This is a genomic window from Methylobacterium sp. J-067 (assembly GCF_022829465.1).
GTDB classification, from domain to species: domain Bacteria; phylum Pseudomonadota; class Alphaproteobacteria; order Rhizobiales; family Beijerinckiaceae; genus Methylobacterium; species Methylobacterium litchii.
On sequence record NZ_JAKSXZ010000146.1, the window covers coordinates 112,274 to 166,820 of the forward strand.

Annotated in this window: 54 protein-coding genes (2 of these 54 cut by a window edge); 17 read left to right on the forward strand and 37 right to left on the reverse strand. The window is 70.8% G+C overall.

Translation table 11 applies throughout. From position 1 onward, the window contains the following. Positions 1-43: the beginning of an efflux RND transporter periplasmic adaptor subunit gene (locus tag MKK52_RS23895; protein ID WP_243958684.1), read on the reverse strand. The gene continues 1,187 nt to the left of window position 1, outside the view; the window shows 43 of its 1,230 coding nt (coding positions 1-43); its start codon is at positions 41-43; its stop codon lies beyond the left edge, outside the window. A 132-nt stretch (positions 44-175) separates the two neighbouring features. On the opposite strand from MKK52_RS23895, the gene MKK52_RS23900 reads away from it, so the two are divergent. Further along, positions 176-358 (forward strand): hypothetical protein, encoded by a 183-nt coding sequence (locus MKK52_RS23900; RefSeq protein ID WP_243958686.1) that lies wholly within the window; start codon positions 176-178, stop codon positions 356-358. A 9-nt stretch (positions 359-367) separates the two neighbouring features. Here the strand turns inward: MKK52_RS23900 and MKK52_RS23905 are convergent, their stop codons facing one another. The 4 genes from MKK52_RS23905 to MKK52_RS23920 all read right to left on the reverse strand — a co-directional run bounded on the left by MKK52_RS23905 (position 368) and on the right by MKK52_RS23920 (position 6,723). After that, positions 368-1,414 (reverse strand): glycosyltransferase, encoded by a 1,047-nt coding sequence (locus MKK52_RS23905; RefSeq protein ID WP_243958688.1) that lies wholly within the window; start codon positions 1,412-1,414, stop codon positions 368-370. Beyond that, positions 1,411-2,496, reverse strand: a complete 1,086-nt coding sequence (locus MKK52_RS23910; RefSeq protein ID WP_243958690.1) for a glycosyltransferase — start codon at positions 2,494-2,496, stop codon at positions 1,411-1,413. The genes MKK52_RS23905 and MKK52_RS23910 overlap by 4 nt, the downstream gene beginning before the upstream one ends. Positions 2,497-2,517: 21 nt before the next feature. After that, positions 2,518-3,615, reverse strand: coding sequence for a glycosyltransferase family 4 protein (locus MKK52_RS23915; RefSeq protein WP_313898774.1), 1,098 nt, complete (start codon positions 3,613-3,615; stop codon positions 2,518-2,520). A 237-nt stretch (positions 3,616-3,852) separates the two neighbouring features. Next, positions 3,853-6,723, reverse strand: a complete 2,871-nt coding sequence (locus MKK52_RS23920; protein ID WP_243958694.1) for a phosphoenolpyruvate carboxylase — start codon at positions 6,721-6,723, stop codon at positions 3,853-3,855. 109 nt (positions 6,724-6,832) lie between these two features. Here MKK52_RS23920 and MKK52_RS23925 point away from each other — a divergent pair, with 109 nt between their 5' ends. Both MKK52_RS23925 and MKK52_RS23930 read left to right on the forward strand, forming a co-directional pair. Further along, a complete protein-coding gene (locus MKK52_RS23925) occupies positions 6,833-7,084 on the forward strand; it encodes a hypothetical protein (protein ID WP_243958696.1) in 252 nt (83 codons plus the stop codon). Beyond that, positions 7,081-7,656, forward strand: coding sequence for a hypothetical protein (locus tag MKK52_RS23930; RefSeq protein ID WP_243958698.1), 576 nt, complete (start codon positions 7,081-7,083; stop codon positions 7,654-7,656). Before MKK52_RS23925 ends, MKK52_RS23930 begins: the two co-directional genes overlap by 4 nt. Positions 7,657-7,674: 18 nt before the next feature. Here the strand turns inward: MKK52_RS23930 and MKK52_RS23935 are convergent, their stop codons facing one another. Then, on the reverse strand, positions 7,675-8,031 hold the full coding sequence (locus MKK52_RS23935) for a ComEA family DNA-binding protein (RefSeq protein WP_243958700.1): 357 nt from the start codon (positions 8,029-8,031) through the stop codon (positions 7,675-7,677). A gap of 230 nt (positions 8,032-8,261) precedes the next feature. Here MKK52_RS23935 and MKK52_RS23940 point away from each other — a divergent pair, with 230 nt between their 5' ends. Next, positions 8,262-8,804, forward strand: coding sequence for a PAS domain-containing protein (locus MKK52_RS23940; RefSeq protein WP_243958702.1), 543 nt, complete (start codon positions 8,262-8,264; stop codon positions 8,802-8,804). Positions 8,805-8,957: 153 nt separating this feature from the next. Further along, the gene (rpmF, locus tag MKK52_RS23945) at positions 8,958-9,146 is read left to right on the forward strand and encodes a 50S ribosomal protein L32 (RefSeq protein WP_003601373.1); all 189 of its coding nucleotides are present in this window, start codon (positions 8,958-8,960) and stop codon (positions 9,144-9,146) included. 89 nt (positions 9,147-9,235) lie between these two features. On the opposite strand, the gene MKK52_RS23950 is transcribed toward rpmF, so the two are convergent. Together MKK52_RS23950 and phaR are read right to left on the reverse strand one after the other, a co-directional pair. After that, positions 9,236-9,526: a hypothetical protein gene (locus MKK52_RS23950; RefSeq protein ID WP_243958704.1), complete on the reverse strand. Its 291-nt coding sequence runs from the start codon at positions 9,524-9,526 to the stop codon at positions 9,236-9,238. A 93-nt stretch (positions 9,527-9,619) separates the two neighbouring features. Beyond that, on the reverse strand, positions 9,620-10,207 hold the full coding sequence (gene phaR / locus MKK52_RS23955; protein ID WP_243958706.1) for a polyhydroxyalkanoate synthesis repressor PhaR: 588 nt from the start codon (positions 10,205-10,207) through the stop codon (positions 9,620-9,622). Between the two features lie 344 nt (positions 10,208-10,551). On the opposite strand from phaR, the gene MKK52_RS23960 reads away from it, so the two are divergent. Both MKK52_RS23960 and phbB read left to right on the forward strand, forming a co-directional pair. Then, the gene (locus MKK52_RS23960; RefSeq protein WP_243958708.1) at positions 10,552-11,736 is read left to right on the forward strand and encodes an acetyl-CoA C-acetyltransferase; all 1,185 of its coding nucleotides are present in this window, start codon (positions 10,552-10,554) and stop codon (positions 11,734-11,736) included. A gap of 134 nt (positions 11,737-11,870) precedes the next feature. Beyond that, positions 11,871-12,599: an acetoacetyl-CoA reductase gene (phbB, locus tag MKK52_RS23965; protein WP_243958710.1), complete on the forward strand. Its 729-nt coding sequence runs from the start codon at positions 11,871-11,873 to the stop codon at positions 12,597-12,599. A 41-nt stretch (positions 12,600-12,640) separates the two neighbouring features. On the opposite strand, the gene MKK52_RS23970 is transcribed toward phbB, so the two are convergent. Continuing rightward, positions 12,641-12,934, reverse strand: coding sequence for a type II toxin-antitoxin system RelE/ParE family toxin (locus MKK52_RS23970; protein WP_243958712.1), 294 nt, complete (start codon positions 12,932-12,934; stop codon positions 12,641-12,643). Then, positions 12,931-13,179, reverse strand: a complete 249-nt coding sequence (locus tag MKK52_RS23975) for a type II toxin-antitoxin system ParD family antitoxin (protein WP_243958714.1) — start codon at positions 13,177-13,179, stop codon at positions 12,931-12,933. Before MKK52_RS23975 ends, MKK52_RS23970 begins: the two co-directional genes overlap by 4 nt. Before the next feature lie 173 nt (positions 13,180-13,352). Here MKK52_RS23975 and ggt point away from each other — a divergent pair, with 173 nt between their 5' ends. Continuing rightward, positions 13,353-14,942 carry a gamma-glutamyltransferase gene (gene ggt / locus MKK52_RS23980; protein WP_243958716.1) on the forward strand — a complete coding sequence of 530 codons (1,590 nt, stop codon included), beginning with the start codon at positions 13,353-13,355 and terminating at the stop codon, positions 14,940-14,942. Positions 14,943-14,955: 13 nt separating this feature from the next. Then, positions 14,956-16,446 (forward strand): carboxypeptidase M32, encoded by a 1,491-nt coding sequence (locus MKK52_RS23985; RefSeq protein WP_243958717.1) that lies wholly within the window; start codon positions 14,956-14,958, stop codon positions 16,444-16,446. Positions 16,447-16,468: 22 nt separating this feature from the next. Here MKK52_RS23985 and MKK52_RS23990 read toward each other — a convergent pair whose 3' ends face one another. From MKK52_RS23990 to phnG, 9 genes are read right to left on the reverse strand one after another with little or no spacing between them, the layout of a single operon-like run. Then, positions 16,469-16,708, reverse strand: coding sequence for a hypothetical protein (locus MKK52_RS23990; protein ID WP_243958719.1), 240 nt, complete (start codon positions 16,706-16,708; stop codon positions 16,469-16,471). A gap of 59 nt (positions 16,709-16,767) precedes the next feature. After that, on the reverse strand, positions 16,768-17,304 hold the full coding sequence (phnN, locus tag MKK52_RS23995; protein WP_243958721.1) for a phosphonate metabolism protein/1,5-bisphosphokinase (PRPP-forming) PhnN: 537 nt from the start codon (positions 17,302-17,304) through the stop codon (positions 16,768-16,770). Then, positions 17,304-18,440: an alpha-D-ribose 1-methylphosphonate 5-triphosphate diphosphatase gene (locus MKK52_RS24000; RefSeq protein WP_243958722.1), complete on the reverse strand. Its 1,137-nt coding sequence runs from the start codon at positions 18,438-18,440 to the stop codon at positions 17,304-17,306. The genes phnN and MKK52_RS24000 overlap by 1 nt, the downstream gene beginning before the upstream one ends. Positions 18,441-18,460: 20 nt before the next feature. Continuing rightward, positions 18,461-19,165 carry a phosphonate C-P lyase system protein PhnL gene (gene phnL, locus MKK52_RS24005; RefSeq protein ID WP_243958724.1) on the reverse strand — a complete coding sequence of 235 codons (705 nt, stop codon included), beginning with the start codon at positions 19,163-19,165 and terminating at the stop codon, positions 18,461-18,463. Next, positions 19,162-19,932 carry a phosphonate C-P lyase system protein PhnK gene (gene phnK / locus MKK52_RS24010; RefSeq protein ID WP_243958726.1) on the reverse strand — a complete coding sequence of 257 codons (771 nt, stop codon included), beginning with the start codon at positions 19,930-19,932 and terminating at the stop codon, positions 19,162-19,164. Before phnK ends, phnL begins: the two co-directional genes overlap by 4 nt. Beyond that, the gene (locus MKK52_RS24015; protein WP_243958728.1) at positions 19,929-20,765 is read right to left on the reverse strand and encodes an alpha-D-ribose 1-methylphosphonate 5-phosphate C-P-lyase PhnJ; all 837 of its coding nucleotides are present in this window, start codon (positions 20,763-20,765) and stop codon (positions 19,929-19,931) included. The genes phnK and MKK52_RS24015 overlap by 4 nt, the downstream gene beginning before the upstream one ends. Further along, positions 20,762-21,850: a carbon-phosphorus lyase complex subunit PhnI gene (locus MKK52_RS24020; RefSeq protein WP_243958731.1), complete on the reverse strand. Its 1,089-nt coding sequence runs from the start codon at positions 21,848-21,850 to the stop codon at positions 20,762-20,764. Before MKK52_RS24020 ends, MKK52_RS24015 begins: the two co-directional genes overlap by 4 nt. A gap of 4 nt (positions 21,851-21,854) precedes the next feature. Then, entirely contained in the window at positions 21,855-22,439 is a 585-nt protein-coding gene (phnH, locus tag MKK52_RS24025; RefSeq protein WP_243958733.1) for a phosphonate C-P lyase system protein PhnH, read from the reverse strand. 1 nt (position 22,440) lies between these two features. Beyond that, positions 22,441-22,893 (reverse strand): phosphonate C-P lyase system protein PhnG, encoded by a 453-nt coding sequence (phnG, locus tag MKK52_RS24030; protein WP_243958735.1) that lies wholly within the window; start codon positions 22,891-22,893, stop codon positions 22,441-22,443. 63 nt (positions 22,894-22,956) lie between these two features. On the opposite strand from phnG, the gene phnF reads away from it, so the two are divergent. After that, a complete protein-coding gene (gene phnF, locus MKK52_RS24035) occupies positions 22,957-23,727 on the forward strand; it encodes a phosphonate metabolism transcriptional regulator PhnF (protein ID WP_243958737.1) in 771 nt (256 codons plus the stop codon). Between the two features lie 8 nt (positions 23,728-23,735). Here phnF and phnE (MKK52_RS24040) read toward each other — a convergent pair whose 3' ends face one another. From phnE (MKK52_RS24040) to asd, 7 genes are all read right to left on the reverse strand, one after another. Beyond that, on the reverse strand, positions 23,736-24,605 hold the full coding sequence (phnE, locus tag MKK52_RS24040; protein WP_243958739.1) for a phosphonate ABC transporter, permease protein PhnE: 870 nt from the start codon (positions 24,603-24,605) through the stop codon (positions 23,736-23,738). Then, on the reverse strand, positions 24,602-25,483 hold the full coding sequence (gene phnE, locus MKK52_RS24045; protein WP_243958741.1) for a phosphonate ABC transporter, permease protein PhnE: 882 nt from the start codon (positions 25,481-25,483) through the stop codon (positions 24,602-24,604). The genes phnE (MKK52_RS24040) and phnE (MKK52_RS24045) overlap by 4 nt, the downstream gene beginning before the upstream one ends. 7 nt (positions 25,484-25,490) lie before the next feature. After that, entirely contained in the window at positions 25,491-26,423 is a 933-nt protein-coding gene (gene phnD, locus MKK52_RS24050; protein WP_243958743.1) for a phosphonate ABC transporter substrate-binding protein, read from the reverse strand. Positions 26,424-26,499: 76 nt separating this feature from the next. Next, on the reverse strand, positions 26,500-27,330 hold the full coding sequence (gene phnC, locus MKK52_RS24055) for a phosphonate ABC transporter ATP-binding protein (RefSeq protein ID WP_243958745.1): 831 nt from the start codon (positions 27,328-27,330) through the stop codon (positions 26,500-26,502). A gap of 77 nt (positions 27,331-27,407) precedes the next feature. Continuing rightward, on the reverse strand, positions 27,408-28,025 hold the full coding sequence (locus MKK52_RS24060; RefSeq protein WP_243958748.1) for a chloramphenicol acetyltransferase: 618 nt from the start codon (positions 28,023-28,025) through the stop codon (positions 27,408-27,410). Further along, on the reverse strand, positions 28,018-28,698 hold the full coding sequence (locus MKK52_RS24065; RefSeq protein WP_243958750.1) for a DUF1045 domain-containing protein: 681 nt from the start codon (positions 28,696-28,698) through the stop codon (positions 28,018-28,020). Before MKK52_RS24065 ends, MKK52_RS24060 begins: the two co-directional genes overlap by 8 nt. Continuing rightward, the gene (gene asd / locus MKK52_RS24070) at positions 28,695-29,570 is read right to left on the reverse strand and encodes an archaetidylserine decarboxylase (RefSeq protein ID WP_243959719.1); all 876 of its coding nucleotides are present in this window, start codon (positions 29,568-29,570) and stop codon (positions 28,695-28,697) included. Before asd ends, MKK52_RS24065 begins: the two co-directional genes overlap by 4 nt. A 35-nt stretch (positions 29,571-29,605) precedes the next feature. On the opposite strand from asd, the gene MKK52_RS24075 reads away from it, so the two are divergent. Beyond that, a complete protein-coding gene (locus MKK52_RS24075; protein WP_243958752.1) occupies positions 29,606-31,267 on the forward strand; it encodes an aminotransferase class III-fold pyridoxal phosphate-dependent enzyme in 1,662 nt (553 codons plus the stop codon). 57 nt (positions 31,268-31,324) lie between these two features. Here MKK52_RS24075 and MKK52_RS24080 read toward each other — a convergent pair whose 3' ends face one another. The 4 genes from MKK52_RS24080 to MKK52_RS24095 all read right to left on the reverse strand — a co-directional run bounded on the left by MKK52_RS24080 (position 31,325) and on the right by MKK52_RS24095 (position 37,620). After that, complete coding sequence (locus MKK52_RS24080) at positions 31,325-31,936, reverse strand: hypothetical protein (RefSeq protein ID WP_243958755.1); 612 nt, start codon at positions 31,934-31,936, stop codon at positions 31,325-31,327. Positions 31,937-31,983: 47 nt separating this feature from the next. Further along, on the reverse strand, positions 31,984-32,670 hold the full coding sequence (locus MKK52_RS24085; protein WP_409564733.1) for a class I SAM-dependent methyltransferase: 687 nt from the start codon (positions 32,668-32,670) through the stop codon (positions 31,984-31,986). 229 nt (positions 32,671-32,899) lie between these two features. Beyond that, positions 32,900-36,382, reverse strand: coding sequence for a YhaN family protein (locus tag MKK52_RS24090; RefSeq protein WP_243958757.1), 3,483 nt, complete (start codon positions 36,380-36,382; stop codon positions 32,900-32,902). Next, positions 36,382-37,620 (reverse strand): exonuclease SbcCD subunit D, encoded by a 1,239-nt coding sequence (locus tag MKK52_RS24095; protein ID WP_243958759.1) that lies wholly within the window; start codon positions 37,618-37,620, stop codon positions 36,382-36,384. Before MKK52_RS24095 ends, MKK52_RS24090 begins: the two co-directional genes overlap by 1 nt. A gap of 184 nt (positions 37,621-37,804) precedes the next feature. On the opposite strand from MKK52_RS24095, the gene MKK52_RS24100 reads away from it, so the two are divergent. Further along, positions 37,805-38,356 (forward strand): fasciclin domain-containing protein, encoded by a 552-nt coding sequence (locus tag MKK52_RS24100; protein WP_243958761.1) that lies wholly within the window; start codon positions 37,805-37,807, stop codon positions 38,354-38,356. Between the two features lie 41 nt (positions 38,357-38,397). Here MKK52_RS24100 and MKK52_RS24105 read toward each other — a convergent pair whose 3' ends face one another. The 5 genes from MKK52_RS24105 to MKK52_RS24125 form a co-directional block, all read right to left on the reverse strand. After that, the gene (locus MKK52_RS24105) at positions 38,398-39,108 is read right to left on the reverse strand and encodes an anti-sigma factor domain-containing protein (protein WP_243958766.1); all 711 of its coding nucleotides are present in this window, start codon (positions 39,106-39,108) and stop codon (positions 38,398-38,400) included. Then, positions 39,105-39,656 (reverse strand): sigma-70 family RNA polymerase sigma factor, encoded by a 552-nt coding sequence (locus MKK52_RS24110; RefSeq protein WP_243958768.1) that lies wholly within the window; start codon positions 39,654-39,656, stop codon positions 39,105-39,107. The genes MKK52_RS24105 and MKK52_RS24110 overlap by 4 nt, the downstream gene beginning before the upstream one ends. Before the next feature lie 65 nt (positions 39,657-39,721). Further along, entirely contained in the window at positions 39,722-41,320 is a 1,599-nt protein-coding gene (locus MKK52_RS24115; protein ID WP_243958770.1) for an efflux transporter outer membrane subunit, read from the reverse strand. Position 41,321: 1 nt separating this feature from the next. After that, entirely contained in the window at positions 41,322-42,899 is a 1,578-nt protein-coding gene (locus tag MKK52_RS24120) for a DHA2 family efflux MFS transporter permease subunit (protein ID WP_243958772.1), read from the reverse strand. After that, the gene (locus MKK52_RS24125) at positions 42,896-44,218 is read right to left on the reverse strand and encodes an HlyD family secretion protein (RefSeq protein ID WP_243958774.1); all 1,323 of its coding nucleotides are present in this window, start codon (positions 44,216-44,218) and stop codon (positions 42,896-42,898) included. The genes MKK52_RS24120 and MKK52_RS24125 overlap by 4 nt, the downstream gene beginning before the upstream one ends. A 141-nt stretch (positions 44,219-44,359) precedes the next feature. Here MKK52_RS24125 and MKK52_RS24130 point away from each other — a divergent pair, with 141 nt between their 5' ends. After that, positions 44,360-44,986 carry a TetR/AcrR family transcriptional regulator gene (locus MKK52_RS24130; protein WP_243958776.1) on the forward strand — a complete coding sequence of 209 codons (627 nt, stop codon included), beginning with the start codon at positions 44,360-44,362 and terminating at the stop codon, positions 44,984-44,986. On the opposite strand, the gene MKK52_RS24135 is transcribed toward MKK52_RS24130, so the two are convergent. Continuing rightward, the gene (locus MKK52_RS24135) at positions 44,956-45,189 is read right to left on the reverse strand and encodes a hypothetical protein (protein ID WP_243958778.1); all 234 of its coding nucleotides are present in this window, start codon (positions 45,187-45,189) and stop codon (positions 44,956-44,958) included. The two genes, MKK52_RS24130 and MKK52_RS24135, sit on opposite strands and share 31 nt — an antisense overlap. 222 nt (positions 45,190-45,411) lie before the next feature. Here MKK52_RS24135 and glcE point away from each other — a divergent pair, with 222 nt between their 5' ends. The 4 genes from glcE (at position 45,412) to MKK52_RS24155 (ending at position 52,885) form a co-directional block, all read left to right on the forward strand. After that, positions 45,412-46,599, forward strand: coding sequence for a glycolate oxidase subunit GlcE (gene glcE / locus MKK52_RS24140; RefSeq protein WP_243958780.1), 1,188 nt, complete (start codon positions 45,412-45,414; stop codon positions 46,597-46,599). A gap of 40 nt (positions 46,600-46,639) precedes the next feature. Beyond that, positions 46,640-47,968, forward strand: a complete 1,329-nt coding sequence (glcF, locus tag MKK52_RS24145; protein ID WP_243958782.1) for a glycolate oxidase subunit GlcF — start codon at positions 46,640-46,642, stop codon at positions 47,966-47,968. Positions 47,969-48,518: 550 nt separating this feature from the next. Continuing rightward, entirely contained in the window at positions 48,519-51,440 is a 2,922-nt protein-coding gene (locus MKK52_RS24150; RefSeq protein WP_243958784.1) for a ribonuclease E/G, read from the forward strand. Between the two features lie 224 nt (positions 51,441-51,664). Beyond that, the gene (locus tag MKK52_RS24155; protein ID WP_243958786.1) at positions 51,665-52,885 is read left to right on the forward strand and encodes a methyl-accepting chemotaxis protein; all 1,221 of its coding nucleotides are present in this window, start codon (positions 51,665-51,667) and stop codon (positions 52,883-52,885) included. Here the strand turns inward: MKK52_RS24155 and MKK52_RS24160 are convergent. After that, a protein-coding gene (locus MKK52_RS24160; RefSeq protein WP_243958788.1) for an efflux RND transporter permease subunit crosses the window boundary here: on the reverse strand, positions 52,882-54,547 show its 3' portion. The gene runs 1,619 nt beyond the window's last position; the window shows 1,666 of its 3,285 coding nt (coding positions 1,620-3,285); its start codon lies beyond the right edge, outside the window — the gene reads right to left on this strand; its stop codon occupies positions 52,882-52,884. The genes MKK52_RS24155 and MKK52_RS24160 overlap by 4 nt on opposite strands.

The following is a 54,547-nucleotide window of genomic DNA, read 5'->3' on the forward strand; positions in this document are numbered from 1 at the left end:
GGATCGTCACAGGGAAAGCTCGCTGGCGCCGGTACGGAGACATGGCAGGTTATCCGCCGGGCACCCGGCGTTTTGATGGCGGGTCTTCTTGCCCCGATCGTCACGGCCACGCTGCAACCAGTCCAGACAGACCGCGTTGTCGCGCCGAAAGCGTGGCCACTTGAGGGACCGTTCCATGAGCATCTTTCAGATCAGGCAGAAGAACAACGGCGCCGTGCTCTGGACGGGCTCCGCCCCTGACGAGCAATCCGCCCTCGACGCCATGGCGCGCGAGGCCGGCTACCGCGATTATTCCGCCCTGCCCGATACTCTCCGCAGTGAAGGCGTGCAGGCCGACAAGCTCGACCTGATCTCGTAAGTCCTCAGACTATCGCAAACCGCCTTCCCCGGCCAATCCGTCGAGGAAGGCGGCACAGCGTCTGAGCCCCTCCGGGTCGTACAGGCCCGCGATGGTCTTCGGATCGAGGGCCAGCGCCTCACGCATCAGGCCGGGCCACGCCTCGGCCGCCGGCCACGCGGGCCGGACCAGGGCGGCGCCCAGTTGTCGCAACGCCTCGGCCTTCTCCGTCTGCTCCCCATAGGCACGCGGTTCCGGCAGGCACAGGAAGCGCTTTCCGTATGCGGCGGCCAGCGCCACGAGCCCGTCGCCCCCTCCCCCGACCAGAACCGCCGCCTTCGCGACGAAGGCCCCGACATCGGCGACCCAACCGTGCAGGTGCAGGTTTGCGGGCGTCTCCCCCTGCCCCGAGACCGGGCCGAGGACGTGCCATGTCCGCTCGGGCACGGCGCGGGCCGCCGCCGCGAGGGCGCCGAGGTCGCCGCCCTCCCCGCCCTTGCCGAACACCACCACGACGTCCTGCCCGTCTGCGGCAAGCGCAGGCCGGCTCCCGCCGAGGAAGCCCGCATAGAAGGTCTTCGCCCTGACCCAATCCGGCGTGCCTGGCGATTCGAGGGAGGCGGGGAACGGGGCGAGCACCTGGCTCGCGCTGCGGAACGCCTCGCGATGGGGCCGGTCAGTGCGCTCGCCGGCGAGGCGCACCACCACCGTCGGCACCGAGAGCAGGCGGGCGAACAGGGCCACCTCCACCGAGACGTCCACGACGAGCAGCGCCGGGTCCGTCCGCTCCACCCAGGCGGCGATGCGGGCCATGCGGCCGCGCAGGCCGGGATGGCGCAGGGGCGCGTAGTGGAACGCCTCCGGCCGTTCGGCTTCGCCGTCGTGTCCGTCGAAGCCCGCGCCGTCGCCGAGGGGGCGGTCGTCGGGAAGGTCGAGCACGTCGAGCCCGGTCGTGTCGGCCTCCGCCAGGGTGCCGATGATCGTGCAGGGTCGGTGCAGGTCCGCGGCGACGGCGCGGGCGCGCTGCAGATGGCCCGCGCCCTGATGGTGGACGTACCACCCGATGCCGCGGGTCACGCAGCCTTCCTGGCGCGGCCGCGCCGCTCGATCCGCGCGGCGATGTCCGCGAGATCCTTCAGCGCGATGTCGATGTCGCAGACGGGGGCCGGGGCCGAGCGCGTTCCGATGAGGCGGTCGGCGCGCTCCACGAAGGCGATGGCGTTGGGGCACCCGGTCGCGAGCACCGCCGCGAGGTCGCCGGAGCCGAGGCCGAGGGCGGCGCAAGCCTCCTCGCGCTCCCCCTCGGGCAGGTCGTAGGCGCGGCGGAGGGCGGCCCGGCGCAGCACCAGCTGCTCCCAGAAGCCGGCCTCGGGCAGGAGATAAGCCTCCCCGGAGACGGCCCGCGCCCGGCGCTCCATCTCGGTGGCCATGCCCCCCGCCACCCGCCCATCGCGGCGGGCGGAGACGAGGACGTGGATGTCGGGGCAATGGCGCAGCCGGGCGCCGCCGTCGCGCATCAGGCCGACGAGGGCGTTGTCCTCGCCGCAGGGCAGCGGCGGCAGGCCGCCCACCGCGCGGTAAAGCGAGACCGGAAAGCCGAGGCTCGCGCCCGTATGGTCGCCATGGCGCGGGGCCGGATCGTGCGGCGCCGGATCGAGCAATTCCTCAAGGCGGCGCACGCCGGCCCAGTAGCGCTCCACCCGCGCGTTGAGATCGGTGACGCCCGGCGCGAGGTCGTCCTCGCCGTCGATCACCAGCCGGCCGCCGACGATCTCGGCATTCTCCAGGGCGCGGAGGTTGGCCGAGACCCAGGTCGCGGGAAGGCGCGCATCGGCGTCCGTGGTCAGGAGGATTCCGTCCTCCGCGCCGAGTTCGGCGAGCCAGTTCGCACCCGCATCGAGCGCCATGCGCCGGGCGGTGCCGACATGGGCCTCCGCCCCTTCGAGGGTGGCCTCGACGATGCGTAGGTCCAGCCCCTCGAACCGCCCGGCCTCCTGGCCCTCGCGCAGCACCTCCACCATCCCGTCGGTGCAGTTGTTGGCCAGCACCACCACCCGGACCGGGCCTTCGGCGTCCTGGCCGGCGAGGCTGTCGAGCAGGAGGGGCAAGCGCGCGGCCTCGTTCCGGGCCGGGACGCAGACGACGCAGGGACGCACCATGAAAGACCTCTGGGATACCTTTTAGCCGCGACCGCCCGCCACCCGGCGCAGGCTCGGCCGGGCCCGCTCCGAGGCGTGGGCGATGACGTCGTCGTAGATTTCGAAGTAGCGCTCGAACATGGCCTCGGCGTCGTACAGTGCCTCGGCCCGGTCGCGGCAGGCGCGGCGGGAGAGGCCGACGGCCCCGCGGATCGCCTCGGCGAGGCTCAACGCGTCATCCGGCTCGGCGAGGCGGCCGCAGGTCTCGTCGAGGATGTCCGGCAGGGCGCCCCGGCGGAAGGCGGCGACCGGCGTGCCGCAGGCCAGCGCCTCGGCGACGACGAGGCCGAACGGCTCCTCCCAGCGCGGCGAGACGATCGCCACCCGCGCCCGGCCGAGATGGCGGGCGAGGTCGCGGTGGGCGAGGTGGCCGAGATGGGTGAGGTCCGGCCCGAGGCGGGGCGCGATCTCCTGGTCCCAGTAGATCGGGTTCATCTTCGGCCCGGCGAAGACCAGCGGTAGACCGGCCGCGCGGGCGGCGTCGATGGCGAGGTGCAGGCCCTTTTCCGGGACGATCCGGCCCGACCAGAAGGCGTAGGGCGGGTCGTCCGGCGTGGCGCCGTAGGCGAAGGTCGAGAGGTCGACGCCGTTGCCCACCACCTGCGCGTGGGGAACGATCTCCGACCATTCCTGCGCCAGGGACGGCGAAACGGCGAGGAAGGCCATGTGCGGGTCCGCCGCGACGACGCCCTGGGTCAGGCTCTCGAAGGGCGGGGTGTGCAGCACCGTCACCCACGGCAGACCGAGACGAGCGCTCTCGTGCAGCGGCAGGGCGTGCAGGGCGTTGTTGTGCACGAGATCGAAGCCGCCCGCCGCCACCATGTCCATCATCCGGCGGTAGGCCTCGGCCTCGGCGCGGTCGATCTCCTCCTCGCGCTCCGGGTTGGCGACGGCGCAGCCGGTCGGCTCGCACAGCATCACCGGTTCCAGCGCAGGATCGGACCCCTTGCTGGCGAAGAGAACGACCTCGTGTCCCCGACGACGCAGCGCGGCGGTCAGGAGATGGGTATGCATCTCCAATCCGCCGGCATGGGGTTGACCGATCGGATACTTGAGATGGGCAAGGACAGCGATCTTCACGCGTGCACCGATACGGTTGTGGACGGATGAGAACGGACCTGCCGGTCGCTGGAGACGAAGGGTAGGCCTGAGGCGGGCTCGGCGGTTATCGCGCACATGTTCTTATGGCCACGCTTGCCGGGTTCCGGGGCCCGAAAACCCTTTCGCATGGCAAGCATGCCAGAACGTCCTAGCCGCTCCGGTCTGAACGGAGGATGATCGTACCGGTAAAGGTGGTGTTCAGTTCTGGGCGTGCGCTCAGCCGAAGGCCCCGACCTCGTGCTGGATCATCCCCGAGATTTCCCGCACCTGCCCGAACATCCGCCGGATCGGCTGGAACAGCGTGGCGTGCTCCGCCTCGTAAGTACCAGTATCGCGCGGGCCTGCGGGCTCGCCGAAATTCAGGCCGAGCGTCGGGTCGGGCTCGTTCGGGAAGATCCCGTCGAGCATCGCCAGACACCCGTCGATGTCGAGGCGCAGGAAGCGCTCCAGCATCTGCTCGCGGGATATGCCCGCCTGCGGCCGGAAGCCGGGGATGTGCACAGCCAGAAACCAGATCCGGTGGATCAGGGCGAGCCGCAGGGCGTGGAGCAGCGTGAGCCGCGCCGACATGCCGTTGAGGTCGGGGGCGGCGGCGCGCAAAGCCAGCCAATCGCGGGTGAGGCGGCCGAACAGGCGGCGCAGGTCGGGGGCGAGGTCGAGCCGTTCGAGGGCGCCCGCGATCACCACCAGTTCGTCCCGGCGGAAATCCTTCTGCGTGCGCCGGGCGCGCTCCAGCCACACGGCCGGATCGAGGGTGTCGATATAGGCGCGCAGCACGTCGAGGTCGCCGACCGAGGCCGCGACCTGCACGAGGCGGAAGGCGCGGCTGAAGCGCAGCGAATCCCGCCGCATCTCCCGGAACAGGTCCGGCCCCCGCCCGGCGGCCCGGCCGAGCCCGTGCAGCGAGTTCGCCAGGAAGCCGAGCTGGTGCAGGATCGCGTTGTTGGGGATCGCCCGCATCTGGCGGGGATGGGTGATCCGCGCCGGGCCGCCCGCGTCGGTCTGGCGGGCCACGGGGCGCGAGCCCGTCCGGTCGAGGAGGCTCGGGCCGAAGGTGCCGAGCAGCGCCGCGTAACCCGGCTCGTCCACCAGCGCCTCCATGTCCTGGCGGACGACGGTGAAGAATTCCAGGGCGAAGTCGGGCTCGGAATAGATTGGGTCCTCGGCCGGCGCGCCGCCCGCCTTGGCCTCCGTGAGGGCATAGCCGGCGAAGGCGTCCTCCTCCGCCACGTCGAGGGCGTAGACGTGCTCGGCGATGCGGGCGAGGGTCGCCTGGGCGAGGTCCTTCGTGCCGAACAGCAGGTAGCCGTCCGTGCCCTGGAAGCTCGATTCGAGGCGCACCTTCAGCCCCGCCTTGCGGGCACGGTCGCGGGCATCCTCCGGGGCGAGGTAGGCGAGGCGGTCGCGCAGGGAGGTCGGGTGCGCGCCCCGGCCGATCGATTCGCCGTGGGTGTCGAAGATCGCGAGCTCGACGTCGGCGAGGCCGTTCTGCACCAGCATCTCGGTGATGCGCAGGCGCAGGCGCTCGATCCAGAAGGTCGCCGCGAGCTGCCCGACATAGCGGCCGGAATCGGAATAGCCGAACTGCACGGTGAGCCGGCCGATGCGCTTGAGGTAGGCCCGCCAATGCGGGTTGCGCAAAGCGTCGTCGAGCACCCGGATGCCCTGTTCGAGGGCGCTCGCGGTCTCGAACAGCGGCGTGATCTCGAGCTTGTCGGCGATGCCGTAATGCCGGGCGAGCCAGAGGGCGGCGAGCAGGGTGTAGCCGGTCTCCGTCTCGGCGATGAGGAAGCGCACCGGGTGGGTGCCGTCCACGTGCTTGAGGATCTGCGCGATCGTCATCATCAGCCGCGCGGCCGAGGCGCGCTCGGCGGCCAGCGCCCCGAAATCCACGGCGACCGGCGTCACGTCGTTGAGGAGCGTGTGGATCGTGGCGAGGTGCGAGCGGCGCTGGGCCGCGTCGGTGGGCTCGCCTTCGAGCTCGATCACCCGGCGGACAGCGTTGTGGATCTGCGAGGCGTTCAGCCGGAAATGCGGCAGGGCGTTCGACAGGCCGTGGGTCTCGACGCCCGCCCGCAGCACCGCGATGGCCTGGCGGTCAGCCTCCTCGCCCGCCCCGGCCAGCGCCGCGTCGAGGGCGGCAACGAGGGGGCCGGCATCGGTCTGCGCCCGCTCGCGCTCGATGATGAGCGCCAGGGCGAAGCGGTGCACCGCTTCCAGCGACGGCTTGTCCCCGAGCCTCGGGGCGACGGCGAGCTGCCGGTTGACGGCGCTCAGCGCTCCCTCCGCAAGGCCCCGCGCCTCGCGGGCGGCGGGGATGTCGGGCAGTTCCCGCATCACCCGGTCGAACTGCATCCGCTTGGAGATCAGCCGGTAGCGTACCGTGTCCCACCAGCCGATATCGGTGCGTCCGTCCGTGTCGCAGCCGACCCAGCTCGCCACGGCGAAGGGGCGCGGGCGAAGCTCGGCCCAGCGATCCGGCCAGCGGGCGCGGGCGGCATCGATCAGGGCGCCGTTGAAGGCGTCCAGCGCAAGACGCGCGTTGTTGGCGGCGGCGCAGGCCTGTTCGAATTCGAGATCGAGGGTGACGGGCGAGTCCGGCCGGGTGGACAGGGCGGCGGCCTTGCCGATGGGCGCGGCGCGCTCGGCGGCATCGCGCAGGCCCGCCGCTTGGGCGAGGAGGTCGGCCACGGCGCGGGGCATGCCGAAGGTCGGGTGCGCGGTGAACACCACCGCGAAGGCCGTGCGGTGGATGAGGGCGGCGAAATCCTCGAAGGCCCCGGTCCTGTCCGGGACCGCCGACACCAGGGCCGCTGCCACGGAGGTATCCGCCTTGCCGTTCAGCCCGACATAGTCGCGCAGACGCTGCGCCCGCGCCTCCAGGGATTCGGCGCGCAGCCGCTCGAACAGGCCGTCGAGATCGCCTTCCGCGATTTCGCCTCGGTCGAAGGAGCGGGTGATGGCCAGCGTCACGGCCAGGACGGGGTTGCGGAACGGATCCTCGCTCGCCTGCTCCCGCGCCGAGTCGATGAGCCCGAGGAGATGCGCTTCCAGCTCCTCGGGACCACGGCCGATCTGCTGCTGCATGGTGTATCCTCGCTGAGCGTCCGTCCTCGCGGGGCGAGCGACGCAAGGAGCGTTCCGGCTGCGTCTTCGGGTGACGCGCCGCGCGCTTGGCGTTATCACTGGCGCCCTCATGGAGCGACTGCTGATCTTCCTCGCCGTCCTGGTTCTCATCTTGGTGGGGGCGATCGTGGCTGCCCTGGCGGCCCGAAGCCGCCGGCCGCCGCTGCACATGGACAGCGAATTCCACCACGACGACACGGACCTGCTGATCGGCCCGGTGGGCCGGCGCCGGGAGAGTCCGATCGACCGTTCCGCCGACATCATCGACGTCAGCCCACAGGCCGAGCCCGCCGACGCGCGCCCCCATGGAGGCGAGCGATGATGGCCCGGACCCTCGCCGCCTTGGCCCTCGCCGTCGCGGTCTCGGCCGTCCCCGCGCGGGCCATGGAGGCCTGCGGCGAGCAGGCGGCGCGCTACGAGAACGGCAAGGGCTTCGCGTTCGTGGTGATCCGCGCGGGCGAGGCGCGGGTCGTGAACCCCCTGCGCCCGCTGACGCCGGAGGTGACGCAGGTGCTCGAGGTGGTGATCGGCACCAAGCGGGCCACGGCCTACGGGCCGGACTTCACCAGCCTGCGCCGGGGCGGCACGCCCTCCGTGGTTCAGGCCATGCTCGGCGCGCCGATCACCTGGGAGCCGAAGCTGCCGGTGCTACCCGACACGCTGAACATCGTCTCCGAGGAGGGGACGCCGCTGGCGGAACTGAGCTTCACGCTCTGCGTGGCGCCGCCCGCCATCGCGCCCGAGGCGACACCGCAGGCGAAGAAGGGGGCGCCGCGCAAGGGCGGCTCCAAGGCGGCCGAGGGCGGGGCGAAGACCGGCGGCACGAAGGCGGCGGCCAAGCCCGCGAAGACGCCCCAGGGGTTCAGCATCCCCCAGGGCGCGGTGGCGGAGTGAGCGGGCGGAGGCGCCCGATCACTTCTGCTTGGCGATGACCTTGTCCTTGATCCCGTCATAGACGCCCTGCGGGATGATCTTCTTCTGCACCAGCTCGTCCTTCCCCTTGTAGGGGCGCCCCTTGATGATCGCGGCGGAGCGGGCGGTGCCGATTCCTGGAAGCTTGTCGAGCTCCTCGGCGCTGGCGCTGTTCAGGTCGAGCAGGGGCGCCTTGGCGGCGTTGGGAGCGCCGGCCACGGGGGCGCTCGGCGCCATCGGCTTGGTCGGGGCGGTGGGCGTGGCGGGCGAAGGGGCCTGAGCCAGGGCGGGCGCGGCCATGAGGGCCGAGAGCACCACGAGGGCGCGAAGGGCGGACGACGTCTTGGAGGAAGCCATGGGGTTTCTCCTGGCAGTAACGGCCCGCTCTGCGGCACCGCGGTCACGCTTTTGGGCCAACTGATTTGAACCCGCGCTTAACGGAAATCGGTCCACAGCCCATCGTCAAATGACCCTGGCACACGAAATAATGACCGGGTTGGATACTTCCCGTTTTTGAAGAGGCGCCCCCGTTTCCGGGACTCTTCAAGCGTACGGGTCGGGCGTTCCATGAGACGGGGAAGCATGAGATGGTTTTCGTCACGGATGCTGCGGGCCTCGTCACGCATCTCGGGCGCCATTGGACCAAGCTCACCGGTCAGACCCTCGTGGAGGCGCGCAACCTCGGCTGGTCGCGGGTCGTCCACCCGGACGACCGCGACATCGTCCGCGATCTCGTGCTCGACGCGATCCGCACCCGGAGCGCCTTCACCGTACGCTTCCGCCTCCGCACGGTCACGGGCGAGTATGTGTGGATCGTCTCCGGCGCGGTCCCGTCCTTCGGGCCACCCGGCCGGACCTTCCTCGGCTTCCTCGGCTCGCTGATGCCCCTGGACGAGCCCCCCGACGACATCGTGAGGGCGGCCGGCCTCCTGAAGCCCCCCGAACCGCCCTGGCAGGACGGATCGCCCCTCGAACGGGCGGCCGATTACCTGCTCGCCGCCCACAGCCTGATCGCGCGGGCGGCGCGGCTGGAGACGTTGGAGGCGGTCGAGATCGCCTTGCGCCGGCTAGGCGAGGATCTGGCCGAGGAAACCGTCAACGAAGCCTCCGCCCAGGCGGAGTTTCACTGACGCGTCTTGCGCGCGGAGCGCTCTAGCCAGAACAGGGCGCCGCCGCTATAAGCGCCCCCTCATCCGTATCCTGCGGTGTGCATGGCGGCTCCCCTCCGACGGGACTCGCCCGCGCACCGCTTTGTCCGCCGGCATATTCGAAGGATCCTTGCCATGGCCGTTCCGAAGCGAAAGACCTCCCCCTCCCGCCGCGGCATGCGCCGCTCGGCCGACGCCCTGAAGGCGCCGACCTATGTCGAGGACAAGGATTCGGGCGAGCTGCGCCGTCCGCACCACATCGACCTGAAGACCGGCATGTATCGTGGCCGTCAGGTGCTGAAGGTGAAGTCGGCCGAGGCCTGAGACGGCGTCTCGACGCTTCAAGGCGGATGTGATTCCGGAAGAATGGGCGCGGCCTTCCAGGCCAGCGCCCTTTTTCGTGGCCGCCTGCCTCAGGCGAGGAGCCGGGCCATCTCGGCGTAGCGATTCGCCGCGATCTGCGTGCGCACGCTGCGCGACGGCTGAAGGGTCGGGTCGGCGCCCACGAGGAGCTGCGCGACGAAGCCGGCCTCCGAGCGTCCGTCCCGCAGGGAGGCGGCGGAGCGCGTGCCGCCCGTCCGCCCGCCCGCGATCAGCGTCAGGGCTCGCGAGGGCGCAGCCTGCTCCTCGGCCACGGCGGCGACCGGACGGATCGCCTCGACCCGTCCCGTTCTGGCACTTCCGACCGGCCCGATTCGTTCCATCGCAGCACCTCTGCCTGCCCTGATGGCTGCAGAAGCAAGCGTGGGGCCGGTGCTAACGTTTCGTCAACCTTTTCGGTTTAGGCCGCTCGCCCCTTATTTCCGGGCGAGCTGTTCCAGGCGCGCCTGCATCTCCAGCATCTGGCGCTTGAGATCGTCGAGGTCGCTGCCCTGCGCCGGCGCCGGGGGGCTGGCCGGCGGCACGACCGAGGTGCCGGGAGGGGCGAAGCCCGTAAACATCTTCATGGCATCGCCGAAGAAGTTCATGTTGGTCCGCACCTGCTGCTCGATGGCATGCTGGAAGGCGGAGGGGCCGAAGCTCTGCGAGAACTTCTCGCGCAGGCCGTCCTGGTCGCGGGCGAAGTTCGCCATCGAGAATTCAAGGAAGCTCGGCACCATGGACCGCATGCTGTCGCCGTAGAAGCGGATCAGCTGGCGCAGGAAGGCCACCGGCAGCAGGTTCTCGGCACCCGCCTTGTTCTCCTGCTCGAAGATGATCTGCGTGAGCACCGAGCGGGTGATGTCGTCGCCCGTGCGGGCGTCGTAGACCACGAAGTCCTCGCCGTTCTGGACCATCGTCGCGAGGTCCTCCAGCGTCACGTAGGTCGACGTGCCTGTATGGTAGAGCCGCCGGTTGGCGTATTTCTTGATGACGGTCTGAGGCGTCTTCACAGTATCCGCCATCGCAGAACGGCCTTTCTGAACTCGAACAACCCGGGCGTACCGGCGTGAGCCGCCGGTTCACATCGCAGTCGCGATCTCGCGCCCGCACACAAGCATAAGACCTTCCACGAGCGCAGAAAACAGCAAAGTGCTGCCGTCCCGTGCAGAATATTGCATTTGCATTGCGCCGCGGAGGCCGGTGCGCCGCCGCAAGGCGCCGGGCGGGCGTGAACAATCCCGCACCGTGACCGCCTCCCCCCGTTAGGCTTCTTGACTTCGCTGGTCCCGCGCACTTCATCGCTGGAACGGCATCAGGAAAGGCGCGCGCCCTCAACGCGACGCGCCGGCCGCGAGAGGAGAACGTCATGGCAGGCAGCGAAGAGATCGTGATCGTCGGGGCGGCGCGCACCCCGGTCGGCTCGTTCGGCGGCGCGTTCGGCGCGGTGCCGGCCCACGAGCTCGGCGCGACGGCGATCAAGGCCGCGCTGGAGCGAGCGCAGGTCTCCCCCGACGACGTGGACGAGGTGATCTTCGGTCAGGTGCTCACGGCGGGCGCCGGCCAGAACCCGGCCCGTCAGGCGGCGATCAAGGCCGGCATCCCCGAGAAGGCGACCGCCTGGGGCCTCAATCAGGTCTGCGGCTCGGGCCTGCGCACCGTCGCGGTCGGCATGCAGCAGATCCAGAACGGCGACGCCACAGTGATCGTGGCCGGCGGCCAGGAATCGATGTCCCTGTCGCCGCACTGCCAGTACCTGCGCGCCGGGCAGAAGATGGGCGACATCAAGCTCATCGACACGATGATCAAGGACGGCCTGTGGGACGCCTTCAACGGCTACCACATGGGCACCACCGCCGAGAACGTCGCGCAGGCGTTCCAGCTGACCCGCGAGCAGCAGGACGAGTTCGCGACCCGCTCGCAGAACAAGGCCGAGGCCGCCCGCAAGGAGGGCCGGTTCAAGGAGGAGATCGTCCCCGTCACCGTGCCGGGCCGCAAGGGCGACACGATCGTCGACACGGACGAGTACATCCGCGACGGCGCGACCCTAGAAGCCATGGCCAAGCTGAAGCCGGCCTTCTCGAAGGACGGCACAGTCACCGCCGCCAACGCGTCGGGCCTCAACGACGGCGCGGCGGCCATCGTGCTGATGGCGGCCTCCGAGGCGCAAAAGCGCGGCCTCACCCCGCTCGCGAAGATCAAGTCCTGGGCGACGGCGGGCGTCGATCCGAAGATCATGGGCACCGGGCCGATCCCGGCCTCGCGCAAGGCCCTCGACAAGGCGGGCTGGAAGCCCTCCGACCTCGACCTGATCGAGGCGAACGAGGCCTTCGCCGCGCAGGCGCTCGCCGTGAACAAGGACATGGGCTGGGACGACGCGAAGGTGAACGTGAATGGCGGCGCCATCGCCATCGGCCACCCGATCGGCGCTTCGGGCGCCCGCGTCCTCGTCACCCTGCTCCACGAGATGAAGCGCCGCGATGCCAAGAAGGGCCTCGCGACGCTGTGCATCGGCGGCGGCATGGGCGTGGCGATGTGCCTTGAGCGGCCCTGATCGATTTGTAACGGCGCCCCCTCGACAGCGTTCGAGGGGGCTACAAAAGTTGTCTTGAAGATCGGTGCGAAAAAAATGACGTGCGGACGTCATCCGTACGCAGCACAGATCGTGCGGCTTTAGGAGGAAACACAATGGCTCAAGGACGCGTCGCCCTCGTCACCGGCGGCACCCGCGGCATCGGCGCGGCGATTTCGAAGCGCCTGCAAGACAAGGGCTACAAGGTCGCCGCCAATTACGGCGGCAATGACGAAGCCGCCCAGAAGTTTAAAGACGAGACCGGTATTCCGGTGTTCAAGTTCGATGTTGGCGACATGGCAAGCTGCGAAGCCGGCATCAAGGCGATCGAGGCCGAGGTCGGGCCGATCGACGTGCTGGTCAACAACGCGGGCATCACCCGCGATGGCGCCTTCCACAAGATGACCTTCGAGAAGTGGCAGCAGGTCATCAAGACCAACCTCGACTCGATGTTCACCTGCACCCGTCCGCTCATCGACGGCATGCGCAGCCGGGGCTTCGGGCGCATCATCATCATCTCGTCGATCAACGGCCAGAAGGGTCAGGCCGGGCAGACCAACTATTCGGCGGCCAAGGCGGGCGTGGTCGGCTTCGCCAAGGCGCTGGCGCAGGAAAGCGCCTCGAAGGGCATCACGGTGAACGTCGTGGCGCCGGGCTACATCGCCACCGAGATGGTGATGGCGGTACCGGAGGACATCCGGAACAAGATCATCTCCACGATCCCGACCGGCCGCCTCGGCGAGGCCGACGAGATCGCCCACGCGGTCGAATACCTCGCCAGCGACGAGGCCGGCTTCGTCACGGGCTCGACGCTGACCATCAACGGCGGCCAGCACTTCGTTTGAGGATCCAGAGGGCGGGGGCGACAGGCTCCCGCCTTCCTTCATCACTGCGACAGTCGCGCCAGCCAATCCTGCCGGCCATGCAGGACGCGGATGATCAAGATGTGATCGCCCGTGGCGGTATAGACGACGACGTGGGCACCGTAGGGATACAACCGAACGGGCGGCGTGAATTCATTGCGCAACCGGGCCATATTGGGCTGCGACGCGAGCAGCGCGAAGGTTCGAAAGAGTCCATCCTGATAACGCTCGGCCTGCGTTCCTCCAAAGAGTCGTTCCCCCTGGAGATAGATGCCGACGATATCCTCGTCGGCCTGCTCGGTCGTCCGGTAGCTCACGAGTCGCGGACGGCCGCGCGCTCACGGGAGAGACGACGGATGTCTTCTTCCGTTCGGTGGCTGACGCCGCTCTCGAGGCCCCGGTCGATCAGGGACTGAAGCTCCGCGATTGCGCCGAGGCGTTCCTGATCCCGCCGGATCAAGTCGCGGACGTAATCACTGGTATTGCTGTATCGGCCGTTCCTGGCCTGGGCCTCGACCCAATCCTTCATCGGATCGGGAAGCGAGACGTTCATGGTCGCCATGCCGACATCCTCCTCCACGATGGCAAACTTTGCCAAACTTGAGGGGAAGGCTCAAGTCTCCATCGACGGCATGTCCCGTGCTTGCATGTGGCATCCCACGGGCTCAGGCTAGCCCGGTCGGGCCAGCCGACGGGTCTCGGGCCCTCCCACCACGCTTCGCACGAGTATCGACGTTGAGAGACTTCTCCCGCCCCGGCCGTTCCCCCGTCCATGCGGCCAACGCCGCCGTGGCGACGTCCCATCCGCTCTCGACGCTGGCGGCCATCGAGGTGCTCCGCGCGGGCGGCAATGCCGTCGATGCCGGCATCGCGGCGGTGGCGGTGCAATGCGTGGTCGATCCGCTGATGACCGGCATCGGCGGCGATTGCTTCGCCCTCTACGCCCCGGCGGGCGCCTCCGTGCCGGTCTCCATCGACGGGTCGGGCCGCGCCCCAGCCGCCGCGACGCCGGACTGGTACGCCGAGCACAGGATCGGCATCGCCCCGAATTCCCCCCATGCCGTCACCATCCCCGGCGCCGTTGCGGCCTGGGACGCGATGGTGCGCGAGCACGGCACCAAGTCCCTCGGTGAGTTGCTGCAGCCGGCCATCGGCTATGCCGAGAACGGCTTCGTCGTGCAGCCGCGCGTCGGCTGGGACTGGGCGCGCTGCGTGCCGCGCGTGGCGGGCGATGCCGACGCCGCCACCGTCTACCTGCGCGAGGGGCAGGCTCCGCTGATCGGCAGCGTGATGCGCCTGCCGCGCCTCGCCGCCACGCTGCGGCGGATTGCGGAAGTCGGGCCGAAGGGCTTCTACGAGGGCCCGGTCGCGCAGGACATGGTGAGCAAGCTCACCCGCCTCGGCGGGCTGCACACGCTGGAGGATTTCGCCCGCGCCCGCGCCGACTCGGTGACGCCCGTCTCGACCCGCTATCGCGGCTACGACGTCTACGAATGCCCGCCCGCCGGCCAGGGCCTCGCCGCGCTGATGATGCTCAACGTGCTGGCGCCCTACGATGTCGGCGCGCTGTCGGAGCTCGACCGGACCCACCTCTTCGCCGAGGCGTGCAAGCAGGCCTACCACCACCGCGATGCGCTGTTCGGCGATGCCGACCTCGCCAAGGTGCCGATCTCGCACCTGCTGTCGGATGCGTGGCACGCGGCGGCGCGGGGGGACATCGACATGGCCCGCGCCCGCGAGCCGGTGCTCTACCCGGAGGCCGCCGAGACCGTCGCGCACAAGGACACGGTCTATCTCTGCGTGGTCGACCGGGACGGCAACGCGCTCTCCCTCATCAACTCGATCTTCCAAGGGTTCGGCTCTGGCATCCTGGCGCCGGAGAGCGGCGTGCTGCTGCACAATCGCGGCCTGTCGTTCCGCACCGATCCCGGCCACCCGAACAGCATCGGCCCCGGCAAGCGGCCGATGCACACGATCATTCCCGGCATGGTGATGAAGGAGGGCCGGGCCGTCGCGCCCTTCGGCGTCATGGGCGGGCATTACCAGGCGATGGGCCATGTCGAGCTGCTGAGCGGCATCCTCGACCGGGGGCTCGACGTGCAGGAAGCCCTCGACGCCCCGCGGAGCTTCGCCTATGGCGGCGGCCTCGAACTGGAGAACGCCATCCCCGATGCGGTGATGGCGGGGCTGGCCGAGCGCGGCCATCCGGTGCTGCGGGCGCCCTTGCCGCTCGGCGGCGGGCAGATCATCTGGATCGACCGGCAGGCCGGCACGCTGTCGGCCGGCTCCGATCCGCGCAAGGATGGCAGCGCGCTGGGTTACTGACACGGGATTTCGGATGAACGCCTATTCCTCCCTCGAAGCGCGCTTCGCCCGTCTTTCGGCCGTCGAGGGCGCGGCCGGCATCCTCGGCTGGGACGCGCAGACCCTGATGCCGGAGGGTGCCGCCGAGACGCGCGGCGAACAGCTCGCGGCGCTGCGCGGCCTCGCCCACGAGATCCTCACGGCGCCCGAGACCGCCGACACCCTGGCGGAGGCCGAGAGCGCGGGCAGGCTCGACGGCTGGCCCGCCGCCAACCTCACCGAGATGCGCCGCGCCTACATCCACGCGGCGGCGGTGCCCCGCGACCTCGTGGAGGCGGAATCGCGGGCGCGGTCCCGCTCGGAGATGGTCTGGCGGGAGGCCCGCCGGGACGCGGATTTCGCCCGCCTCGCCCCCTACCTCGCCGAACTGCTGCGGCTGGAGCGGGAGATCGGGCAGGCCAAGGGGGCCGTGCTCGGCCTCGATCCCTACGACGCCCTGCTCGACAGCTACGATCCGGGCATGCGCCGGGCGGTGATCGACCCGCTCTTCGCGGACCTCACCGCATGGCTGCCGGGCCTGATCGCGCAGGCGCGGGCGCGGCAAGAGGCGGCGGGCGCGCCCCTGCCCCTCGACGGCCCCTTCCCCATCGAGACGCAGCGGCAGCTCGGGCTGGCGCTGATGCGGGCGCTCGGCTTCGATGAGGGGCGCGGGCGGCTCGACATCAGCCTCCACCCGTTCTGCGGCGGGGCCACGGACGACGTGCGCATCACCACCCGCTACGACGAAGGCGACTTCTCCCGCGCGCTGATGGGCGTGCTGCACGAGACCGGCCACGCCCTCTACGAGCAGGGCCGCCCGGCCGCGTGGCGGCACCAGCCGGTGGGATCGGCGCGGGGCATGAGTCTGCACGAGAGCCAATCGCTGATCGTGGAGATGCAGGCCTGCCGCAGCCGCGAGTTCATGACCTACCTCGCCCCGCTGCTGCGCGAGGCCTTCGGCCGCTCAGGCCCCGCCTGGGAGCCGGAGAACCTGTTCCGCCTCTACACCCGCATCGAGCCGGGCTTTATCCGGGTCGATGCCGACGAGGCGACCTACCCGGCCCATATCCTGCTGCGCTACCGGCTGGAGACGGCGATGATCGCGGGCGACCTCGCGGTGGCGGACCTGCCGGGCGCCTTCAACGAGGGGATCCGCGACTTGCTGGGGCTCACCGTGCCGAACGACCGGCTCGGATGCCTTCAGGACATCCACTGGCCGAGTGGCGCCTTCGGCTACTTCCCGACCTACACCCTCGGGGCACTGGCGGCGGCGCAGCTGTTCCGCGCGGCGAAGGACGCGGAGCCGGCCCTGCCGGGCTGCCTTGCGCAGGGCGATTTCGGCCCGCTGCGGGGGTGGCTGCGGACCCATATCCACGAGCGCGGCAGCCTTCTGCCGACCGACGCGCTCCTGAGCGACGCAACCGGCTCACCGCTCGGGACGGCGGCGTTCCGGTCGCATCTGGAGGCGCGCTACCTGGGGGCGTGAGCCCCCATCGCGCGCTGCGCGATCAATCGCAGCTCTCCTTATGGACGGTCTTGCGATCGCCCATGTCGTTGGTCTTCGTAACGGTCTTCGAGGAGCAGCCGTCGCTGCTCTCGCGGGTCTCGACGGTCTTGCTCTCGGTGGACGGGCGGTCGACCACGACGGTGTCGGGGCGGTCGCGCTCGATGACGGTGGTCTGGGCGGCAGCGAAATGCGGCGTCAGGCCGGCCAATAGCAGTGCGGCGGCGGGGACGAACAGACGCATGGTGGGCTCCTTGCAATCACAGGTGCCCAGCAACGGTGAACGCCCGAATACGGTTCCGCTTACTGGCCGGCCCGAAGGTCACGCAAGAAGTCGGTCAGTATTCTCGCTCCCTCCTCCGGCGCCCCGGCATTGTCGATGGTCAGATCGGGCTCGACGCTGGCTTCCCGCGCGAGGCGGGCCGAGAGGTCGCCATCCTGCGCCCGCGCCCGCGTGGCGAGGCGTTGGGCCAACACCTGCGGCGGCGCGGTGATCTTCACCACCCGCGTGCCGGGATAGCGGGACCGAGCCTCTGCCACGATCCGGCGGGAGACGTTGCACACCACCACGCGCCCATCGCGTGCGAGCCGGCCGCAGCGCGCCGGCAGGGCATAGCCGAGGCCATGCGCCCGCCAGGACAGAGCGAAGCGCCCCTCCGCTTCCGCGCGGGCGAAGGCGTCGTCATCGATGGGCGCGTTGTCCTCGTCGGCCGAGGGTGGGCGCGTAACGAGGCGCTGCGGGAAGACGATGCCGGGCTCGCCGGCCAGCGCCACCCGCGCCATGCGGATCAGCGTGTCCTTGCCCGCTCCGCTCGGGCCGACGACGAGGACGAAGCCCATCACACCACCCGGAGGCCGGCGCGCCACACCTCGCGCATCACCGGAATGCCGGCGGCGAGGCGCACGCGGGCGAGGTCGGCGCGCAGGCCGGGCCGCAATTCGCCCCGGTCGGTCAGGCCCGTGGCGCGGGCGGGGTTGGCCGTCACCGTGGCGATGGCCTCGGGCAGGCCGATGCCCGGCACCCGCTCGGGAATCACGAACGCGGCCATGGCGAGGCTCGCGGGCACGTAATCCGAGGAGAGGATGTCGAGGAAGCCGGCCTCGGCGAGGTCCTGCGCCGCGACGTTGCCGGAATGCGAGCCCCCGCGCAGGAGGTTCGGCGCCCCCATCATCACGGTGATGCCGCGCCCGTGGGCGGCCTCGGCCGCCTCGCGGGTGGTGGGGAATTCGGCGAGCGCCACGCCCTCGCCGGAGGCGAGATCGACATCGCCCAGCGTGGTGTCGTCATGGCTCGCCAGCGGAATGCCCTTCGCCTGGGCGAGCGCCACCAGGGCCGGGCGGTTCACCGCGTTGAGCGCCCGGCCCTTCTCGATCTTCCAGGCAGTCGCCTTGCGGATCTCGTCGAGGGAGCGGCCTCCGCGCGTGGCGTAGGTCTCGTATTTGCCGATATCCCGGAACTGCCGCTGGCCGGGTGTGTGGTCCATCAGCGAGATCAGGTCGATCGTGTAGCGGGCGGCGAAGGTTTCGACGGTGGCGATCACGTCGTCCGAGGGCAATTCGCAGCGCAGGTGCGTCCGGTGCTCGGCCCGGAGCAGGTCGCCCTGCCGCGCCGTGTCAATGGCCTGCGCGAGGACATCGAGTTCGGGGCCGAGCCCGCTGCCGTCCGGGTCGCTGCCCGCGCGCAGGGAATCGAACACGGTGGTGATGCCCGACGCCGCGATCTGCGAATCGTAGGCGAGGACGGCGCCGAGGGGATGCCAGCGCACCTTCGGCCGGGGCGCGTAATGGCTCTCCAGATGGTCGGTGTGCAACTCGATCAGGCCGGGGATCAGGTGGTCGCCGCCGAGGTCGAGGCCGCGCTCCGGCGCCCGCCCCTCGCCGATCTCTGCGATGCGCCCGTCGACCACCGCGAGCCAGCCGTGCTGCACCCGGTCGGGCAGCACGAGGGTGGCGTTCTCGATCACGAAATCCTTCATCGAAGTCCCGTCCTTGCCCATCATGCCGCCCGCGCCGTGCCGAACGCCGTTACGTCGATGATCCGCCCGCCGATGGCCTCGCGCATGGCCGCGTCGTGGACGATGCCGAGGATCGCCGCGCCCGCCGCCCTTCGCTCGGCGATCAGATCCGCCACCACGGCGCGGTTCTCCGCGTCGAGGGAGGCGGTCGGCTCGTCCAGCAGCAGGATCGGCCGGGGCGCGATCAGGCCGCGGGCGATGTTCACCCGCTGCTGCTCGCCGCCGGAGAAGGTCGCGGGCGGCAGGCCCCACAGCCGCTCGGGCAGATTGAGCCGCGCCAGCAGGTCGCCCGCCCGATCGCGGGCCTCGCCCTCGGACAGCCCGCCCTCGCGGCCCGCCGCCTCGACCACGTCGCGGGCCGACACGCGGGGGATCACCCGCAGAAATTGCGAGACGTAGGACATGGTCCGCGCCCGGAGCGCCAGCACGTCGCGGGGGGCGGCGCGGGCCACGTCCACCACGCGCTCGCCGTCGCGGACGAGGATCGCGCCGGAATCGCAGCGATAATTGCCGTAGGCCATGCGCAGCAGCGAGGACTTGCCCGCCCCGGACGGCCCCCACAGCACGGCGCATTCGCCGGGCGCGACGGAAAAGGTCGCGCCTAAGACCACCTGCAGCACGGTGCCGCCGCGCAGGTGCAGGGTGAAGCTCTTGGCGACGTCGCGGAATTCGAGGGCGGTGGTCATGCGGCGAGCACCGAGGAGACGAGGAGTTGAGTGTAGGCGTCGGCGGGGTCGTCCAGCACCTGATCGGTCAGGCCGGTTTCGACCACCTTGCCCGCACGCATCACGGCGATGCGGTGGGACAGGAGCCGCGCCACGGCGAGGTCGTGGGTGACGATGACGACAGCGAGGCCGAGTTCGCCCGAGAGCCGCCGGATCAGGTCGAGGAGACGGGCCTGCACCGAGACGTCGAGGCCGGAGGTCGGCTCGTCCATCAGCACGAGGCGGGGCGCGGTGACGAGGTTGCGGGCGATCTGCAACCGCTGGCGCATGCCGCCGGAGAAGCGCGTCGGCGGATCGTCGATCCGGTCGGCGGCGATCTCCACGCGGTCGAGCCAATCGAGCGCCTGGGCGCGGATGTTGCCATAGTGGCGCTGCCCGAGCCCCATCAGCCGCTCGCCGACATTGCCGCCGGCCGAGACCGCCATGCGCAATCCCTGCGCCGCGTCCTGCCGGACGAAGCCCCAATCGGTGCGGGCGAGCGCCCGCAGTTCCGCCGGGCCGATCTCCCCGAGCGAGCGCACCCGGCCCTCCCGGTCGCGATAGCGGACCGCGCCGTCATCCGGGGCCAGCTCGCCCGCGAGCATCGAGAGCAGGGTCGACTTGCCCGAACCCGATTCCCCGACGATCGCCAGTACTTCCCCCTCGGTGACGTCGATATCGACGCCATCGCAGGCCTTGCGCGGGCCGTAGCTCTTGGTGAGGCCGTGGGCCGAGAGCAGCGGGGTCATCGCACGTCCTCCCTGCGGGTCTCGCAGGCATCGGTGTCGGAGCAGATGTACATCCGCCCGCCCGCATCGTCGGTGACGACCTCATCGAGGTAGTGCCCGCGCGCGGCACACAGGGCGCAGGGCTCGGTGAAGGTCTGCACCCGGAACGGATGGTCCTCGAAATCCAGGCTGCGCACCGTCGTGTAGGGCGGCACAGCGTAGATCCGCCGCTCGCGCCCCGCGCCGAAGAGTTGGAGCGCTGGGCAATCGTCCATCTTGGGGTTGTCGAACTTGGGCGTCGGCGACGGGTCCATCACGTAGCGGCCGGCGACCTCCACCGGATAGGCGTAGGTCGTCGCGATATGGCCGTGGCGGCTGATGTCCTCGTAGAGCTTCACATGCATCAGGCCGTATTCGGCCAGAGCGTGCATCTGGCGCGTCTCGGTCTCGCGGGGTTCGAGGAAGCGCAGGGGCTCCGGGATCGGCACCTGATAGACCAGCGTCTGGCCCTCGTGCAGCGGCGTCTCGGGGATGCGGTGGCGTGTCTGGATGACGCTCGCCTCGGTCGTGCGGGTGGTCGTCGCGACGCCGGCCGTCTTGGCGAAGAAGCGGCGGATCGAGACGGCGTTCGTCGTGTCGTCGGCCCCCTGGTCGATGACCTTGAGCACGTCCGACCGGCCGAGGATCGCCGCCGTCACCTGCACGCCGCCCGTGCCCCAGCCGTAGGGCATGGGCATCTCGCGGGAGGCGAAGGGCACCTGATAGCCCGGCACCGCCACCGCCTTCAGCAGCGCCCGGCGGATCATCCGCTTGGTGCCCTCGTCGAGGTACGCGAAGTTGTAGGCCTCGCTCATTCCGCAGCCTCCCGCCCGGCTTCGAACTCGGCGCGCAGGCGGCGCACCAGTTCGAGCTCCGCCTGGAAATCGACGTAGTGGGGCAGCTTCAGATGCTCCACGAAGCCCGTCGCCTGAAGGCTGTCGCAATGGGCCAGGACGAATTCCTGGTCCTGCGCCGGGCTCGCCAGCGGCTCGCCCAACTCGCCCGCCCGCAGCGCCCGGTCCACCAGCGCCATGGCCATGGCCTTGCGCTCGCTCTGGCCGAAGACCAGCCCGTAGCCCCGCGTGAATTGCGGCGGCACCGCGCGCGAGCCCTTGAACTGGTTGACCATCTGGCACTCCGTGACCTGCACGGTGCCGAGCGGCACGGGGAAGCCCAGCTCCTCCGGCACGAACTCGACCTCGACCGTGCCGACCCGGATCTCGCCCACGAAGGGGTGGGTGCGCCCGTAGCCGCGCTGGGTCGAATAGCCGAGCGCCAGGATGAAGCCCTCGTCGCCCCGCGCCAGGGCTTGCAGCCTCGTCGCCCGGTCGCAGGGGTAATCGACCGGCTCGCGGGTGATGTCGGGCAGCGGCGTGCCGTCGTCCTGCGGCGAGGGCTCGATCAGCCCGTCCCGGCCAAGGAGGTCCGTCACGCGGGGCGTCGCGGCGGCATCCTCGCGGGGCTCGGCCTCGGCCACCGTCTCGGGGGCGCCGTCCTCGGCGAGGGCGAAATCCACGAGGCGGTGCGTGTAATCGAAGGTCGGCCCCAGCACCTGCCCGCCGGGCAGATCCTTGAAGGTCGCGGAGACCCGCCGCCGCAGGGCCATCGCCCCCGTGTCGAGGGGCACCGAGGCGCCGAAGCGCGGCAGCGTCGTGCGGAAGGCCCGCACGAGGAACACCGCCTCCACCACGTCGCCCCGCGCCTGCTTCAGCGCCAGCGCCGCGAGGTCGGGATCGTTGAGCGAGCCCTCGGCCATCACCCGGTCCACCAGCAGGGCCATCTGCTCGCGGATCTGCGCGACGGTCAGCTCCGGCACCGCCGGATCGCCCCGGCGCACCTCCGCGAGGAGCCGGTGGGCGTTGTCGATGGCGGCTTCACCGCCCTTCACGGCCACATACATCGGCTCAGCCCTCCACGGCGGTCGAGCGCGGCAACCCGGCGACGCGGCCGGGGGCGGTGAGCAGGCCATCGACCCCGAGGGGGAAGCCGGCATGGTTCTCCCGCAGGGCGCCGGGCCAGCCCGGCGGCATCGGCGCCAGCGCCAGATCCGCCGTGCCGCGACTGCCGGGCCCGGTGAGGCGCAGGCCCGCCCCGACATCGAGGGAATCCAGCGCGAGAACCAGCGTGGTCGAGCCGTCGGGATAGGCGGGTGAGCCTTGCGCGAAGGCGGCGAGCGGCGGGCAGCGCCCGGCCTCCCGCACGAAGGCGAAGGCGGCCCGCGCCGGATCGTCGGTCAGCGGCGCCCCGGTGTGGAAGCGCAGATACGCGGCGACCTCGGGGGATGCGGTCAGCGCGGGATCGAGCCAGACCGGCGTGTCGCCGTCCGTCAGTGCGAGCGCGATGGCGGCGAGTTCGGGCGTCAGGGGCTCCGGCGGATCGAGGTGTGTTGAAATGGCGTGGATCGTCCCCGGCCGGGCCAGGGCGTCGAGCACGGCGCGGAACACGCCCTGCGCGTCGTGGACGGGATCGCGGAAGCCAGGGCGCAGCATCTCAATCCTCCCCACGGGCGAGCGTCAGGAAATCGACCCGCGTCGCGGCGATGCGCCTCGCCTCGGCGGCCTGCTCCGCTGCCTGCCGTCGCGCGACGGGGGCAAGCGCCGCCTCGACCCCTGCGCGGTCGCCCTGCCAGAGGGCGTCGAGGATCGCGGCCTGCCGCGCCCGGCAGCGGTCGCGACCGAGATGGTAGGCGAAGCCCGTCCGCCCATCGGCCAGCCGGACGGCGGCGCGGGTGACGCTGACTTCCCCGAGGTTGAAGGGCCGCCCGTCGCCGCCGATGCGGCCGGTGGCCATCACGAGCCCGATTTCCGGCGCGCGCAGATCCTCGGCCTCCGGGGCGCCGAGCCCGACGAGGGCGCGGGCGAGTTCGTCCGCCGTCGCGGCGGTGCAGAGCGCCATGACGCCCCTGCGCGCCTCCGTCCCCGCGTCCCGATCAGCCAAATTCATGACGACCTCCGTGCTTGTCTATATGTGTAGACAACTGGCGCTGGGAGCGCAAATGAAGTTTGTATGACGCCGCTGTTCCAGGGGGGCGGGGCCTGCGTGAGTGAACCGGTCGAAGCGTTGAGCCGTGGGGCGGGTCTCGCCGCGTGGCGGCAGATCGCGGATGCCCTCGAAGCGGAGATCGCGGCGGGCAAGCTGGCGCAGGGGGCGCAGCTCCCCACCGAGGCGGTGCTGGCCATGCGCTTCGGCGTGAACCGGCACACCGTCCGCCGGGCGCTGGGGACGCTCGCCGAGCGCGGGCTGATCCGCGCGAGCCAGGGGCGCGGCACCTTCGTGGAGGCGCCGCCCCTCGCCTACCCGATCGGCCGGCGCACGCGCTTCTCCGAGATCGTGACCGGGGCCGGGCGGGAGCCTTGGGGGGATCTCGTGGCCCATGCGGAGATCGAAGCCGACGCCGAGGGCGCGGCGTTGCTGGGCATCGGCGAGGGCGCCCCGCTGATCGAACTCGTCACCGTCCATCGGGCGGATGGCGTGCCGCTCTCCACCGCGCGGACATGGCTGCCCCTGCCGCGCTTCGCCGGGTTCGCGGAGGCCTATGCGGCGTCCGGCTCGATCACGCGGGCGCTCGCCGCCTGCGGCGTGCCGGACTACACCCGCCTCTCGACGCGCATCCGCGCCCGCCTCGCCGACCCGGCCGAGGCCGCCCGGCTCGACCTGACGCCGGGGCGCGTGGTCATCGTGGTGTCGAGCGTGAACGTCGACGGCGCGGGCGTGCCGGTGCAGGCCAATCGGGCGGTCTTCGCGGCGGACCGGGTGGAAGTGGTGGTGGGCACATAGGCCCCCGCTCACCGCGCCGCGCCACCGATGATCGCCCGGCGCAGGCGCCCGGAAACCCAATCGATCACCGCGACGGTCACAAGGATCATCAGCACCAGGAACGCGACCTGCTGCAGTTCCAAGACGCGGATCAGTTCCGTGAGGTACTGGCCGATGCCGCCCGCCCCGACGATGCCGATGATCGTCGCGGAGCGGGTGTTCGATTCGAAGAAGTACAGCACCTGGCTCGCCAGCACCGGCAGAACGCCGGGGATGAGGCCGAAGCGGATGCGGTGGAGCGCCGACCCGCCCGAGGCGACGACGCCCTCGGCGGGCCTGCGGTCGCAGGTCTCGATGGCTTCGGAGAACAGCTTGCCGAAGGCCCCGACATCCGAGCACGCGATGGCGAGCGCCCCGGCGAAGGGGCCGAGCCCGACGACGTTGATCCAGATGAGCGCCCAGATCAGCACATCGACGGAGCGGATCACATCGAGCCCCCGTCGCACGGCGAACCGCGCGAAGGGGTTCGGCACCACGTTCCGCGCCGCCAGGAAGGCCACGGGAAAGGCGAGGATCGCCGCCGTGAGCGTGCCGAGGAAGGCGATGCCGAGGGTTTCCGCGAGCGCGTGGAGGAATACGCCGAAACGCCCGCCCGCGCTCGGCGGCAGCATCTCCAGCGCGAAGCCGCCGAGGCGCCCAAGGCCGCCGAGGATGCGCGCCAGCGAGAATTCGAGCGCCCACATCCCGTAGGCGGCGAGCCCGAGGATGGCACCGAGCACCGCCAGAAGCCGCAGGCGGCCCGCGATATCCGTGCGGAACTGCTCTGGATGGCGGGCGCGGATCACATCCAGTTCGGCGAGCGCCGTGGCGCGCAGGGAGGACGGGGTGCGCCCGGTCATTGCGTCCCCTCCGCGCCGATGAGGTGATGGCGCAGCTTCTCGGTGCCGAGATCGATGGCGAAGACGGTGAGCACGATCAGCAGGAGGATCGCGCTGACGTCAGAGTAGTAGAAGTTGCGAATCGCGATGAGCAATTCCTGCCCGATCCCGCCCGCGCCGACGAACCCCATCACGCCCGCGCCGCGCACGTTGATCTCGAAGCGCAGCAGCGCGTAGGAGGCGAAGTTCGACAGGACCTGCGGCAGCACGGCGAAGCGCACCGTCTCGACCCAGCTCGCCCCCGTGCCGGTGAGCCCCTCGACGGGCTTCATGTCGATGTTCTCGACCACCTCGGAGAACAGCTTGCCGAGCGCCCCCGTGGTGTGGATCGCCAGCGCCAGCACCCCGACCATCGGGCCGAGGCCGAAGGCGATGACGAAGATCAGCGCGAAGACGATCTCCGGCACCGTGCGGCAGATTTCGAGGTAGCGCTTGGCGGCGAAGCGCAGGGCGGCGCTCCGCACGAGGTTGCCCGCCGCGACGAAGCACAGGACGAACCCGCCGACCGCCCCGAGGAGCGTGCCGAGATAGGCCATCAGCAGGGTCTCGCCGAGGAGCTTCAGCCATTTCGGCAGGCCCCAATACCATTCGGCGACATCCTCCCCGAGATGGGCGGGCCGCAACACCGGCACGATCTGGCCGAGATAGGCCGTGAACTTGCCGATGTTGGCGGCCAGCACGAGGGGGCGCACCTCGGCCGCGTAACCGGCGAGGACGACGAGCACCGCCATCACCGCGAGCCCGATGAGAAAGCGCCGCCGGGCGCCCGCCCGCTCGGCGGCGTAGCGTCCGACGAGGTCGGCGGCCCGCTGGGGCGGAAGGGGCGTCAGGCGGCGCAAGGCTGTGTCACGACTTCCGGCGCTGCTCGTCGTTGAACTTCAGCATCTCGATGATCGGCTGGTAATCCTTCAGCGTCACCGGGGTCAGGCCCTTGTCCTTGCCGTCGGACAGACGGTCGAAGGCGGCCTTGTCCTTGGTCGGCAGCTCCTCGAAGGCGGTGCGGAGCTTCGTCTTCAGCTCGGCCGGCAGGGAATCCAGCATCGCGAAGGGGCCTTCCGGCAGGAACTCCGACTTGAACACCACGCGGAAATCCGACTGCTTCATCGGGGTGCCGTCGGCGTTCTTGAGCATGCCCTTGGCCACCATGCGCGTGACCATGGTGTCGTCCTCGGCATTCCAGAGGTTCGCCGCCGCGTCGGCGGTGCCCTGGGTGAGCGCGAGGACGGCGTTCTCGTGGCTGCCGGCGAAGACCGTCTTGCCGAAGAACTTGTCCACCTCGTACCCGGCCTTCTTCAGGAAGAAGCGCGGCGCCTGGTTGCCGGAGGTGGAGTTCGGATCGACCAGGGCGAGGTTCTTGCCCTTCAGATCGTCGATCGTCTTATAGGGGCTGTCGGCCTTCACGTAGATGACCGAGTAATAGCCCGAGACGCCGGTGTCGTGCTTCTGGTTGACGATGGGCTCGATCTTCACGCCGGTCATCACCGCGCGGGCGAAGGAGGCCGGGCCGTAGAAGGCGAGCTGGATGTTGCCCGCCCGCTGGCCCTCGATCACCGCCGCGTAGTCGTTGGCGACGCGCAGCTTCACCGGCACGCCGATTTCCTTGGTCAGGTATTCGGTGAGCGGGGCGTAGCGGTCGGTCGTGCCGGAGGCGTTCTCGGCCGGGATCACGGCGAGGGTCAGCTCGGGATATTGCGCCTTCCACGCGTCCGCCGCCTGGGCCGCGCCACCGAGGAACCCGAACGCCAGGGCGGCGCCGGTGAGAAACCGTCTAGTGATCATCGTGAATCTCCGTTCGCAAGTCGGCACCCGGCCTGAAGGCCGGGCGCATCACGGGGCGTTTCCTCGTGTCCGGTTCTCAGGCGCCGAGCGCGGCTTCGCGGATCGGGCCCGCCGGGATCGGCATGGGCGGGAAGGGGGTGTTCTCCGCCGCGTCGTCGTCCAGCACCTCGCCGGCCTCCAGGCCGTAGAGGCGGCGCGCCACGTCCTCGGTCAGGTCGAAGCCACGCCCGTCGAACACCACCCGCCCGGCCACCAGCCCGACGAGGCGGTCGCAATAGGCGCGGGCGAGATCCAGCGAATGGAGGTTGCACACCACGGTGATGCCGTAGCGCTTGTTCACCTCCGCGAGGGCGTCCATCACGAGGCGCGTGTTGCGCGGATCGAGGGAGGCGACAGGCTCGTCCGCCAGGATGATTTCCGGCTCCTGCACCAGGGCGCGGGCGATGGCGACGCGCTGCTGCTGGCCGCCGGAGAGCTGGTCCGCCCGCACGGCGGCGAACTGGCCCATGTCGAACCCGTCCAATGCGGCCAGCGCCATGGCGCGGTCGGCCTCGGACCATAGCCGCAGGAGCGAGCGGTGGCTCGGCACATGGCTCAGGCGGCCCATCAGCACGTTGGTCATCACGTCGAGCCGGCCGACGAGGTTGAACTGCTGGAAGATCATGGCGCAGCGTGCCCGCCAGTCGCGCAGGCGGCGGCCGCTGAGGGCGGTGACGTCCGTGCTGCCGTGCAGGATGCGGCCGGAACTCGGCTCGGCGAGGCGGTTGACGAGGCGCAGCAGCGTCGACTTTCCCGCGCCCGACCGGCCGATCACCCCGACGAAGCTACCCGGCTCGATCCGCAGGGACACCCCGTCCAGGGCACGGCGATCACCGTATTGACGCGTCAGGTTATCGATGACGAGCATTCGGGAACCCGGAAAAGGATGGATTCCGTAGACACAGCTTGCACGACACTTGGATGACGATTGCCGGCGAAGTATATTCAGGCTTCGTGCCGCTCGAGGAAACTCTCTATGGAGAGGCTTCGGAAATCCGGCAAAGCTTGGCGAAGACGGTCGTGGTCCCAATTCCACCACGCCAGGCGTTGCAAGCGCTGGGCGATGGCCGGGGGGAACCGCTCGCGCACCGGCCGCGCCGGATTGCCGACGACGATGGCGTAGGGGGCCACGTCGCGGGTCACGATGGCCCCCGCGCCGACCACCGCCCCGGTGCCGATGGTTCGCCCGGGCAGGATGATCGCGCCGTGGCCGATCCAGACATCGTGGCCGATGGCGACCGGGCTCGCGCGGCGACGGTCGAAGAAGCCGTCCTCGTTCGCCTCATCGGGCCAGTAGGCGCGGGCGCGGTAGGTGAAATGCGCCTGGCTCGCCCGCTCCATCGGATGGTTGCCGGGGTTGATGCGCACGCTCGCGGCAATGGAGGTGAACCGGCCGATGGTCGTGTAGATCACCTCCCCATCCTCGACGATGTACGAGTAATCGCCGAGGTCCGTCTCGGTCAGGCGGGTGCGGGCGCCGACTTCGGTGTAACGGCCGAGCCGGCACGCCGTGACTTTCGCGCTCGGATCGATTGTGGGGGTTTCGCTCAGCCGCTCAGCCATGTCCGTCTCCAAAAGGAATGCGCGCGAGCAGCCTGAACGGCTTTGCCTCGTCCTGGCGCAGGATGCCGAGGGAGCGGATCGTGAGCGGCCCGGCGCCGCTGTCCCGGAACGCTTCCGTCAGGCGGGCGTGCCAGGCGGCCTGCGCCTCCTCGGGAAGGGCGTCGGTGAGGGTCATGTGGAAGCGGAATTCCTCGAACACGTGCGGGTAGCCCCAGGCGTCGAGGAGCGCGCGGGCGCGGGGGCTCAGCCGCTCCGGCCGGCGCTTGGTTCGCTCGGCCTCGGTGAGGGGCGCCCGCAGCGGCTCGAACGCGGCGACGCATTCCGCCGCGAACAGGCCGATGGCGGGGGGCGGCGCCACCGGCACCAGGGCGAGGAAGCGGCCCAGCGCCGCCACCGCGAGAGGCCCCACCTCGACTGGCGGATGCGCGGCCGCGAGCCGTTCGGCAGTCGCCAGGAGTGCGGCCTCGTCCACCCCGGCCGCGAGGCGCATCGGCGCCTTGAGCGTCGCGTGGAAGCCGTAGACCCGCGCCCCCGCCGTGACCTCCGTGAGGCCGGATTCCTGCGGCACGGCCTCGCCCGACACGTTGTCGTAGCCGAGCACCGTTCGGCCGAAGGCCTCCAGCGCCGAGCCGGGCTCCGGCAGCGCGTAGATCGCGTAGCGGGGTTCGCTCATCGGGAGGCTCCGGGGCTGAGAAGAAGCCTCTCGCCCATGCGCAGCCGCGCGCCCTCGCGCAAGCCCGGCGCGAGGCTGTAGCCCGGCGGGGCCAGCACCACGATGGTCGAGCCGTGCTCGAACCAGCCCATCTCCGCGCCCTTCGTCAGGTGCGCGGAACAGGGAAGTGTGCGCCCGCCCGTCGCCCGCAGATCGTTCCCCTCGGCCAGGAAGCCGAGCTTCAGCCCGGCCACGAGGATCGCGGCCACCGGCACGAGGGTCATCGCCGCCCCGTCGTCCAGGCGCACGCGAATCACCGCCCGCTCGTTGCGGCAGAACAGGGCCTCGACGCGCTTTAACGCGATGGGGTTCACGTTCCACGTGTCGCCCCAGAGGTGGCGCACCGAATCGACCCGCAGGTCGGAGGGGGCGTGGAAGCGGTGGTACATCCCCGCCGTCAGGCGAAGCGTCGCGTAGGCGCAGCCCTCGTGGGTGTGGGCCAGGGCCTCGTCCTGCAGGAGGTCGGCGAGGCGATAGGCGCTGCCCTTCACCTGCAGCACCTGCCCGGCCCAGACGGTGCCGTTCGCCCCGAGGATCGCGTCGGACGGGCTGACCAGTACGGCGGGGTCCGGGTCCACGATCCGCGCGCCGGGCCGCAACTCGCGCACGAAGGCATCGTGCAGGCTCTTGAAGCGCGTCTCCTTCGCGTCGGAGAGATCGACGTCACAGAACAACCTCCAGAGGAACAGGGAGGCATCCCGCACCAGGGGCTGCTCGATGCGGCTGATTCGGCCCATCACTTGGGTCGCGAGGCGCCGGGGCAGGCGGTTGGTGAGAAGGAAGTTCAGGTCTTCCTGCGCGCCGATTCGGCCCAACGCGGTGCGAAGCGTCATCATCCCGTGAACCGTTCCCGTTAGCCGCGACCGTGATGGACGCGCTTCTCACTTCCCTGTCGGCCGCCGCGGCGGTCGCCCTCGCCCTGCCGCCCACCGTGCGGCGCCTTCAGCTCTCGCGAGCGAAGCACCCGTCGCTGACCGGCCATGCCCGGATGGCCCGGCGAATCGCCCGCCAGATCCCAGCCTATGCCTACGATTCACGACAGTTCTTCCGCGCCGACGATCCGGCCGAGGCGGTGGCGCTGGCCCGCGAGGCCGCCTTCGCCCGCCTGTCGGACGAGTTCCGCATGCGCTTCGCTAGGAGCCGCGCCGAGACCGAGCGCGTCCGCTCCGGCCTCTCGGACCTGCAATTCACCGGCCTCTACCGGGTGCCGTTCCAGTTCGCGGAGCCCGTCCGCACGAATCTCGGCGCGGGCGCCTTCATGGCCGCCTCGGACGGGGTCACGATCACCGATCTCGACGGCAACACATTCCACGACCTCGCCGGCTCCTACGGCGTGAACCTGTTCGGCGTCAATTTCTACCGGGCCTGCCTGGAGGACGGGGCCGCCCGCGTCGCGGCCCTGGGGCCGGTGCTCGGCTCGCTCCACCCGGTGGTGGCCCACAACGTCGCCCGGCTGAAGGCCCTCTCCGGCCTCGACGAGGTGTCGTTCCACATGTCCGGCACCGAGGCGGTGATGCAGGCGGTGCGGCTCGCCCGCTATCATACCGGGAAGCGGCGGATCGTCCGGTTCTGCGGCGCCTATCACGGCTGGTGGGGCGATGTGCAGCCGGGCATCGGGAACCCCGTCGCGGCCAACGACACGCTGACGCTGGCCGAAATGTCCGAGCGGACGCTGCACGTGCTGGCCACCCGCAAGGACGTGGCGTGCGTCCTCGTGAACCCGTTGCAGGCCATGCACCCGAACGCGGGCGCCCCGTCCGATTCGGCCCTGGTCGACAGCGCCCGCAAGGCGCATTTCGACCGCGCCGCCTACACGGAGTGGCTCGCCAAACTGCGCGAGGTCTGCACCAAGCGCGGCATCGTTCTCATTCTGGATGAGGTCTTCCTGGGCTTCCGCCTCGCGAAAGGGGGCGCGCAGGAATACTTCAACGTCCGCGCCGACCTCGTGACCTACGGCAAGACCCTTGGCGGCGGGTTGCCGGTGGGCGTGCTCTGCGGCCGGGCCGACCTGATGCGCCGCTACCGCGAGGACCGGCCGATCGACATCTGCTTCGCGCGCGGCACCTTCAACGCCCACCCGCAGGTGATGGGCGCCATGGCCGCCTTCCTCGACAGGCTGGAGACGCCGGAGGTCGCGGCGCTGTACGACGGACTCGACGCCACCTGGGACGGGCGGGCCGCCGCGCTGAACCGGCGGCTGGAGGAGGCGGGCCTGCCGGTGCGGGTCGCCAACCTCTCGACGGTCTGGACCGTGCTCTACACCCGGCCCTCCCGCTACAATTGGATGCTGCAATTCTACCTGCGGTCGGCGGGGCTGCACCTGTCCTGGGTCGGGACCGGACGCCTGATCTTCAGCCTCGCCTATGGCGACTTCGAATTCGCCACCGTGGCCGAGCGGTTCCTCGCCGCCTGCGCGGCGATGAAGGCCGACCGCTGGTGGGACGGGCCGGAGACCACCGACAAGGCGATCCGCCGTTCGGTGCTGAAGGAGGCGGCGCGGGTGCGGCTCGGGCTGGCGCCGAGGGCCTGACACGAAAAAGCCCCTCCCCCCGCGAGGGGGAAGGGGCGTGATCCCGCGAGGGATGGATCAGGCGTGGTGTTCGGCCTGCTCTTCCTCGTCGATCATCTCGCCCTGGAGCAGCCGCAGCGGCGCCTTGTGGTAGAGCTTGATGTCGTGGAACGGGTCGGTGAGGATCTTGGTCGCCCAGACCACGCCGGTCTGCACGCTCTGCTGGATGCAGAGCTGGCCGACGCGGAAGAGCAGGCCGCCGAGCGCCAGCCACAGCCAGACCCAGCCGACATTGTGCACCACGCCGGACCAATCCGCCGCCGGGGTGAGCAGGCCGAAGAAGCTCGGGCTGAAGTAGAGCGGCAGGGGCGACAGCACCCAGATCGAGAGCAGCACGATCTTGCGTTGCAGGTTGTAGCCGACCTTGATCTCTTCCTTGTGCTCGTGGGTCGCGTGGTTGACGTGGTCGTAGCCCTTCGGCTCGAAGAACAGATGCCCCGCCTGACGGCTCGTCATCGCCAGGAGCCAACCGACCAGGGCGGCCTTGGCCGGATCCTTGAACGCCAGCACGTAGGCCACCAGGAAGCAGATGGCGCTGACCACGTGCAGGCTCTGGTTGATGAGGTTGTGGTGATAGTAGCGGTGGTCATCCCATCGCTGGGTGCGCAGCGCTTCCCTGAAGCTGGCCATGCCTCGACACTCCGTTCTGTGATTTCTGTGGAGAAGGAAGCGGCCGGTCAGGCCGTCTTGCGCATGCGGATGAGGGAGAAGTGGCCGAGCGGCGGCAATTCCCGTCGCTCCACGATCTCGATGCCGGGCGCGGCGGCGGCCCAGGTCGTGTAGCGCGCCCACGGAAACTCCGTGCGCCAGCCCAGCCGGCTGGTGATGGGGGCCAGCGCGTGCTCGATGGCCTTGCGCAGGCCGCGCTCGGCGCCGATGCGGCTGGTGATGATGATCTCGCCGCCGGGCCGGAGCACGCGGGCGAACTCATCGAGGGCGGCTTCCGGGTTCGGCACCGCCGTCACCACGTATTGCGCCACCACCACGTCGAAGGATTCGTCGGGCAGTTCTAGGCGTTCGGCATCCATCACCGCCAGACGCTCGACGTTGCGCAGACCGAGACGCTTCACCCGCGCCTCCGCCTTCTCCAGCATGGGCGCCGAAATATCGATGCCGAAGACGCTGCGCGACTTGGCATAGGCCGGCAGCGACAGGCCGGTGCCGACGCCCACTTCGAGCACCCGCCCGCCGACACGCTCGGCGGCCGAGGCGGCGAGGCTGCGGCCCCGGGCGAAGACGGGCCCGAAGACGAGATCGTAGACGGGAGCCCAGCGCCCGTAGGCCCGCGCAACCCCGTCACGGTTCAGGGCAGCGCCGAGCGCGCCCGGCCGGGAGGAATCCCGGCTGTCCAATCCGATGGCCAAGTGTCGAAACCTTCCCTCAGGCGGTGGCGTCAGGCAGGGAGCCCGCCCGCCTCGATGCGAAGCCGACAGCAGATGTATGGTTGATTTTTGAATGTTCTGTGACACCATGCACGATACGCGCACTATTGGATCGCGCGTTGCAAGTTTTAACTAGCCGGCTTACCGCTTGAATACGCGGACGATACGCACGTAAGTCGGCAAATAACGCACCCTGCCGTCGTGCCTTGCGCTACAGCGACAGCACGTCAACGGCGGAACCGAGCCGCGCGGACGCGATCTCGGCGACGTGGCGGTGGTGGGTGAACAGGATCGGCTGCACCGTGCCGCCGATCTCGGCCAGGGTTTCGAGCCCGTGGCCGGTGCGCGCATCGTCGAAGGTCGAGAACAGGTCGTCGCCGACGAAGGGCGCGGGCTCGGCCCGGCCGGCGTAATCCTCCAGATGGGCGAGGCGCAGGGCGAGGTAGAGCTGGTCGCGGGTGCCCTCGCTCATGGCCTCGATGCCGACGAGTTCGCCCCCCGCCGCACGCCGCCCCACGAGGCGGGGCGTGTCGTCCTCGTCGTAGCTCTGGGCGAGGCCGTCGAAGCCGCCGCCGGTCAGTCGCCGGAACAGGATCCCGGCGCGTGTGATCATGGGATCCTGTTGTCCTGCGCGGTGCTTGGCGACGGCGGCGCCGAGCATCATCCCGGCCAGCCGCAGCACCGCCCAGGAGCGCGCCGCCTCCTGCATCTGCGCCTCGGCGCCCTTGCGCGCGGCGAGCGCCAGTTCGGCGCCCGTGCCGCCTTCGAGTTCGGCGCGGCGGGCCAGCTCGCGCTCGCGGTCGGAATAGACGACCCGGCTGCGGTCCTCGACCGCCTCGGCCTCGGCGGCCAAAGCCGCCAGACCGGCCTCGATCGCCTCGGGCGGGGTCTCGGCGAGGCCCGCGCGCAGGTCCGCCTCCGACAGCCCATCGCCGGCCGTGGTGAGGTCGCGCCCGCGCAACCGGGCGAGGTCCCCGCGCAGACGCTCGCGAGCGTCGAGCCGGGCATGAAGGGCGGCGAGGTCGTCCAGGGAGGGCGCCCCGTGGTCCGGCAGCCGCTCGGAGGCGAGGACGACGAGCCGGCCCCGCGCCACCTCGCCCTCGCTCGCGGCCTCGGCGGCGGCGCGTCCGGCGGCGTCCTGCAACCGCGTCAGCTCCGTCCGGCGGACGGCCTCGGCCTGGGCCGCTTCGAGGCGGGTGTGCAGGGTGCGGATGCCGGCGCCCGGCGACATGTCGGCGAGGTCCGGCGCGAGGTCGCCCACCAGGGACGCGGCGGCGGATTGGAACAGGTCCCGGTCGCGGACGAGACCCCTCACCCGGCGGGCGAGGTCCGAATGCTGCGCCAGGGCCTGGGGCACGTCGCGCCACGCGGCCAAGGCTCCCTCGGCCTCCTCCAGGCCGGCGCTCGCGGGCAGCGCCAGGGCCGTGACCGCGCCGGCCCAGGCGTCGCGCCAGAGGGCGCGGCGGGCGGCCGTCTCGGCCAGGATCGCCTCCTGCCGTTCGGCTGCCTGTCGGGCGGCACCGAGCCGGCCGGTCGCCTCCCGCCCGGCCTCCCACTTCGTGGCGAGGGCGCGCAGATGCCCCTCCAGCCCGTCCAGCAGGGCGGTGAGGTCGAGCCCCGGCAGCACCTCCATCCCGGCGCGGGTGCAGAGGGCCGCCAGGGGCTCCCGAGCCGCCGCGATCTCGGCGGCGTAGCGGTCGCGGCTGATGCGCTCGTCGGCGAGGTCCTGCTCGGCCCCGATCACCGCCTGCGCCTCGGCGAGCCAGCGGGCCATCTCGACGGGCGGACCGGGGCGGATGCCGGCCTCCCGCCAGGCCTCCTGCCACGCGGCCTCGCCCTCGGCGACGTCGGCCTCGCAGGCTGTGAGCGTGCCTTCCTCCTCGGCCACCTCGGCGAGGCAGGCCGCGAGGCGGTGCTGGTCGGCGGCGTGGGCCGCGACCCGCGCCGCATCCTCCGCGCGGGCGTCGGCGAGACGGTCGGCGGCCTCCACCGCCCGCTCGAAGGCAGCGACGGCCTCGGGGGCGGCGCCGGTTCCGGCGATGAGGGCATCGCGCAGGGGGGCGAAGGCGCCGGACCGGGCTTCGCGCAGGGCGGCGAGGCGCTCCTGCGTCGCCACGGGCCCGGCGGCCTCGCGCTCGTCGAGGCGGACGCGGATCTCCGCGACCCGGCGGCGGGCGGCGGCGAGGCGGTCGGCGACCCGCCCGCGCTCCCGCGCCGCCTCGTCCAGAAGGGTCTGGAACCGCCCGATGGCCTCCGCCGAGGGGAGCGGGGTCCGCGCCAGGGCGGCGGGGTCGGCGATGGACGGGGAGAGGCGCCCCGCCCGGTCGCGCAGGAAGTCGGCCGCCCGGCGGATGCCGTCCTCGAATTCCCGGTGCCGGGCGATGGTCTCGCGCAGGCGCACGAAGGGGCGCAGCATCTCGCGCAAGGGCGCGGGATCGAGGACGGAACCGGCCGCCTCGCCCTCGCGGATCAGGCGGTCGCGCTCGGCGCGGGCGGTCTCGGCCTCCCGCACCGCCTGGGCCTCGGCGGCATCGAGCGCCCGGCCCTCGCGCAAATGGCGCTCGATCCCGGCGCGGGCGGCGTCGGTGGGGAGGGCGTCGGCCAGGGCCTCGCGGCTGCGCAAGCCGAGCCGGGCGCAGAGCCGGTCGAGGGCCTGTTCGGCCCGCTCGGCCTCGCCGCGCAGGCGGGTGAGGTCGGTCCCGTCCTTCTCGAAGCGGTCGATCCCCCGGAACGCCTCCAGGATCTCCTCCGCACGCATCGCGAGGGGCGCCGCCGGGGGCAGCGCCTCGACCTCGGCCCGCGCCCTGGCGAGGGCGGCGGCGGCGCGGGCGGCCTCGACCTCGGCGGCGCGGCATTCGGCCAGCGCCTGCCCGAGCCGCGCGATCCAGGCGCCGTCCGCCTCGACGGCGAGAGGATCCTCCGCGAGGCGGGCTTCCAGGGCGTCGATCTCGGCCAGAACCGGCCCCGCCCGCTTCAGGCGTTCGAGCCGCGCCCGCGCGGCGGCGAGGCGTCCGCGCTCGGTGCGGAGCGCGTCGAGGTCCGCGCCCGCCGCGTCGATGGTTTCGTTGAGCTGGCGCCACTCGGCGGGGGAGAGGCCGGTCTCGCGCTCGGCCTTGCGTGAATCCTGCCACCGGTCGAGGGCTTGGTAGAAGGTGCGGTGCCCCGCCTTGCGCGGGGTGAAGATCGCCTCGGCCTCGCCGTCGAGCCGGGCCTGCAACTCGGTGAGGCCGCGCAGGCCGGAGCCCGCCGCGAACAGGCTCGCGCCGACCTCGCCCTCCACGGCGACCATCTCCTTGCCGCCCTTGCGCAGGGCCTCGGCATCAAGGCCGAAGGCGCGGCAGAAGACCGGGCGCGACAGCCCGCCGAGGAACGGCGCCAGGGCATCGTCGGGCAGGGCCGCATCCGCCCCGTCGACGAGGGTGCGGGCATTGCCCTTGCGGCGGCGGAAGGCGAGGCGCCGCCCGTCGGCCGCCGCGATCTCGGCGCCGATGCGCAGCGACGGCATGTCGTGCAGGAAGGCGTAATCGGTGCTCTTGCCGAACCCGAACAGCAGCTCCGTGACGGCGGCGAGCGCGGTGCTCTTGCCGGCCTCGTTGGCGCCGAGCACCACGTGCAGCCGGGCATCCGGCCGGAAGGTCAGGGTGCGGTCGGTGAAGGCGCCGAAGCGCTCCAGGGTGAGGTTGAGGAGGCGCATCAGCAGCTCCGCCCGGAGAGGCGGCCCAGGACGAGGGCCTGCGCCTCGGCGCAGAGGGCGTCGAACTCGGCCTCGATGGCGGCCTCGTCCGCGACGCCGGCGGGCATCTTGCGGACGATTTCGGCCAGCGCCGCCTGGGCGCGCTCGCGGAAGTCCGGATCGCGGTCGATGTCGGCCATCAGGGCGCTGGGGTCGATGCCCGCCGCGAAGGCGGGGATTTCGGCTTGGGGCCGGCGCGTCTCGACCTTCAGCCGTTCCAGCCAGATCTCCTCGTGCACCCGGTGCGCGGCGGCCTGCACCTCGGCGGCGAGGTCGTCTCGGTCGGCGCAGAGCCGGTCATGGGCGGCGCTCTCGCCGGTCAGGTGGACGCGCACGAGGATCAGGCGCGAGGCGGCGACCGGGGCGAGCGGGCGCAGGGCCGCCTCCACCCGCTCATGGGCCGCCGAGGGCTCGGACACGCCGGAGAGATCGACGGCGAGGCGTTCGAACCGCGCCCGGTCGAAGACCAGCCGCTCGACGTCCCGCACCCGCCCGTCCTCTACCGTCACGAGCACGGCGCCGCGCGGGCCGCATTCGCGCACGCTCCGGCCCTGGAGATTGCCGGGGAAGACGATCCACGGGTCTTGGGAGAGTTCCTGATACTCGTGGATATGGCCGAGCGCCCAGTATTCGTAGCCGCGCAGCGCCAGATCCTGCACCGAGCAGGGGGCGTAGGTGGCGTGCTCGGCATAGCCCGCGCAGGAGGTGTGCAGCACGCCGAGGTTGAACCAGCCCGGCACGGCGGCCGGATAGCCGAGCGCGATGTTCTCCTCCACCGCCCGGTTCGGGAAGCTGCGCCCGTGGAGGGCGACCTTCCAGGCGTCGAGCCGGTGCGTCGTCGCCCGGTTGGAGGGGAAGACGTGGACGGATTGCGGCAGGGTGATCGAGCGGGTGATGACGCTCTCGGCGTCATGGTTGCCGCGCACCATCACGACGGGGATGCCGGCGCGGTCCAGCCGCCCGACCTGCCGGGCGAAGAACAGGCCGATGGAGGCATCCGCCCAATCGCCGTCGTAGATGTCCCCCGCCACCACGACGAAGGCCACCTTCCGCTCGATGGCGGCAGTCACGAGATCCTCGAACGCCCCCCGCCCCGCCGCCGCGAGGCGCCGGGCGAGGTCGGCATCGCGCCCGGCGAGCCCGGTGAGCGGGCTGCCGAGGTGAAGGTCGGCGGCGTGGACGAACTGGAAACGCGACATCCGGGTCCTGGGCGACGGCCGGTGTTCTTAGGACGTTCCGGTGTGGCGGCTCAAGGGAGCGGGTGGGGGCGTCCACCGCCGCGTTAATTTTTTCGCACCCGGATTCCTGGCGCTGAAACTTTCCGCCCCCCGGCCTCCGTAGAGGCCAGCGACGCCCCGATGGGCGCTGATCAAGGGAGCCACCATGTCCAAGTCGATCCGTCGCCTCGCCCTCGCGCTGGGCCTCGCCGCCGCCGCCGCGAGCCCGGCCCTCGCCAAGAACCCGATGGTCGGCGGCGCGCCGATGTACGCCAACAAAACCATCGTCGAGAACGCGGTGAACTCGAAGGACCACACCACCCTGGTCGCGGCCGTGAAGGCGGCTGGCCTCGTGGATACCCTGTCCGGCCCCGGCCCGTTCACCGTCTTCGCGCCGACCAACGCCGCCTTCGCCAAGCTGCCGCCGGGCACCGTCGAGACCCTGGTCCAGCCGCAGAACAAGGCGCAGCTGACCAGCATCCTGACCTACCACGTCGTTCCGGGCGTCTACACCGCCAAGGAGCTGATGGCGGCGGTGCGCCAGGGCGGCGGCCAGGCCGAGCTGAAGACCGTGCAGGGCGAGCCCCTGACCGTGACGACCAAGGGCAAGGCCGTGATGCTCACCGACACCAAGGGCAACATGGCCAAGGTCACGATCCCGAACGTCATGCAGTCGAACGGCGTGATCCACGTCATCAACGGCGTGATGATGCCCTGATCGGGCCTGCGGGCCCCGGCCTCGCCGGGGTCCGCCCCTCGTCAATCGCGCACGAGCTTGCCCGAGTAGATCACCGGCCCGGTCGGCGAACCGGTGGGCGAGCCGCCCTTCGGCTCCACCGACACCGCGAGACTTGCCCCCTCGGCGCCCTGGCGCAGGGCCGCCGGCACGGGCAGACGGGCCGAGGCGTCGGTCACGAGGCCGAGCGAACGCGGCGCGGCCCCCGCTCCCACGTACCAAAGTTCCAGGCTGCGATCCGGCGGCGTTTCCGCCGCGAGGCTACGGACCTGCACGAGGCCGCTGCCGAGATCGACGCGCACGATCAGCGCCGGAAGGGCACCGCCTCGATCCACCACCGCGAGATACTGCGCGCCCTCGCCGGCCGGACGCGGCCCGGCGGCGATCCACAGGGCGAGGCCCGCCGCGAGCGCCCCCGCCCCCATCGCCGCCACGCGCCAGCGCCGCGCCGCCCGCTCCAACCGAATGATCTGCGCCCCGCCCGCGACCGCGCCGGGCGTCCCGCCGGTGCGCGCCGCGATGCCCGCCCAGGTAGCGGGGCTCGGCGCCACCGAAGGCGTTGCCACGGCGAGCGGCGCGAGCCGCGCCTCCCAGTTGGCCACCAGGGCGCGCAGGCCCGCATCTCCGTCGAGGGCACGGGCGAAGGCGGCGCGTTCCTCCGGCGGCAGGGTGCCGAGCACGTATTCGCCGGCCGTGCCGTCCGGATCGTCGGGCCAGGAATGCGGGGTGCTCATGCCGCCTCCAGGCAGCCGCGCAGGCTGATGAGGCCCCGGCGCAGCCAGGTCTTCACCGTGTTGGCAGGGCAGCCGAACCGCGCGGCCAGTTCCTCCCGCGACCAGCCCTCGCAATAGGCGAGGACGAGGCATTCGCGCTGGGGCACCTCCACCGTGCCGAGGCAATGGGCCAAGGCATCCCGCCGGGCGAGGTCGCCCTCGCCGTCGCCGAGATCGGGCAGGCGTTCCAGCCAGCCCTCCTCCACCTGCGTCAGGCGGGCGGCCTTCTCCTGCCGCAGGCGGTCGATGGCGCCGTTCCGGGCGATGGCGACCAGCCAGACGAGCGGGGCGCCGGCCCGTGAATCATAGCTGCCAGCCCGCTGCCAGATGCGCACGAACACCTCCTGCAGCGTGTCTTCCGCCGCGCCCCGATCCCGAAGGATACGGAGGACGATCCCCAGAAGTTTCGGGGCGGCCTGATCATAAAGGGCGCGCAGGGCCGCCTGATCGCCCCCGGCGACAGCCTCGATCAGCCGCGCCAAATCGCCGTTGCGCTGGGCGCTCCCCAAGGCACTCCCCCCTGCTGCGGCCAAGCCGCTCGGGGCGGCACCATAACCGCGCCCCGGTGAGGGCGCTACGGCACCACCGGCCGGGGGATGATCTCGGCCACAGGCACCTGCGCCCCCTCCGGCGGGCCGGGGGGCGCGGGCTGGGGCGGGAAGGCGCCCTCCCAACCGCCGCCCAGCGCCTTCGAGAGCGCGACGAAGTCCGTCGAGACGGCGGCGTTGGCCTGGGACAGGTTGGTCTCGGCCTGCAGCACCACCTGGGCGTTCTGCAGCACGGTGGTGAAGATCTCGACGCCCTGCGTGTAGCGCGCCCGCGCGAGGTCGAGGCCCCGCCGCGCGTCGACCACCTGCCGGGCGAGCCGCGCCCGGCGTCCGGCATCGCCCTGGAGGGACGCGAGCGCGTTGACGACCTCGTGCCAGCCCTGGAGCACCGCCTTCTGGTAGGCGATGGCCGCCTCCTGCTGCTGCGCCTGCCGCAGGACGAGGTTTGAGCGCAGCCGCCCGCCCTCGAACAGGGGGATCGAGAGGGAGGGGCCGACGTTCATGTATTGCAGCGACGAGCCGCGGAAGATCTTGGCCGGGTCGATGGCGTTGACCGTCGGGCTCGCGGTGAGCGTCACGCGTGGGAAGAACTCGGCCTCGGCCTCGCCGATCTCGGCGATGGAGGAATGGAGCGTCGCCTCGGCCTGACGGATGTCGGGCCGGCGGCGGATCAGCTCGGAGGGAATGCCCACTGGCACCTTCGGCGGCACGGGCGGGACGCCGCGTCCGCCGGTCAGGTCCTGCGCGAGGGCCAGCGGCGGCTCGCCCAGCAGCAGCGAGATCGCGTTGATCTGCTGGATCTCCTGCTGCTGCAATTGCGGGATCTGCGCCTGGATCGCCTCCACCTGCGAGGCGGCGCTCGCCACATCGAGCCCGGTGACGAGGCCCTTCTGTTGGCGGATGCGCACGACGTCGAGGATCTGCTGGTTCACCCGCACGTAGGATTGGTAGATCCGCACGAGGTCCTGCGTGCCGCGCAGCTGGATGTAGTCGCGGGCGAGTTCGCCCTGCGCCGAGACCAGGGTACCCCGGCGCCCTTCCGCCGAGGCCTCGGCCTGGGCCTGGGCGGATTCCACCGAGCGGCGGACCCGGCCCCACAGGTCGAGTTCCCAGGAGGCGTCGAAACCGAGGGTGTAGCTCTCGAAGCCGTTGGTGAGGGGCGCGGTCGGATCGGTGCCGCCGGTCAGGCCGCCGAGGGAGTTCGACAGCAGGCCGATCGTGCCGTTCTTGCTGAATTGCTGACGGTAGGCCGAGCCGGTGCCGGAGAGCGTCGGCAGGGCCGCCGCCGCGCTAGTGCCGAGCTGCGCCCGGCTCTGGAGCAGGCGGGCGGTCGCCGTCTGCACGTCGAGGTTCTGGGCGGCGATGCGCGCTTCGAGCCCGTCGAGGACGGGATCGCGGAAGGCGCGCCACCACTCCACGTCGGGCGGGGCGTCGGTCGTGCCGCGCAGGAGCGGCAGCGAGGTGTGGACCGGGCGCCCCGGCGCGGGCTCCACATAGGTCGCCGCGGCCGCGACCGTGGGCACGGGGCGCACGAAGTCCGGCCCCACGACGCAGCCGCCGAGGAGGTCCGAGAGGCCGAGCGCCGCCGTGCCGGCGAGGAACAGGTCGAGGAGGCGGATCGCCATGTCAGTGCCCTCCGCCGCCGCCGCCCGAGGCGGTCTTGGCCGAGATGAGGAAACAGAACGGCACCACAAGGAAGGCGATGATGGCCGTGTATTGGAAGACGTTGCCGTAGGCGAGGATCGAGGCCTGCTTCATGTACATCTGGTACGTGTGGGCCACCGCCTCCTGATGCACCGCATCCGCCGCGCGCCCGAGAGAGCGGAGCGTGTGCTCGCTCTCCTGGATCAGCGTGTTGTAGCCCTGGCGGAGCGGCGTCATGAACGACGACAGGTGCGCCTGATCCGCCTGCCGCCGCTCGGTGACGGCGGCGGTCGAGAGCGAGATCCCCAGCGATCCGAACACGTTGCGGAACATCGAGAAGAGCGCGGCCCCGTCGCTGCGGTACTTCTGCGGCAGCGTCAGGTAGGCGATGGTCGAGATCGGCACGAACAGGAACCCGAGCGCGGCGGTCTGCATGGACCGCATGATCACCAGGGTCTTGAAGTCGATGTCGGGGGCGAGCTTGCTCGAATACATGAGCGCCACGCCCATCAGCGAGAAGCCGAACATCACGATGTAGCGGGTCTGCACCACCTTCATCAGCTGCCCGACGATGGGGATCAGGACGATCACCACCATGCCGCCGGGCGAGAGGATCAGGCCCGATTGCAGGGCCGGGTAACCGAGCACGTTCTGAGCGAATTGCGGGATGATGACGGCGCTGGCGTAGAGGGCGAAGCCCATCGCGCCGATCAGGATGCAGCCGATGGCGAAGTTCTTGTCGCGGAACACGTCGAGGTCGATGATCGGCTTCTTCGCCGTCAACAGCCAGCAGATCGCGAAGAACACCCCCAGCCCGCCGATGATCGACATGGTGACGATGAAGGGCGAGCCGAGCCAGCCGTCGTCCTCGCCCCGGTCGAACACGATCTGCAGGCAGCCGATGCCGATGACGATCAGCGACAGACCGATATAGTCGATCCCGCGCTTGCGGTTCTTCTTGGCCTGCTCGTGGGGCGGATCCTCCACGAGGATGCCGTTGAGGATCACCGCGAGGATGCCCACCGGCACGTTCACGAAGAAGATCCAGCGCCAGTCGAGGTGCTCGACGAGGTAGCCGCCCAGCGTCGGCCCGAGGACCGGCGCGACGATGGTCGCCACCGCCGTGACGCCGAAGGCCGCCCCGCGCTTGGCCGGCGGGAACGTGTCGAGGATGATCGCCTGCTGGCTCGGCTGGAGGCCGCCGCCGAAGAAGCCCTGCATCAGCCGGAACAGGATGATCTGCCCGAGGCTCTGGGCAAGGCCGCAGAGCAGGGACGACACCGTGAACATGCCGATGCAGATCAGGAAGTAGCGCTTGCGCCCGATCGTGTCGGAGAGCCACCCGGCGATGGTGAGCACGATGCCGTTGGCGACGAGGTAGGCGGTGAGCGTGTAGGTCGCCTCGTCGTTCGAGGCGGCCAGCGACCCGGCGATGTAGGGCAGCGCCACGTTGACGATGGTGGTGTCGAGGATCTCCATGAACGCCGCCATGGTGACGACGACGGCGATCAGCCACGGGTTGTGGCGGGGCCTCCAGGCCTGGTCCGAGGCGCCGCTCACTTGAGCATCACCGTCGGCTCGACGCTGATGCCGAGCGGCAGCGGCTCATCGGGCTTGAGCCCGGAATCGATCAGGATCTTCACGGGCACCCGCTGGACGATCTTGATGAAGTTGCCCGTGGCGTTCTCGGCTGGGAATGCGGAGAATTTCGAGCCGGACCCGCGCTGGATCGAGTCGACGTGGCCTTGGAGGTTCAGGTCGGGATAGGCATCGACGGTGATCGTCACCTTCTGGCCGGGGTGCATCCCGTCGAGTTCGGTCTCCTTGTAGTTCGCCGTCACCCAGACGTCGGTCGTCACCAGCGACATGACCTGCTGGCCGGAGGAGACGTAATTGCCCGCGTTGACGTTGCGGCGCGTCACCCAGCCGTCCTGCGGCGCGCGCACCACCGTCCACTCGACGTTGAGCTTGGCCTGATCGAGGCGCCCCTGGGCCTGCTCAATCTGGCCCTCGATCTGCGTGACCTGCTCCTCGGACTGGCCGATGTTCTGCTTCACCGGCTCGGCCTGGATGAGGCGGGCCTGGGCCTGCTCCACCTGTGCCTTGGCCTGGGCGAGGTTCGCCGCCGTGGTGTCGACCTCCTGCTGGGTCGTGGCGAGCTTGGGCAGGCTTTTCTGCCGGTCGTAATTGGATTGCTGCAGCTGCAGGTTCGCCTTGGCCGCGTCGAGGTTGGCCTTCGCCAGTTCGAGCGCCGCCGGGAAGTTCTTCTTGGCGATTTCGACGCCGAGCTTCTGGCTGGCCGCCTGAGCCTTGGTCGTATCGAGCTGGCCCTGCGCCTGCTCTTGGCTGAACACGAATTGTCGCGGATCGATACGGAACAACGGATCGCCCTTGTGCACGAATTGGTTATCCGTGACGTCGAGACTTACGACCTGCCCCGAAACCTGGGGCGCGATGGTGACGATGTTGCCGTCCGTATAGGCGTCGTCGGTGGAAGCCTTGCCACGGGTGGAGAGCCAGTAATAAACGCCGCCGCCGATCAGGAGCAGCACCACCACCGCCGCGATGCCGATGACCAGCGGTCGCCGGCTCTTGCGGCGCTGCTCGCCTTCCTCTTGGTCCTTCTTGTGGTCGGACTCATCGTCCTTCTTGTCCTTGGACGCCTGCTGGCCGTCCTTCGACTGGCCGTCCTTAGACTCGCCATCCTTGGACGTCTCGCCGCCGGAGCGGCGCCCGTTCGAGGATTGCTGCTCCTCGCCATTCTCGTCCGCGTCGTCGTCATCCCGGCGGCCGCCCACGTCGAGATAATCCCGACGCCGGGAGCCCGACCGGCCACGCCCCTGGCGCGGCCCGAACGCCTCGTCGTCGCTGTCACGCATTCTGGGCTGCTCGATCCTGGCGCTGGCCGGCAGGCGACAATTGCCGCGGCACAAGCGAACCGTTAAGTACGCTTACTAAGGGGAGTCGCGCAGAAGATGTCAATTGGAGGCGATACCCCACCAAGACGCCGCGACGGGCCGGTGCCCCGGGGTCAGCGGCGCCGGAGCGAGATCCTCGCCGTGGCCGAGCGGACCCTGCTGCGCCACGGTTTCACCGAGACGACGATGCAGCGCGTCGCGGAGGAGGCGGGAGCCTCGAAGGAGACCCTGTACCGCCATTTCAACAGCAAGGACGACCTGCTGATCGAAGTTGTCCTCGCCCGCACGCAGGCGCTGCGGCAGGCGCTGGACGCGAATTTCGAGAGCGGCGCGCCCCTCGCGACGGTGCTGCGCGAGATCGGCCGCAACCTCCTCGAAGCGATGGGAAACGATGAGGTGATCCCGCTCCTGCGCATCGTCGTGACGGAGACGGTGCGCAATCCGGCGCTGGGGCTGGCGCTGTTCACGGCGGGGCCGGAACGGACGACCCGGCGGCTCGCGGCCTATCTCGAGGCGGCGAAAGGCCGCGGGGATTTCCACGGATTAGATGCCGAGCTGGCGGCCTCGCTCTACATCGGCGCCGTGCTGGGCAACGCCTCGCTCATCAACCTGCTGCGCCCGCCCGAGCGCCCGATGGTGGCCGCCGAGATCGACAGGCGGGTCGACGAGGCGGTCGCGCTGTTCCTGGGCCGCTACGGTCATCCCGCCGAGGGCGGGGCCGGAAGGTAGCCCTTCCCCGTGAGCCATTCCGACAGGCCGCGCTCCACCGCCTCGGTCCATGACGGGCGGGGCTCCGGCTGGTCGGCGATCCACGCCTTCAGCGCCGCCGCCACCGGCTCGGGAAGGTCTGCGCCGAGCTCGCGCGCATTCCCACCCGCCTTGAGCAGGGCTTCGGCTGCAATTTGCGCGATACTTGCTGCGATCCTCTCCATCGGGGCGAACCGTAACAACAATTCCTCAGCATTTCATCACCGCTGATCCTCCAAAATCGAGGTGAACCGGCTGAATCGCCGGTGACGCGACAGAATGCCTCCGCCGATGGGAGAAAATGCGCCGGCTGACAGGCGCGGCCCGTTGCCCGGCTTGAAACCTCCCTCCGTTCCGGCGACACCCGTGTCTGGACACGATCCAAACAAGAGACGGGGCGGGAGACGATGGGCGGCACTGAGCCCGGCACCGAGGCGGAAGCCTGCGAGCGCGTGCGCGCGGCATCGGCCCGGTCGGAGCGCCTGCGGATCGTCGGCGGCGGCACCAAGACGGGGCTCGGCCGCCCGCCGCAGGACGAGGCCAGCCTCTCGGCGCGGGGGCTGACCGGCATCACCCTCTACGAGCCGGCCGAGATGGTGATCGGCGCCCGCGCGGGTACGCCGCTCGCGGAGGTCGAGGCGCTGCTCGCCACGAAGGGGCAGATGCTGCCCTTCGAGCCGGTGGATTACCGGGGCGTGTTCGGCACGGACGGCGAGCCGACCATCGGCGCCGTGGCGGCCATCAACAATTCCGGCCCCCGGCGCATCAATGCCGGCGCCGCCCGCGACAGCCTGATCGGCGTGCGCTTCGTCAACGGACGGGGCGAGGCGATCAAGTCGGGCGGGCGGGTGATGAAGAACGTCACCGGCCTCGACCTCGTGAAGCTGATGGCCGGCGCCCACGGGACGCTCGGCTTCCTCACCGAGGTGACGTTCAAGGTGCTGCCCGTAAACGAGCGGGTCTCGACGCTGGTCTTTTCCGGCCTCGACGACGCCAGGGCCATCGCATTGCTGGCGGCGGCGCTGGGCTCGCCCTTCGAGCCGACCGGCGCGGCCCATCTCCCCGCCGGGCGCGGCGCGGGGGATGCACGCACCCTCATCCGCATCGAGGGCTTCTCGGATTCCATCACCTACCGGCTCGGGGAGTTGCGCCGCCTGCTGAAGCGGTTCGGCGCCCCCGAGACCCTGGACGGCGAGGCCAGCGCCGCCCTCTGGCGGGGCGTGCGCGACGCCGCCCCCCTGGTGGAGCCGCGCGGGGACGCCCTGTGGCGGATCTCGACGGCGCCGTCGAAGGGTCCGGCGCTCACGGCCGCCATCGCGGCCCGGCGCGAGGCGCGCTGGTTCTACGATTGGGGCGGCGGCCTCGTCTGGCTCACCACCCCGGCGGAGGACGATGCCGGCGCGGAGGCGATCCGCGCCGCCGTGCGGGCGCAGGGGGGCCACGCGACCCTGGTCCGCGCGCCCGACGCGGTGCGCGCCGCCGTGCCGGTGTTCGAGCCGCTGCCGGAGCCGCTGATGCGCGTCACCGCCGGCATCAAGGCCGCCCACGACGCGGCGGGAATCTTCAACCCCGGCCGGATGTACGCGGGCGTCTGACGCCGTCCACTCCGGGGATCAGAACGCTCAGGATCCGACAGTGCAGACCAACTTCTCCCTCGCCCAGCTCGCCGATCCCGCCATGGCGGCGTCCGAGAAGATCCTGCGGACCTGCGTACATTGCGGCTTCTGCACCGCGACCTGCCCGACCTACCTGCTGCTCGGGGACGAGCTCGATTCCCCGCGCGGGCGCATCTACCTGATCAAGGACATGCTGGAGGGCGGCAAGCCGGCGAGCGCCGAGGTGGTCCGACACGTCGACCGCTGCCTCTCCTGCCTGTCCTGCATGACGACCTGCCCCTCGGGCGTGCATTACATGCACCTCGTCGACCATGCCCGCGCGCATATCGAGACGACCTATCCCCGCCCGGCGGGCGACCGGTTCCTGCGGGCGCTGCTCGCGCAGGTCCTGCCCTATCCCGGCCGGTTCCGCCTCGCGCTGCGCGCGGCGAAGCTCGGCCAGCCGTTCAAGGGGCTCGTTGCCCGCGTGCCGCAGGTCGGCCGCCGGCTCGCGGCGATGCTCGACCTCGCCCCGGCCTCGATGCCCGGCCGCAATCCCACGAACCGGGCCGGCACCTTCCCGCCGAAGGGCGCCGCGACCAAGCGCGTCGCGCTGCTGCGGGGCTGCGCCCAGAGCGTCCTGCGGCCCGATTTCAACGAGGCCGCGATCCGCCTGCTCAACCGCCACGGGGTCGAGGTGGTCCACGCGCAGGAGGGCTGCTGCGGGGCGCTGACCCACCACATGGGCAAGGAGCACTCGTCCCACGCCCTGGCCAAGCAGGCGATCGACGCCTGGGACGCTGAGATCGCCAAGGGGCTCGATGCGATCCTCGTCACCGCCTCCGGCTGCGGCACGACGATCAAGGATTACGGCTTCATGTTCCGCGAGGACCCGGCCTATGCCGAGAAGGCGGCGCGGGTGTCGGCGCTGGCCAAGGACGTGACCGAGTTCATGGCCACCCTGCCGCTGGCGGAGCCGGTGGTGGAGAGCGACCTCGTCGTCGCCTACCACTCGGCCTGCTCGATGCAGCACGGCCAGGGCATCCGCACCGAGCCGAAGGCACTCCTCACCCGGGCCGGATTCACGGTGAAGGAGGTGCCCGAGGGCCATATCTGCTGCGGCTCGGCCGGCACCTACAACATCCTTCAGCCGGAGATCGCGGAGAAGCTGCGGGAGCGCAAGGTCGCCAACATCGAGCGGATCCGCCCCGATGTGATCGCCACCGGCAATATCGGATGCGCCACGCAGATCGGGAAGGGAACGGCCATCCCGATCGTTCACACCGTGGAACTGCTCGATTGGGCGACCGGCGGTCCGAAGCCCGCCGCGCTCCAGGCCATTCGCCCGCATCTCGCGGCAGCGGAATGACATTTGCGTGACGAGTTCGCGCGGCTGGCCCTTGCCAAACCGCTGCCACGGTTTGTAATGGTAAGGACCCCTTTCCGGTCCCGCCGGTCGCATGTGCAACCTGCGGACGTGTCCACTCTTTCGATGGAAAGACGGACGCGACGTCGCAGCGGGTGTGTTGCCCGCTCTCGCGATGGCGGACCACTTAACAGCCGGTCGGGTGTCACACAGCGCGGCGATGTTCGCCGCACAGGAATTCACGGCCGGACCAGACCGGTCGAGATGCTTTCGTGAGGTCGGGAGAGGATGGAGGGACGCACAGCACCGCTTGCCGCTGCTCGTGCCCCGCGCGCACGCATGTCGCCACGCGCCGTCCCCACCATCCGCCCGGCCAGTTTCAACCCCAGGCGCCAAGGGCGCCCTAAGGCGGTTGACGGCACAATCCCATCCCTCCTCCCCGCGGCCTCGGTGACGAGGCCGGCCCCTGGCTCGACGCGTACACGGTCGGGCGAGGCGCCGCCGGGGCTCCGGGCACGGAACGCGACGTCGGCCGCCATGCCGAGAGTTCGTCATGGCCAACAAGATGCTCATCGACGCGATGCACCCGGAAGAGACCCGGGTCGTCACGGTCCAAGGGTCTAAGGTCGAAGAGTTCGACTTCGAGTCCGCCAGCCGCCGCCAGCTGCGCGGCAACATCTATCTCGCCAAGGTCACGCGGGTGGAGCCGTCGCTCCAGGCCGCCTTCGTGGAGTATGGCGGCAACCGCCACGGCTTCCTGGCCTTCAACGAGATCCACCCGGACTATTACCAGATCCCCCTGGCCGACCGTCAGGCCCTCCTCGAGGAGGAGGCCCGCGAGGCCGAGGAATACCGCGAGCGCGAGGAGCGCCGCCGCCGCTCGCCCCGCCGTTCGCGTGGGCGCCGGGCCGAGGCACGCTCGCGCCGCGACGAGACGGTGAGCACCGAGGACTCGGCCGAGACCGTTTCGATCATCGACGGTGAGGCTTTCGCCGCCGAGACCCTGCCCGACGCCCTCTCCGACAACGCCGAGGCCGTGCGCGAGGAATTCGCCACCGAGGGTCAGGCGGGCGAGTCGTCCGCCGAGTCGGCCTCCCACGACGAATCCGCGCACGACGAGCCCGCCCCCGGCGAGCCGGTGGCGGCTGCGACCGAGCTCGACTCCGAGGTGCCCCCCGAGGCGGTGATCGCCGTCACCGAGGAGCTGACCGCCATCGAGGAGGCCCCGGCCCCGTTCGAGACCGACGAATCCGACGAGGCGGATGCCGAGGATGAGGACGAGTCCGACGACGAGGAGGACGACGAGGACGAGTCCGACGAAGACGACGAGGATGAGGGCGACGAGGAGGACGAGGGCGAGGAGGATTCCGACGATCCGGACGCCGAGCCCAAGATCGCCCAGGTCGGCGGCAACGGCGACGCGCTCGCCGAGATCCCGGAGCGTCCCCGCGCGCCCCGCCGCCACTACAAGATCCAGGAGGTGATCAAGCGCCGCCAGATCATCCTCGTGCAGGTCGTGAAGGAAGAGCGCGGCACCAAGGGCGCGGCGCTCACCACCTACCTGTCCCTCGCCGGCCGCTACTCCGTGCTGATGCCCAATACCGGGCGCGGCGGCGGCATCTCCCGCAAGATCACCTCGGCGGCCGACCGCAAGCGGCTGAAGGAGGTCGTGGCCGACCTCGACGTGCCGGAGGGGATGGGCGTCATCCTGCGCACGGCCGGCGCCTCGCGCTCGAAGCCGGAGATCGCCCGCGACTTCGAATACCTGATGCGCCTCTGGGAATCGGTGCGGGAGCTGACCCTCACCTCGATCGCCCCGTCGCTGGTCTACGAGGAGGGCTCGCTCATCAAGCGGGCGATCCGTGACCTCTACAACAAGGAATTGGACGAGGTGCTCGTGGCGGGCGACGACGCCTACCGCGAGGCCAAGGACTTCATGCGGATGCTGATGCCCGACCAGACCAAGGTCGTGAAGCCGTACCGCGACACCACCCCGATCTTCGCCCGCTATGGCGTCGAGGCGCAGCTCGACGCGATGTTCTCGACCCATGTCTCCCTGAAGTCGGGCGGCTACCTCGTCATCAACCCGACCGAGGCGCTGGTCTCGATCGACGTGAACTCCGGCCGCGCCACCCGCGAGCACGACATCGAGGACACCGCCCTCAAGACGAACCTCGAAGCCGCCGAGGAAGTCGCCCGGCAATTGCGCCTGCGCGACCTCGCGGGCCTGATCGTCATCGACTTCATCGACATGGAGGAGAAGCGGAACAACCGCGCCGTCGAGAAGAAGCTCAACGACTGCCTGAAGAACGACCGCGCCCGCATCCAGGTCGGCCGGATCTCACCCTTCGGCCTCATGGAGATGAGCCGCCAGCGCATCCGCACCGGCCTGCTCGAATCCTCCTCGATCCCCTGCCCGCATTGCGGCGGCTCGGGCTTCGTGCGCGCCACCGCCTCGGTGGCCCTGCACATCCTGCGCTCCATCGAGGAGGCGCTGCTCAAGTCCGCGAGCCACAACCTCATCCTGCGGACCCGCACGGAGGTGGCGCTCTACATCCTCAACCAGAAGCGCGCACATCTGCACGAGATCGAGGTCCATTTCGGCGTCACCGTCACCATCGCCGCCGACGAGCGCCTGCCCGCGACCTCGGCCTTCCAGCTGGATCGCGGCGAGCCCGCCCAGCGGGCCGAGGGTCCGGTGACGGGCGTGCGCGCCACCGCCATCTCGCCCTCCATGGAGTTCGAGGACGAGGCCGAGGACGAGGTCGAGGAGACCGAAACCGCCGAGGTGACCGAAGCCGCCCCCGGCGAGGCCGGCACCGAGGAAGCCCGCGAGGATGGTGAGGGCCGCCGCCGTCGCCGCCGCCGTCGTCGTCGCGGCGGTCGCACCGAGGGTCAGGAGGGCCGCGAGGGCGGCGCCGACGAGGGTGAGGACGAGGGCGAGGACGAGCCCGCCGAGGCCAACGCCTCCGAAAGCGACGAGGAAGCGGGCGAGGCCGCGCCCGCCGCCGAGGGCGAGGATGCCGCCGCCGGCAACGGCGACAAGGGCCGCCGCCGCCGCCGTGGCCGCCGTGGCGGTCGCGGCCGGGTGGAGCGCAACGGCCAGCGGGACGACGAGGGCGAGGGTGAGGCCGAGGCCGGCGAGGCATCGGACGAGGCCATCGCCGCCGCCGAGGAACCCGTCAGCGCCGAAACCCTCAAGGCCGTCGAAGAGCCGGCCCCCGTCCGCTTCGTCGAGCCTGCGGCGGAGCAGCCGGTGAGCGCGGAAGAGGTCGCCCAGGCGACCCACGCCGAGCCGGTTCCGGCCCCCGCCGCCGAAGCCGCCGAGGCGCCCGCGCCCGAGCCGGCTCCGGAAGCGCCGAGCGAGCCGCCGGCCGAGCCCGTCGCCGTCGTGCTGACGCCGCCCTCCGATCCGTCCCGGCCGAAGCGGGCGGGCTGGTGGTCGCGCACCAAGGCGGCCCTCACGGGCGAGTGATCGACTACAACGGTATTCGCCCCGGCAAGATTTGACTTGCCGGGGCGACTCCACAGCATTCGGCCGCGGATTGGGCGGAACGACCTGCCCCTTCAGGCGAATGAAGCCACAGCAATCATAAGGCGAGTGTGATCACGCCTACCCTATCTTGTGCGTGAACATTTCCTTCATAGAAATCCGGCATTGTTTCGGGCGCGTTCCCGTAACTTCAGTCGAGCTGCCGGATGTTCGGTCTCCAAAGAAAAATCCAGCCGGTCGACCAGACCCCCGTCGTGCGTTCCGCCCCCGTGACCGAGGCGCCCGTCGTGGCCCTCGCCGCTGCCCCCGCGCCGGTGATCGACCGTGAACTGATGGCGCTGCCCGGCCGTCTTTCGGCCGCCGCCTCCGAGGCCGGCACCTCCCTCGGCTGGATGGCCTACGATTCCACCGGCATGGCCGAGCAGGCCCGCCTGATGGCCGCCGCCACCGAGGAGTTGGCGGCGACGACCCGCGAGATCGCGGCGCGCTCCGCCGAGGTGGCGAGCAGTTCCGAGGCGGCGAGCGGCGGCATCGCGGCCTGCGCGGGCGACATCCACCGCGCCTCCGACGGCATGCGCCGGATCGAGGGCGGCGCCGACGAGATCGGCCGCCGCCTAGACGGGTTCTCCCAGGCCGCCGCGCGGATCGAGGAGATGGCGGGCGCCATTGCCGCGATCTCCGGCCAGACCAACCTCCTCGCCCTGAACGCCACCATCGAGGCCGCCCGCGCCGGCGCCGCCGGACGCGGCTTCGCCGTGGTCGCCGCCGAGGTGAAGGCCCTCTCCGCCCAGACCGCGCGGGCCACCGACGAGATCCACCAGCGCATCAAGAGCCTGCGGGACGAGATGTCCGCCATGCGCGAGGCCGTGAGCCAGAGCCGCGAGGCGGTGAAATCCGGCGCCCAGGCGATGTCGCAGGCCAGCGCCCGCGTCGAGACGGAGAGCGCCAAGGTCGCGAGCGTGTCGGCCGAGATGCGCATGGCCTCCAGCCTGCTCGATCAGCAGATCCAGGCCACGAGCGAAATCGCCGACAGCGTCGGCCGGGTCTCGGCGGGCGCCGACAAGGCCCGCAAGGAGATCAGCGAAGCCATCGACCGGATCGACCAGATCGAGACCCTGAGCCAGACCCTCCTCGACAAGCAGCAGGGCGACGAGACCGCTTTGCGCCGCGCCCGCCTGCCGGCGGATTGCGCCGCGTGGCGCCGCCGCCTCGCCTCGGTGCTGATCGGCATGCGCCCGGCCACCGCCGACCAGGGCGAGATCGCCCCGCATCCGGCCTTCCACGGGCCGGTGGAGCAGGCCCTCGCCACGGCGCGCAGCGAGTGCCGCGCCATGATGGGCCATATACAGGCGTCGCGCTGGAACGAGGCCACCGCCGCCTTCCAGGCGTTCGAGGCCGCCGTCGCGTCCGCCCAGGCCGCCGCCTAGGCCGCCGTCTGAGCCACCTTGGCGCCCTCCGGCGGGAGGTAATCCTCCACCGGCTGGGCGGGGCCGCTGCGCAGCAGCGTGTAGAGGAAGGGCACCAGCAGCAGCGTGGCCGGCGTCGCGAAGGCGATGCCGCCCATCACCGCGCGGGCGAGCGCCGCGTTCTGCTCGCCGCCCTCCCCCGTGCCCAGCGCCATCGGGATCAATCCCAGGAACATCGCCGAGGCGGTCATCAGCACCGGCCGCAGGCGCGTCTCGCCCGCCGCGATGGCGGCCTCGGCGGCGCTGCACCCGGTCGCCTCCCGGTGCTCCTTGGCGAAGGTAACGAGCAGGATCGAGTTCGCCGAGGCGATGCCCACCGACATGATCGCCCCGAAGATCGAGGGGATCGAGAAGGTCGTGCCGGTCACGAACAGGCCGGTGGTGATGCCGCAGAAGGCGATGGGCAGGGCGGCGATGACCACGAACGGGTCGCCCCAGCTCTGATAGTTCACCGCCATCAGCAGGTAGACGGCGATCAGCGCGATGCCGAGGCCGATGCCGAGGCGCAGGAAGGCCGAGCGCATGTTCTCGATCTGGCCGCGCACGGTGATCTTGTCGGGCGCGCTCAGGTTCTTCTGCTCCTCCTGCACGATCGTATCGATCTCGCGGGCGACGGAGCCGAGGTCGCGGTCCTGCACCGAGGCGAAGATGTCGAAGGTCGGCTGGATGTTGACGTGGTTGATCACCGTCTGCGTCGGCACGCGCTTCATGTCCGCGACGCTGGAAAGCAGCGTCAGCACCCCCGGCCCCGTGCCCGAGGTGGCGGCGGCGCGCACGAAGAGCGGCGTGTTGCGCAGGTCCGTGAGGGAGGCGTTGCGGTATTCCGGCGTCTGGACCCAGAGCTGATAGGGGATGCCGGTCTTGGGGTCCGGCCAGAAGTTCGGCGTGACCTGATAGCTGCCCGAGAGCGAGATGTTCATGTTCTGCGCCACGGATTGCTCGGTGAGCCCGAGTTCCGAGGCGAGCCGCCGGTCCACGTCCACGTAGAATTGCGGGACGTTGACGATCTGCTGCAGATGCACGTCCACGAGGCCCTTCGTGTCGCGCAGACGGCGGACGATGTTCTGGGCGACCTCCAGGTCCTTCTCCTTGTTGCGGCCGGACACCTGGATGTCGATCGGCGTGATGACGCCGAAATTCAGGATCTGGGTGATGATGTCGGCCGGCTGGAAATAGACCGTCAGGTCGGGGAAGCGCTGCATCAGCACCTCGCGCAGGCGCTTCTTGTAAGCCGCCACCGAGCCGTGCTCCTCCTTCAGGCTGATGAGCATCTGCCCGTCGTTGTAGGAGACGAACGACCCGTCCGAGAAGGCGAAGTTGTAGTTGATGGACGGCACGCCGATGTTGTCGAGGATCTGCTCCAGCTCGTGCTCGGGGATCACCTCGCGCACCACGTCCTCGACCTGCGCGAAGACCTGCTGCGTCGTCTCGATGCGAAGCCCGGCGCGGGCGCGCAGATGCATCGTCATCTGGCGGGATTCGATCTCGGGGAAGTAATCCTGCCCCGTGAACACGAACAGCGTGCCGCCGAGCGCGAGCACGCAGACGGTGATGATCGCGGTCACGACGCGGTGGCGCAGGGCGGCATGGAGCAGCCCGACATAGCCGCGATGGAAGCGGGTG

Excerpts from the sequence above, each read along its gene's own strand:
- MKK52_RS24060 (WP_243958748.1), bottom strand. The coding sequence starts at position 28,025 with ATGGCTGAGCGGCTGAGCGAAACCCCCACAATCGATCCGAGCGCGAAA.
- MKK52_RS23900 (WP_243958686.1), top strand. The coding sequence starts at position 176 with ATGAGCATCTTTCAGATCAGGCAGAAGAACAACGGCGCCGTGCTCTGG.
- MKK52_RS24065 (WP_243958750.1), bottom strand. The coding sequence starts at position 28,698 with ATGAGCGAACCCCGCTACGCGATCTACGCGCTGCCGGAGCCCGGCTCG.
- MKK52_RS23950 (WP_243958704.1), bottom strand. The coding sequence starts at position 9,526 with ATGGAACGAATCGGGCCGGTCGGAAGTGCCAGAACGGGACGGGTCGAG.
- MKK52_RS23920 (WP_243958694.1), bottom strand. The coding sequence starts at position 6,723 with ATGCAGCAGCAGATCGGCCGTGGTCCCGAGGAGCTGGAAGCGCATCTC.
- MKK52_RS24095 (WP_243958759.1), bottom strand. The coding sequence starts at position 37,620 with ATGTCGCGTTTCCAGTTCGTCCACGCCGCCGACCTTCACCTCGGCAGC.
- MKK52_RS23975 (WP_243958714.1), bottom strand. The coding sequence starts at position 13,179 with ATGGCGACCATGAACGTCTCGCTTCCCGATCCGATGAAGGATTGGGTC.
- phnC (WP_243958745.1), bottom strand. The coding sequence starts at position 27,330 with ATGCTCGTCATCGATAACCTGACGCGTCAATACGGTGATCGCCGTGCC.
- MKK52_RS24135 (WP_243958778.1), bottom strand. The coding sequence starts at position 45,189 with ATGGAGAGGATCGCAGCAAGTATCGCGCAAATTGCAGCCGAAGCCCTG.
- MKK52_RS23990 (WP_243958719.1), bottom strand. The coding sequence starts at position 16,708 with ATGCGTCTGTTCGTCCCCGCCGCCGCACTGCTATTGGCCGGCCTGACG.
- phnH (WP_243958733.1), bottom strand. The coding sequence starts at position 22,439 with ATGCTGCGCCCTGGCTTCCGCGATCCCGTCCACGACGCGCAGGGCGTG.
- phnF (WP_243958737.1), top strand. The coding sequence starts at position 22,957 with ATGACGCCGCTGTTCCAGGGGGGCGGGGCCTGCGTGAGTGAACCGGTC.
- MKK52_RS24015 (WP_243958728.1), bottom strand. The coding sequence starts at position 20,765 with ATGAGCGAGGCCTACAACTTCGCGTACCTCGACGAGGGCACCAAGCGG.
- MKK52_RS23960 (WP_243958708.1), top strand. The coding sequence starts at position 10,552 with ATGGCAGGCAGCGAAGAGATCGTGATCGTCGGGGCGGCGCGCACCCCG.
- MKK52_RS24080 (WP_243958755.1), bottom strand. The coding sequence starts at position 31,936 with ATGGCCAGCTTCAGGGAAGCGCTGCGCACCCAGCGATGGGATGACCAC.
- MKK52_RS24115 (WP_243958770.1), bottom strand. The coding sequence starts at position 41,320 with ATGGCGATCCGCCTCCTCGACCTGTTCCTCGCCGGCACGGCGGCGCTC.
- phaR (WP_243958706.1), bottom strand. The coding sequence starts at position 10,207 with ATGGCGGATACTGTGAAGACGCCTCAGACCGTCATCAAGAAATACGCC.
- phnN (WP_243958721.1), bottom strand. The coding sequence starts at position 17,304 with ATGGGCTTCGTCCTCGTCGTCGGCCCGAGCGGAGCGGGCAAGGACACG.
- MKK52_RS24000 (WP_243958722.1), bottom strand. The coding sequence starts at position 18,440 with ATGAAGGATTTCGTGATCGAGAACGCCACCCTCGTGCTGCCCGACCGG.
- phnE (WP_243958739.1), bottom strand. The coding sequence starts at position 24,605 with ATGACCGGGCGCACCCCGTCCTCCCTGCGCGCCACGGCGCTCGCCGAA.
- MKK52_RS24155 (WP_243958786.1), top strand. The coding sequence starts at position 51,665 with ATGTTCGGTCTCCAAAGAAAAATCCAGCCGGTCGACCAGACCCCCGTC.
- MKK52_RS24105 (WP_243958766.1), bottom strand. The coding sequence starts at position 39,108 with ATGAGCACCCCGCATTCCTGGCCCGACGATCCGGACGGCACGGCCGGC.
- phnL (WP_243958724.1), bottom strand. The coding sequence starts at position 19,165 with ATGACCACCGCCCTCGAATTCCGCGACGTCGCCAAGAGCTTCACCCTG.
- MKK52_RS23925 (WP_243958696.1), top strand. The coding sequence starts at position 6,833 with ATGGAGCGACTGCTGATCTTCCTCGCCGTCCTGGTTCTCATCTTGGTG.
- phnK (WP_243958726.1), bottom strand. The coding sequence starts at position 19,932 with ATGACCCCGCTGCTCTCGGCCCACGGCCTCACCAAGAGCTACGGCCCG.
- MKK52_RS23910 (WP_243958690.1), bottom strand. The coding sequence starts at position 2,496 with ATGGTGCGTCCCTGCGTCGTCTGCGTCCCGGCCCGGAACGAGGCCGCG.
- asd (WP_243959719.1), bottom strand. The coding sequence starts at position 29,570 with ATGACGCTTCGCACCGCGTTGGGCCGAATCGGCGCGCAGGAAGACCTG.
- MKK52_RS24100 (WP_243958761.1), top strand. The coding sequence starts at position 37,805 with ATGTCCAAGTCGATCCGTCGCCTCGCCCTCGCGCTGGGCCTCGCCGCC.
- MKK52_RS24125 (WP_243958774.1), bottom strand. The coding sequence starts at position 44,218 with ATGCGTGACAGCGACGACGAGGCGTTCGGGCCGCGCCAGGGGCGTGGC.
- MKK52_RS23985 (WP_243958717.1), top strand. The coding sequence starts at position 14,956 with ATGAACGCCTATTCCTCCCTCGAAGCGCGCTTCGCCCGTCTTTCGGCC.
- MKK52_RS24150 (WP_243958784.1), top strand. The coding sequence starts at position 48,519 with ATGGCCAACAAGATGCTCATCGACGCGATGCACCCGGAAGAGACCCGG.
- phnD (WP_243958743.1), bottom strand. The coding sequence starts at position 26,423 with ATGATCACTAGACGGTTTCTCACCGGCGCCGCCCTGGCGTTCGGGTTC.
- MKK52_RS24090 (WP_243958757.1), bottom strand. The coding sequence starts at position 36,382 with ATGCGCCTCCTCAACCTCACCCTGGAGCGCTTCGGCGCCTTCACCGAC.
- phbB (WP_243958710.1), top strand. The coding sequence starts at position 11,871 with ATGGCTCAAGGACGCGTCGCCCTCGTCACCGGCGGCACCCGCGGCATC.
- phnG (WP_243958735.1), bottom strand. The coding sequence starts at position 22,893 with ATGAATTTGGCTGATCGGGACGCGGGGACGGAGGCGCGCAGGGGCGTC.
- MKK52_RS23930 (WP_243958698.1), top strand. The coding sequence starts at position 7,081 with ATGATGGCCCGGACCCTCGCCGCCTTGGCCCTCGCCGTCGCGGTCTCG.
- MKK52_RS24020 (WP_243958731.1), bottom strand. The coding sequence starts at position 21,850 with ATGTATGTGGCCGTGAAGGGCGGTGAAGCCGCCATCGACAACGCCCAC.
- MKK52_RS24075 (WP_243958752.1), top strand. The coding sequence starts at position 29,606 with ATGGACGCGCTTCTCACTTCCCTGTCGGCCGCCGCGGCGGTCGCCCTC.
- rpmF (WP_003601373.1), top strand. The coding sequence starts at position 8,958 with ATGGCCGTTCCGAAGCGAAAGACCTCCCCCTCCCGCCGCGGCATGCGC.
- MKK52_RS23940 (WP_243958702.1), top strand. The coding sequence starts at position 8,262 with ATGGTTTTCGTCACGGATGCTGCGGGCCTCGTCACGCATCTCGGGCGC.
- glcE (WP_243958780.1), top strand. The coding sequence starts at position 45,412 with ATGGGCGGCACTGAGCCCGGCACCGAGGCGGAAGCCTGCGAGCGCGTG.
- MKK52_RS23935 (WP_243958700.1), bottom strand. The coding sequence starts at position 8,031 with ATGGCTTCCTCCAAGACGTCGTCCGCCCTTCGCGCCCTCGTGGTGCTC.